Here is a 57,671-nt window from a genome sequence, read left to right as displayed (position 1 = left end):
AGTTCTTCTTCATCCTTCAAGTTATTTTCTGTCTTTACTTTTTGACAGTATGGACATTTTTTCCAGTTTGTTTTATTACACTCATCGCCACCAATATGTAAATATTTTGATGGAAACAATTCCGCTATTTCTTTTATAACGTCTTCTAAAAATTCATACGTTGTTTCTTTACCTGCACACAAAGCATTATCTGGTGCTTTACCGCCAACAGCAACTTCAAAATTAGCTTTGGCATCATCATAACAAAACAATTCAGGATAAGACGCTATTAATGCCTTACTATGCCCTGGCACATCTATTTCAGGTATCACTTCAACATTTCTAGCTTTGGCATAAGCAATGACTTCTTTTATTTCTTCTTGCGTATAAAAACCACCTACAGTTTTAGGTTCTTCGGAGGTTGCTGGTTTACGAGACCACCATGATATACCTGTTCTATCAGCTCTCCAAGCACCCTTTTTGGTTAGGTTGGGATATTTTTTTATTTCAATTCTCCAACCTTGGTCATCTACTAAATGCCAATGAAATTTATTTATTTTATAAGAAGAGAGCACATCTATTTGCTTCAAAATAAATTCTTTAGGTTGAAAGTGACGAGACACGTCTAACATTACTCCACGCCAATTAAATCTGGGATTATCTTTTATTAAAAGATTAGGAATTTCTATCGATTCTGTTTTTCCTAATGGTATCGCTTGTCTTAACGTTTGAAAACCGTTAAAAAAGCCGGCATAATCTTTCGCTTTTATTATTATTTTTAAATCAGAAACTTCTAATGTATAGCCTTCATGCTCAACCGATGCTTCTTTTGTAATTTGAAATTGAATGTAATTTGAATTAATTTTAGGGCGTTTTGATTCTGTTTTTAACATTAACCCTGTATCCTCTTCAAGTTTCGCTAACAAATAAGGTTTTAAATCCTTTTGAAATTTCTTTGGAAGAAAAATCTTAGTGGTATTTGTCAAGGTGAAATTACCTTGATTCATTACAACAGATTCTGGTTGTGGAATAAACGTATTTTTATTTTCTTGAGCATTAGCTGTAACAGCTAAAACAAAAGATAATAGTATAAAAATTAGCTTCTTCATGTTTTTAAGTTTTCTTCTATCAATTGAACTCAATTTTTAATACTCAATTTTAAAAATGCCTCTTCCGTTGCAAGAGGTAACATATTGGTTTTTCTTGCCCCTTTTGGTCCTCCACAACAGTTCAATTTTTCATCTGGCACGTTATAGAGACTATCTACCGTTTTTTTGTACTTCGGCTGAGCGTCTTGGTCTGGAAGACTACTCAATATGTTCTCAAATTTTTCTATTGTTTTTTTTACTTCTGAGGCTCCAATAAGGTTCTTAGTTTCATATGGATCTACTTCTAAATCGAACACTCGCACTATATTTTTTAATGTATCTGTATACACTTTATACTTTTCATCTCTAAGCACACGGTCTCTGAACGTAAACCAATTTTCCATCCTATCATTATCACTTATTTTTGCAGTAAGTCCTCCCATAGAAAGTATCCAATCTCTCTTGCTCTGCTGACTTTTTCCTTGCAAAACCTCTGCAAAGGAATAACCAGTTGATTTTGAATTGTCTTCTACTCCTGCTAAATCTAATAGTGTTGGATAGATGTCCGTAAAATCAATTAATGCATCAGATACAAATTGTTTTTTATCTGGAGTTACTACTAAGAAAGGAGCATTGATACCATTTTCTGTTAAAAACGATTTTCCACCTCTCACATAAACCGAATCTCGTTTTCCAATAATTCCATTTGATGTACCATTATCTGTAGTGAATATTAAATATGTATTATCCAAGATATCTAATTCCTTCATCGACTTTACTATTTTCCCAATAATAAAATCTGTATAGCGAACCATAGCTTGGTGCTTTTGGTATTTGGTTTTCACTTCAGGTTCCTGAGGTGTATGTACAAATGGAGAATGTGTTAAAACCATTGGGTAATAGATACACATTGGTTTTTCTTTATTCTTGGTCATGAATTCAATTATAAAATCAGAAAATATATCGGGTCCAAATTCACCCTTATACGTTTTACTTCCGTTTTTGGTGAAAATGTAAGGATCCCAATATCGATTTTCACTAGGTTTATTACCAGATTCATAACCGGTCCACATACAGTATTCTTGAAAACCTGCTTTTTCCATAGCCTTGGGTTCAATTCTAAAGTCATTAATCTGCCATTTTCCTGCTATACATGTAGCATAACCTTCAGATTGTAACGCTTTTGCAAAACTTGGGTTTTTATCGGCATCAAAATTTACACCATGCCCCCATCTTGGGACATCATAATGGTTTATCCATCCGCTAGAATATGGATATTGCCCCGTAATTAATGCTACTCTACTTGGTGTACATTGCGGCATTGAATAAGCATTATTAAATATAACACCCGTTTCTGCCAACTGATTAATATTTGGTGTTTTAATTTCTGTAGCTCCGTAAGTTTCTATCCATTCTTTACCCAAATCATCTACCATAATAAAAATGAAATTTGGTTTCTTAAATGTCTCCGCAGAACTGCAGCCAGCTAATAAAAAAAAGAATAAAATAACTAAAAACTTATTCATTATAATTTCTATTAAATTTGAACAATTAATGTGTTAAAAGATTTAGCATCTACAGATGCCGTTATTACTTCTTCACCTAAAGTTACATTCAACGCTTGCATGCTATCCTTATCGTTATAAGTAAGCAATACTATATTGTTTTCAGACTCATTGTAAAAAGCTATCGTGTGATTATCATCGCCACTTGCTGCTAACTTTACAGAACCAGGTTTTACATAGGCACTTAAATGTTTCATTAAATAAAATTCAGGATTGTAAACAATCGCTCTTGTTTTACTGTCAATTGAAATCATAGAGTTTTGTTTCCATCCCCATTGGCTTTTTCCAGTTTCATCTAAAACCATATTCCAATACATATAAGAATTTGCACCATTTTCAAAATAATGTTTCATTAAATCGAAGGTATGTTCTGCCGCTTTCCAATCATTAGAACCATCACCACACTCCGTTTCTGTTTGCATCATTTGCATTTCTGGGTATTGAGCATGCACCTCTTTTATGGCCCCTTTACCTGCCCATTGAAAACCAACACCTGTAACGTAATCTTTAGTGTTCTTATATTCTAAAACATCATTTACACGTTCTATTTGTGGACGTTCAATAGTACCCAACCAAATGTCAGTATCTAAATTTTCTGCTTCAAATTTTGGACCTAAATAATCCGCAATAAAAATTCCTAAATCTTGAGGTTTCCATACGCATGATGGAAAATTCTGAGCTGAATTAGGTTCGTTTTGTACATGAACCGCACTGATATCTATTCCTTCTTTTTGATATGCTTTTACAAATTTTGAAAAGTATAGTGCATATGCCTCCAAATATTCTGGTTCCATAATAAAGCGTGAAACCAACTCTTCTGTTGAACTTAATTCTAAGGGCAAATCATTAACTTCAGGATTCGCTTTACAAGCATAATGTTTACTATGTTTCATCCAAGATGGCGGACACCAAGGTGACGCCCAAACTTCGATTTCAGGATTTATTTTTTGAGCTTCTTTTATGTATGGAATCAATCGCTTTTTATCACGATCAATAGAGAAGTTTTTCATTGTAAAATCTTCTGGAGTTTCGTTAAGGCTATACCAATTTACAGCATAATCGTTTGCACCAATTGGCATTCGACAAATATTGAATTTACATCCATTTTCAGTATCAAATAAATCATTTAAAATTTGCTGTTTTTCCACAGAGGTTATCATACCTAAAGCCTCCCAACCTAATTCGTTGAAACAACCTCCAAATCCATCAACAGTTTGTTGTGTTTTAGTGATATCTAAATTAATATTGATTTTTGGTAAACCTGCTTCGGTTATACCTGTATATGTTTCGGTTTCCCAAAGCTTATCGTTTGTAGAACTTACCCAGTCTACTTGAATTTTAGATTCTTGTTTACATGAAAAACATGTTAGTACAACGGCAATAATGGTTAATTTTAATACTTTCATCTGTTTAATTTTATTGTTTTTTTATTGTCAGATGTAATTCGCCATTAAACATCTTGGTAGTATTACTATTTAGATATTATGGCTCATTTCATGACTAATTATTTTACGTTTAATATTCCTCTTAGGCGAATATCTTTTGATGATGCTCCTATCATTATTCTAAAATCTCCAGATTCAACTAATCTCTTTAAATCTTTATCTAACATTGATAATTCTTCTGGCCCTAATTGAAAAGTCACCTTTTGATCTTCTCCTGCTTTTAAAGAAATACGCTGAAATCCTTTCAATTCTTTTATTGGGCGTGCTACAGAAGCGAGTTCATCACGGATATATAACTGAACCACTTCATCTCCATTTGTTTTACCAACATTCTTTACCGTACATGTAATATTTACGCTGTCTTCAGGCTGAATATTATTTTTGCTAAACTTTAAATCGGAATATTCGAAAGACGTATAACTTAATCCGAAACCAAAAGGAAACAAAGGTTGCCCTGTTAGGTTATGATAGTTATCACCTCTACCTGTTGGCTTATTATTATAATACAATGGGCATTGTGCCTCATCTACAGGAAAAGTTATCGGTAAGCGTCCTGCTGGATTTTCATCACCAAATAAGATATCTGCAAATCCATTTCCTCCATTTTCTCCTGAATACCATGCCATTAATATACCGTCAACATCTTGTTTCCAATTTGCCATGGTTATTGCACTACCTCCTACCAATACCACAACTGTTGGTTTACCTGTTGCCACTACGGCTTTTATTAATTCTTCTTGATGACCAGGAAGTGCCAATAATGCACGGTCTTGAAATTCTCCTTCATGGATACCAGCAACCACAACGGCAACTTCACTTTTTTTAGCTATATCAACGGCATCAACTATTTGTTGTTCCCATTTATTTTCAACAAAAGCATCCCAAACCAGATTGAATTTTGCATTACCGGCAGATTCATAAAACTCAATTTTTATATCATATTCTTTTCCTTTTTCGAATGAGAATGCCTTTGTGATAGAATTATAGGATTGTTTTTGCCAGTTATCAATAATCAATTTTCCATCTAAATAAAGACGATAGCCATCATTACCTTCAATTCCTATATTAAAATCTCCTGTTTTTGGAGCTTTTAATTTACCTGTCCATCGTACTGAAAACCAATCGTAAGGTAAATCTTCATGTGGCGAAAACAGTGTCCATCCAAACTTAATTTGCTTGTCTATACGCTCAACTTTTGGAGTGCCACTTAATTTAATATTATCAAAATAAGCACCTTTTAATCCATTACTTATGTTGCCTTTCTCATCTGTTGTTGACAAATAATCTGATGGTATAGCCTTGTGCTTTTCAGCTTTTAATGAAACTCCGGGAGCATATAAAACATGATCCTTGCCTATTTTATTTACAACACCATCATACATAGAAATAATGTTATTTCCCGGTCCACTGTACCCTCCTAAACGTCCTGCTTTTACATCGTAACCTATAAGTGCTACTTTTTTAGTTGATTTATTTATCGGTAAAATCTCATTTTCATTTTTCAATAAAACCATTGATTTATAAGCCGCAATTTTTGCTAATTCTCTATGATTTTTATGTCCATTCCATTTGGCAGCTTCTTTAGCGTCCACATATGGATTTTCAAATAAACCCAATTCAAACTTAGCCGTTAAAATTCTGCTTACTGCTTCATCAATAGCATGAATATCTACCATTCCTGTTTTATAAGCTTCCCAAAATAATGGATAATGATTATAACTGGTTTGAAACATCACGTCCAATCCTGCTTCGACAGCATCTTCGGTTGCTTCAGCATAATTTTTTGCCGTAAAATGCAATACATTAGCTCCACCTGTAGCACCTGCATCTGATATTACAAAACCTTTAAATCCCCATTCTTCTTTTAATTTTTTACGTAATAACCATTCATTAGAGGTACATGGCGTGCCATCTAAAGAATTATATGAGGTCATAACTGATCTTGCTCCTCCTTTTTGAAAAACAGTTTTAAATGCAGGGAAATAGATTTCTTCTAACAAACGTTCATTAAAACTAATGGGATAACTATCTCTTCCACCTGCACCAACGTTAGCAACAAAATGTTTTGGTGTGGTTATTACTCCTTCCTTTTCAAACTGACTGATAAATGACAATCCCATTTGCGAAGTTAAATATGGATCTTCTCCATAGGTTTCTTCTGTACGGCCCCAACGAACATCACGGGCAATGTTTAATACTGGAGATAGTATTTGACGAATACCTCTCGTTTTGGTTTCTTTTGTTATGGCACGAGCAACATCACTAACTAATGTAGTATCCCAAGTTGCTGCTAAGGCTATTGCTTGTGGAAAAGTGGTAGCTCCGTCTCGGGCTAAACCATGTAAGGCTTCATTAAAAGGAATTATTGGTATTCCTAAACGCGTTTCATCCAAAAAATAATGTTGAATTTCATTTATTTTATTGGCCATTTGTTCTGCACTACCGGAAGAACCATAGTCCATCATTTGTTCAGCAATATTATCTTTTTTCCCTTTTGAAGATACTTGAAAACCAAAAACACCATGTTTATATTTTTCTTTACCATCACTTAAATCACCAGGAATCATAAACATTTGCCAGAACTTTTCTTCCAACGTCATTCTGCTAAGTAAATCACTTACACGCTCCTCAACTGATAATTTAGAATTTTTATAAGGTGGTTTTTTCTTATCAGAAAACGACAAAGAACTTATAATAAGAACTATTACCGTTACAACTTTTATAAAGTGATTTATATTTTTCAAGCTTTGCTATTTTTTAATTAAACTGATGTTGGTTTTCTTTTAAATCTGCATCAAACTTATCCATCATTTTTTGCAATTTTTTTACAATCTTAGGGTTTGATAACGCTACATTTTTACTTTCTGAAATGTCGGTTCTTAGGTTGAACAATTCTACTTTATCCTTAACAATACGTAACTTCCAATCTCCTTTTCTGACAGCTTGTAGTGTCGTTTCTGAATAATAATAAAACCCCTTGTTTTTATGAGGCGACTTTGATTTTTTACCAGATAATAATTTCCATATATTTTTACCATCAATTGGTTTTTCAGAAAGCTCAGCTCCCGTCAAATAAGCCAATGTAGGTAGTATATCAATTGTTGAAGCTATTTCTTCAGTGACAGCCCCTGCTTTTATTTTACCTTTCCATTTGGCAATCATAGGCACACGCATACCACCTTCGTAGGTTTCAAATTTAAAACCTCTCAATGGTAATGCACTTCCTCCTTGTCCATCTTTTAAATTCCAAGGACCATTGTCTGAAGTGAAAATTACCAACGTATTTTCATCAATATTTAGTTTTTCTAAGGTTTCTAATATTCTTCCCATGCTCCAATCAATTTCTTCAATAACATCCCCATATAAACCTCTTGCACTTTTTCCTTTAAAATCTGGTGAAGCATATAATGGAATATGTGGCATGGTTTGGGCAACATACAAGAAAAATGGTTTGTCTTTATTTTCTGTAATAAAGTCAATGGCACTTTCTGTGTATCTTTTTGTAAGCGTTGTTTGATCTACAGGATATTCTATAACCTCATCTTGCTTCATTAATGGCACTTTTCTTCCTCTCCATTTTTGCTCACGAAGGCTATCAATTGTCATACCTTCTCTAAAGAGGATATCTTCTGAAACCTTTGATTCTGGATTCACAGACATATCGTTACTAAAAGGAATACCATAATAAGAATCAAACCCTTGTGTAGTTGGTAAGTATTGTGATTGATCTCCAAGATGCCATTTTCCAATACAAGCTGTATTATATCCTTTTGTTTTAAGCATATCGGCAATAGTAAGTTCTTGATTTGACAATCCCCCATCTAAATTTGGCCATAACACTTTAGGCACACCAACTCGAGGTGGATAAGAACCCGTAAGCAAAGCCGCTCGCGATGGAGAACAAACAGAAGATGCCGAGTAAAAATCTGTGAATTTTATACCCTCATCAGCCATTTTATCTAGGTTTGGCGTTTTTATTAAAGGAGAGCCAAAAGCACCAACATCTTGATACCCTTGATCATCAGTAAAAAATATGATGACATTCGGTTTAGACGAATCTTTTTGTGCGATAACGGGAAAATTATTACTAAAAAGGATAATTAACACCCCTATTAAAACCTTATTATATTGCATACTATTTTATTTATTTTGCGTTTAGCATACCGTCAAACGTATACTTTTTTCCAACTTTAGTGTCAAATTCAATAAGCTTATCTTTGTATTGTAACTTACATTTTGAACCTTTTTTTGAGGTAACAATTACCTCTTGTAAAAGGGAGTTCTCCCATTTGAAATCTAACTCAAACCCACCTCTTGCCACAACACCAGAAATAGCTCCTTTAGGTAATGCATCTGGTAATGCGGGTAATAATTCTATTTTACCCAAATGACTTTGTATCAACATTTCAATAATCCCTGCTGCGGCTCCAAAATTACCATCTATTTGAAATGGCGGATGTGCATCAAATAAATTTGGATATGAGCCTCCACTAATTTTTCTTTCTGGTATTTCTGCAGGACTTAATAAAACGCCTAATAATTTGTAGGCTCTGTTTCCATCTTTAAATCTAGACCAGAAATTTACTTTCCATGCCAAACTCCACCCTGTTCCGTTATCACCGCGAAACTCTAATGACTGTTTTGCTGCCTTCATCAATTCCGGTGTTTCTTCATAATTAATTTCGCTACCAGGATATACTGCCCATAAATGGGAAACATGTCTGTGATGCGATTCGGGGTCATCTTTATCTTCTAACCATTCTTGTAATTGTCCGTGTTTTCCAATTTTATTAGGTGCAATTTTAGGAATCATGACTTGGAGTTTTTTTGAAAACTCTTGATCCGTATTTAAAATAGTAGATGCTTCAATAACACTTTTAAACAAAGCTCTTATTATTTGATGATCCATTGTAGGGCCAGCTACCATACCCCCTATTTCCGGAGAATTTGATGGAGAACTAATTAAATATCCTGTTTTTGGATCTTTATAAAGAAAATCCTTATAAAAAAGTGCTGCATCCTTTAAGATTGGATAGTATTCTCTTAAAAAAGCCTCATCTTGGGTAAACAAATAATGTTCCCAAATATGTGAAGCAAGCCACCCACTTCCTCCAAGCCAAAGGCCATGGTTCGCATTATTTACAGGTGCTGCACCACGCCAAATATCAACGTTGTGATGAACAATCCATCCATTTGCATCATAATGCTCTTTAGCAACATTTTTTCCCGTAATTGATATGTCTTTGATAAAATCAAACAGAGGTTCATGACATTCACTTAGATTCGCAATTTCTACTTGCCAATAATTCATTTCTAAATTTATATTCGTCGTATAACTACTAAACCAAGGTGGTCTCAATTTATCATTCCATAATCCTTGTAACGTTGGAGGTTTAGTACCAGGACGGCTACTTGCAATCATTAAATAACGACCATATTGAACATACAAAGAAAGTAGTTGAGGATCGCTTGGGTTCTTCCAAAAATCAAAAATTCGTTTATTAGTTACCTCTTTAGATTTTCCATTATCACCAAAATCGATCTGAAAACGATTAAATAAAGATTGATAATCTTTGATGTGCGTATCTTTTACTTTTTTATACTTTTTAGTCTCAACTTTTTCCAACGTCTCCTTTACGAGCTCTTGAGGATTTCCCGAAACATCTTTAAAGTTTTTATAATTGGTTGCCGCTGCTAGATAGATCGTAGCTCTTGATGCATTTGCAATTGAAAGCTTTCCATTTTTTGATTCTATTTTACCATCAGTTTTTACTTTTATAGTTGATACCCCTCTTAAAACACCATCCTTTACGTGAACTTCCAACGTTTGCGAATTTGCACTTGTGGTAACTTGCTTTTCTTCATGAATTGCATCTAACCAAATACTAAAATTCAGTGCTTTTGATTCACTTGCCGTTAAATTAATTGTAATAACTTGATCTGGATAACTAGAAAGTACTTCGCGTTTGTAGATTACATCATTAACCTTGTACGAAACTTTACTAACCGCATTGTTAAGATCTAATTCTCTAGCATACTCCGAATATTTTTCATGGCCTGGAAAATCAATATATACATCACCAAATGGTTGATAATGAATTTGCTTCAAAGGCACACTCATAAATTCTTTATTCCCTAAATCTTGAGCTTCTCTTTGTTTGCCATCAGTCAATAATTGTCTTATTTCTCCTAAATATTTATAGGCACCTTTATGAGCATAATCATGTGGTTTTCCAGCCCACAATGTTTCTTCATTAAACTGAATATGTTCTTGAGATACATTACCGTAAATCATGGCTCCTAAACTACCGTTACCTATAGGCAAAGCTTCTGTCCATTTTTCGGCAGGACTCTCGTAGTATAACTTCAACTGTTCTTGTGATTGAGCTGTATTAAAAAACAAATAGCTGCAAACACCCACTATCAAAAATTTTACATTCTTCGGTATATTAATCATTCCAGTGTGCTTTTATAATATCATGAATTTCCTGATTATCAGGATCGGTATCTCCTAAAGCTTCTCGTTGCTTCATAATTTCTACTTTCATTTCTTTTATGATTTCTTGATATTCAGCATCTTTGTAGGCATTATGAGTCTCCTTAGGATCTTTCTCTAAGTCAAAGAAATCCCAATATTTTTTAGGTTGATTTTCTTTAGTGTACCCGTTTTCTTTAAGCCCATTTCCGTAATAAAAAGCCAGTTTATAACGTTGACCTCTAATACCAAAATGCCCTGGACGGTCAATTGAATGGTCCCAATAACGATAGTATCCATATTTACGCCAATCTTTCGGTGTATTCCCTTTTAAGTTTTCTCGGAAGCTATGCCCTTGCATTGTTTCTGGATATTCAAGACCTGCATAATCTGCAAATAATGCTGAGAAATCCGCATTTTCAATAAGATCAGAATTTCGAGCACCAGCAGGAATTTCTTTTGGATATCGAATAACAAAAGGCATATGTATTGATTCTTCATAAATCAATCGTTTGTCAAACCAACCATGTTCTCCTAAAAAATACCCCTGATCTGCAGTGTAAATTACAATCGTATTTTCTGCTAACCCTGATTCGTCAAGATACTTTAATAGCTTTCCAATATTATCATCAATAGCCGCTCCACAACGCATAAAGTCTTTTACATATTTTTGGTACGTTTTATAACGTGCTTCATCATTATTTAAACCATCAACAGTAAAGGGTAATTCGGGATACTTCATATAACCTGGCACATTATCTGGATCTTTTGAAGCTAATAAATATCTCTTTTTCAAATTATCTACCGACTGTCCTTTAAATGATCGCCCTGTTGTTTCTGCTCCTTTATCGTAAAATGTACTTGGAACAGGAATGTCTTCATCTCTATATAAATGACTAAAACGTTCCGGGTAATCAAAAGGTTCATGTGTTGCTTTAAAGTGACACATGGTTATAAAAGGTTTTGTAGTATCTCTATTTTGAATCCAATCAATAGTTTTATCTGCAATAACATCCGTACTAAACCCTTCATATGGTTTGCCACCTTCCATATAGTCTTTCCAATTTTCTTTCGTTTTTAATATAGGATCCCAATACCTTCCTTGTCCTGGTAAAACCATATAAAAATCGAACTCATCTGTAGGTTCTTGCTTCATGTGCCATTTACCAATAACTGAAGTTTGATAACCACCACGTTGCATTACTCCTGCAATAGTTGGATGCTCTGTAGGTAAACCTGCACCTAATGTGGTGACACCATTTACATGACTATATTGCCCTGTTAATATGGTTGCTCTACTTGGTGTACAAATAGAATTAGAGACCAAACAATTATCCAAAACCGTTCCTTCTTCTGCTAAGCGTTGAATATTTGGTGTATGAACATAGTCCTTTAAAATACCATCATAAACACCCCAAGCTTGTGATGTATGATCGTCAGCCATTATATATAAAATATTTGGACGTGTATCTTTCTTTTCTTGTTTAGGTTCTGTTTTATTTTTACAGCTAATTGTTAAAATAAATAGAGACAGTGTCAGTATTCCTAAATAAAATATTCTTCTTTTTTGCATTTGGTTTTAATTTTAATTTATTACTTCTAAATTTATGTATATAAAATCTTCCGATGATTTTCCTATTCCAATTTGGTATAACCCTGGTTCTACAACTTGCTTGCTTTTTTCAAAGTCATAAAATGATAAATCTTCTCGTTTAATGGTGAAATTTACTTGAATTGTTTCTTCAGGATTTAATGAAACTCTCTTAATCCCTCGAAGGCTTTTTAAAGGTCTTACTTCATTACTTTCCAAATCTTTTATATACAATTGAACAACCTCATCTCCTTTAAATTTACCAATATTAGTAATGTCGACACGTATAGATGTTGATTCTTCTGCTTTTATTTTTTGATCAGATAATTTTAAATTTTTATATTTAAATTGAGAATAACTTAATCCATATCCAAAAGGATATAGCGGATTACCTTTAAAATACCTGTATGTTCTGCCTTTCATACTATAATTTACAAATGGAGGCAAGTCTTTTATAGATTTATAAAAGGTAATTGGAAGCCTACCTGAGGGGTTATAGTCACCAAAAAGAACGTCAGCTATGGCAGTTCCTCCAAGTTCGCCAGGATACCATGCTTCAACTATGGCGGGTAGATTTTCATCTTCCCAATTAATTGCTAAAGCACTTCCATTTAATAAAACTAAAATAACCGGTTTACCTGTAGCATGCAATGCTTTTAAAAGTTCTTTTTGCACGTTTGGCAATTCAATATTTGTCTTATCACCACCATCAAAACCCGTTGAATTCACTGGCATTTGTTCTCCTTCTACCTTTGGTGAAATACCTCCAACAAAAACTATAACTTCAGCTTTTTCAGCTAGTTCAATTGCTTTTTCAAATGAAGTTTTACCTGGAGACATCCACATTAATTCTAATATAGCAGAGTTCTTATTGTGATAATATTCGACAGTAATTTGGTGCTTTTTTCCTTTCTCTAAGACTATTTTTTCTTTTAACCTTTTGCGTGTTGGTTTGTTCCAATTATCAATAAGCACCTTTCCATCAATAATTAATTTATACCCATTGTCACTGCGTAAGGCAAAAGTATATTCTCCAGAAGTATTTACTTGGATATTCCCTGTATATTGAATTGAAAAATTATCTTCATTTAATCCTTTTACTGGTTCCGAATTCCAATTTGAATTTATGGTCTCTTCTAATCTTGTTTGGATGGGTTTACCCGATAAATCGGTATTATCAAAATAATTGGCCTGTAAACCTACTTTGTTCTTAAAACTTAAATGTTTTGAAGGAATTAAAGTCAGTGAAGATTCATTAGATATTAACTCGCAACCCGACTCATAAAACAATTTAGTGTTTTTAGAAATTTTATTCTTAATCCCTTCTAAAGGTGTAAAATATTGAGAAGGAAATCCATTATAATTTCCCAATAAGACATCTAAATTATTAGCATTTGGACCAATAACAGCAATAGATTTCAGATCTTTTTTAAGTGGTAATGTTTCGTTTTCATTTTTTAATAAAACGATGGACTTTCTAGCCGTTTCTAGTGCTAATTTTCTATGCTTATCAGAACTCACGACACTTGTAGGTATACTCGCATAAGGCAAAAGCTCCTCGGGATCAAACATCCCCAATTTAAAACGTGCTTTAAATAGTCTTTTTACCGAAATATTTATTTCATCCTCGGTTATATCTCCTACTGCAACTGCGTTTATTAAGTATTTATAACGAGACCCACAGTTTAAATCGCAACCCGCTTTTACAGCAACAGCGGCAGCTTCTTCTTTAGAATCTACATAGTTATGATAGTCATGAATATCGCGTATTGCATTACAATCGGAAACTACATAACCTTTAAAACCCCAATCTTTTCTTAAAATATCATCTAACAATTGATGACTCGCACAACAAGGTTTTCCCATATATCTATTATATGCGGCCATAACAGAATAGGCTTTTCCTTCTACAATACAGGCTTCAAAAGCGGGTAAATAGGTATCGTATAAATCTCGTTTTGTTGTTGTTGCATCAAAAAAATGTCTTTCAGGTTCTGGTCCGCTATGAACCGCAAAATGCTTCGGTGTTGCCACTAGCTTTAAATATTTGGAATCGTCTCCTTGCATGCCTTTTACAAAATTGACTCCCATACGAGCTGTTAAATAAGGATCCTCTCCATAAGTTTCTTGGCCTCTACCCCAACGTGGGTCTCTAAAAATATTAATATTTGGTGTCCAGTATGTGAGCCCCTTATATCTACCAAAATCATTATTTTTTAATGCTTCATGGTGCTTAGCTCTTGCTTCATCTGAAATTACAGATGCTGAACGATAAATTAAGTCGGTATCAAAAGTTGCTGCTAAACCAATAGCTTGCGGAAACACAGTTGCTTTACCTGCTCGAGCCACACCATGTAAACATTCATTCCACCATTCATATTCAGGAATATGAAGTCTTTTGATTTCTGGTGACTTATTCATCATTTGAGAAACTTTTTCTTCTAATGTCAATCTAGAAACAAGATCATCTACTCTAAAATCAATACTTAATGATGCATCTTCAAATGGAAATTCGTTTTGCTGACCAAAACTTACGTTTACATAAAATTGTAATAGTAAGAACCAAAAAAAATGTAACTTTTTCATATCTAAATTATAAAAAAACTTTTAAAACTATTGGATAACTTCTTCCGTTAATAGTTGGAATTGTTATGGTGGTGTGCTCATCTGTTTGCACAAACTTTACTTTTGTTTTTGTATCTAATCGGTAAAGCTTTTTCAGCTTACCAGGACCCATTTCATTCTTTAACCCAAAGGTCGGAATTATTAGTTCGCCTTTTGTTGGATTCATAATCAAAATATATAAATTATTACCCTTTTTAGTAAATCGAACCTCATCAGAAGCATATTCTGGTGAAGCAGTAGTTCGCTGATTATAATGTTCTGCTGTTTTTTTCTTTTCAACAATATCATCACCTGCATTTCTTATTTCTCCACCACTAGTCGTTTCTGATTCTCCACGCACACTTTTACCGTCGCCATAAACTTTCCATGGTCTTGTTCCATAAATAGCCTCTCCATTTACCTTTAACCAATCGCCTACGATGTTAATGATAACTTCTTGTTCTGGCGGTATAGTTCCTTCAGGGTTTAACTCAATATTCAATAACAAATTTCCATTTTTGCTAACCGCTTCAATTAGCATTTCTAAAATGGTTCGAGCATTATGGGTTAAGTGTCGGTCTTTTTTGTAAAACCAATCGGTAAATGTAATTTCAGATTGCCAAGGTGTTGCTCTTAAAGTATTACTTCCGCCACTCTCAACTTCTGTAACCGTACCTGGAACAGGGGCTTTTAGTAACATAACAGCATCAATCTTTCCTTTTTCTTTTAAACTGTTATTATACATTTTAGCACTTACGGCCTTACCGTGTTCTCCATAAGTAAAATTAAAGCCGTCGTAATACAAAATATCTGGCTTGTACTTATTCACTAATTCTAAATGTCGTTCTTCCCAATTCTGTTTTATTTTCTCTACAATCTCTGGTGTTCTATTTTCAGGAATTGGACCATATAAATCAGCGGGATCATAACCTTCCCACCACTTACCTTTTCCGTCTTCTTTGGTTAATCTACCATCATAAGGCACATCTTTGTATGCTCCACTTTCATCAGCTCCAAAAGCAGGCAACCACCAATTTAAAAATCGATTATCATGACTGGTTACTCCAAACTTCATACCCTCGGCTCTTGTAGCATCAGCAAAAGCTTTTATAATATCTTTTTTAGGCCCCATATTTACCGCATTCCATGGATGATGTGATGAATTAAATAAATCAAAATGATCGTGGTGATTGGCTAGGGCTACAATATATTTTGCACCATTTTTTTTTGAATATTTAATAAGAGCTTCGGCGTCAAATTTTTCAGCTTTCCAAGCATTTATAATATCTTTAAAACCAAATTCTGATGGGTGACCATATGTTTGTAAATGATATGGATTTGCCATTTTACCAAACTTCTGACGCCCAACATCTTTCATGTACATATGTCTGGCATACCAGCCGCCACCTTGCTCAGGAACACTTTGGGGGCCCCAATGAAACCAAATACCGAATTTGGCGTCTCTAAACCAATCAGGGCATTCATATTGGCTTGCTAGTTCATCCCAAGATAATTCCTTTTCTTGTGCAATTGTTACATTAGTGAATAGTAAAAAAAATAGAATTGTAAAAAATAAGTTGAAAACAACCGTCTTTTGATCCGCAATTTTAAAATTTCCATTATCTAAAATAAGAACCCTCATGATGAATTATTTTTTAAAATTATACGCTTCAGGATTATCGTAGAGTCCAAACTCCTTTTTATCTAATTGTGCAGGGTCTCCTATCTCTGTAATTAGTTTTTGTAATTCATCCAATAACTCTTTTTTAACCGCTGCAAAACCTGCTATTTCTGATAAATTATTAAGTTCCCATGGGTCTTTTGACAAATCAAATAATTGGTAGGTAAAAACGTCGTGTTTTGCACTTACAATGAGTTTAAAATTGCCTTTTCTAACTGCTCTATGGCCACCACCCGGATTATGCGTGCTGTTTTTATTTAATAAATCTCCAGGCCAAGAATTGTAAGCATATAACATACTATTTCTTACTTCTTTCTTTTCCCCTTTTAATATTGGCGTTAAATCTTCCGTTTCAATAGATTCAGGAATATTAAGTCCAGTTAATCCACATAACGTTGGAAACACATCATGTAAATACACTAAAGCATTATTCTTTACATTTTTTGGAATAGTGGGTCCACTAAAGATTAAGGGAACACCAACGCTATGCTCATAAACGTTTTGTTTACCTAATAAGCCATGTTGCCCTAATGCCAATCCATTATCACCCGCAAATACAATTATGGTATTATCCGCTTTCCCAGAGGCTTCCAATGCCTTTAGAACTCTGCCTATCTGTGCATCAGTAGCAGTAATCATCGCATAGTAATCTGATATCTCTTTTTGAACTCTAGCTTCTGTTCTTGGAAAGGGTGCCAACATTTCATCTCTAATTCTATCATCTGCAATTTCAAAAGGATGCTTTGGCATAAAGTTATCAGGTACAGTTATATCTTTAGGTGGATACATATCATGAAACTCCTCTGGAGCTGTACGTGGATCATGTGGTGCAGTAAAAGAAACATACATTAAAAATGGATCTTCATTTTTATAATTTTCTAAAAAACCTACAGCTGCATCAGCAAATAGCTCGCTACTAAATTTTTCTTTATTCTGATAGGGTTTAGACCAGCCTTTTTCTGGAGTATAATCTTTTACTTTTGTTCCAAAATGAGTGGTCATCCCTCCTAAAAAAGCAGACTTAATTTGATTAAAACCACGTTCTAACCAAATTTCACCATTGTGTTGCTTTCCTGTTGCAAATGTTTCATATCCATTTGATTTAAAATATTCAGGAAAAGTTAATAAATCGCTTTTTCCTCGTTCTTCTTTAGGGAATGCAAATTGTGCATAAACATTGGGTTCGATATTAAAAAAATAACGACCCGTCATTAACATGGCTCTACTCGGTGAACACACCGCTGCAGTTGCTCCTCCTAAAATATATGAATTGGTAAATGAAGTTCCCATTTTTACCAATTTATCCATGTTCGGCGTCTGAACATCATACTGATTCATTGCTCCTATAGTTCCCGCACGTTGATCATCGGTAAAAAGAAAAAGTATGTTTGGTTTTTCAGCTTCTTTTTGTTCGGGTTTTACTTCTTTACACCCTGATGCCAATATGCCTAAAAGAACCAAACAGTACACTATATTTTTGTTCATCACCATATTTTTATTTCTTTTCTTCTTTTGCCAACATCTTACCTACTTCCAATAAAATTTTTGCAGACTCTTTGGGTACATTACCATCGCCGTCAGGACCAACATTTAATAAAAAATTACCCCCTTTACCATTGATATCTTTTAATTTTTCATAAACTTCTTGTGGGCTTTTCCAATCTGTATCTTTTATTTTGAAACCCCAAGAATCATTCATAGTATAACATGCTTCCCAATAGTAATCGACTTTATCTTCTAAATGAAATTGCTCTGGTGTTCCGAAATCTTTTTTGAAAATTTTTCTTTTGGAAACACGATTATTAATAATAATACTTGGTTTCAATTCTCTGATGTATTGATACAAATCATCTCCATCTTCTAAAGTCCACCAATCTACCCAATCTCCATCAAACCAAATAATATTGGTATCGTAATTCTCAATTAATTCCTTTATTTGATTTTTTAAATATTGAACATATTCTTCTTTTTTACCTTCATGCATTTTCGTCATTCCCCAACCCCAATCTTTACCTTCTTTTACATATTGTGCACCTTGGTGCCAATCTGTAATACTATAATAAGTTCCAAAAACAATCCCTTGTTTTTTACATGCATCGGCTAATTCTTGAACAAAATCACGCCCTTTCATAGGCGTATTTGCTATATCAAAATCGGTATATTTAGAATCCCACAAACAAAATCCTTCATGATGTTTGGTGGTTACTACTAAATACTTCATTCCAGCTTTTTTTGCCAATTTCACAATCTTATCAGCATTAAAATCTTTAGGGTTCCATGTATTTAGTAACTTAACATATTCTTCTTGAGGAATATTTTGATTCCCTTGAATCCACTCCGCATATCTACCTTCGTCATTACCTTTGTAAATACCTCCAAGCTGACTGTACAATCCAAAATGGATAAACATTCCATATTTAGCATCATTAAACCATTGCATTCTTTTACTAAAATCCGTCTCAGATTCTTCTAAATAATTAACTGTTTCTTGAGCATAACCGGAAGTTATAAGTATCAAAAACATAAAAAAAGTTATCTTTTTCATTGGAAAGGTTAATTTAATACTATTTTATTTTTACAAATTTAAACAACAGAATTATTCAAACTTTAATGGTAAAAATGTTTGATCATTACTCATTATAAATATGAACTTTAGTTCTTAAAAAAGTCCTTTTTTACATTGCTTCTAAAAGTAATCGCCACACTAAAACATGAATAAAACATTTTAGAATCTATATTGATTAAAAAATAAGATGCTCTATGAATTAATTTTTCAAACAAACTCTCAAAAAAAAAGCTTCTTTAAAAGACTACCCTAAAAATATTGAATTCTTTATCTCTGTGAGCTTCTTTTCGACCAATAACTTCATAAAGTAGATAAAAAAAAGGATTTTTATAAATTGTATTTAAACTATCTGAAACTTAATTTCTGATTAAAAAGAAAATATTAACTTAAAATGCAGTAAAGAAGTATGTATCAATATACAGTACATGTCATATTTTAAACCCTTCTGTTTCTTTTGACAAGAAAAAATAAAAGGGAAAACTTTTACATTTTCCCTCTTATATCAAACTCAAATAATTCTCTTTTTTATTATTGTTCCCAACCTGGATTTTGAGTTAGGTTTGTATTAAGTACTAATTCTTCTGCAGGTATAGCGAGTAAATAATCTCGCTCTGGAATAAAGCCAAAACCTTCTGGCATAGACCCAGCATATGGATCAAGGTAACCATTTTCATCAACATCTTGAGATCCTGAAACATCCGATATCAGAGTCTCAAAATAAGCACCTTTTGGTCTTTTGCCAACAAAAAGCTTATGAGCCCCCCAACGCATTAAGTCATCCAATCTAAAGCCTTCATTCATTAACTCTACAACTCTTTCTCTTCGTACTTCTTGAATAATAGGTGATATAGTATGACCATAATCTGGCCAATTTGGGTCTGTAACGGGTGCTAAAGTAAGTTTAGCAGTTGGATTAGCAATAAAATCAAAACCGGCTCTTTCACGTAATGCATTGATAGAGATATCTAAATCCCCTTGCGTTATGGTTCCTAATTCTGCTTTAGCTTCAGCATAAATAAGTAAGGCTTCACCATATCTCATAAGAATTTTAGCTGTATTTCTTGTGAAATTACCCGTAGTAGCATCTAATTCTGGAATTCTATATTTTTGACCCTCATAGGCACCAACACTCTCACTTATATTTGGTGCTGTCCAAGAGACTATAGAGTTATCAATATTAACACGAACTACATCTCCTGGAACCATAAGCGTTTCAGCAAGTCTTGGATCTCTATTTGTCTCAATGTTTGCTAGCTCAGTATCAGTTGTAGGTAGTGTACTTATAGCTGTAGGCAAACCATCTATACATAAATAACTGCGAATAGCATCTAATGCATAAGAATATTTATTTGGCCAAAAAACTTGAGCATCGTTACCAAAAGAATTTCCTAAACCAACAAAATCATATTGTTTCCAAAGAATAATTTCGTTATTAGCACTCAGGTTCGTTTGGTTAAACAAACCGTTATAGCTAGAATGTAAGCTTCTTGTGCCTCCATCTATAAGGTCTTTAGCGGCATCGGCAGCTTGTTCCAAATAAGCAGTACCGTCAGAGCCTGGGACACCAAAGGCAGTTCCATTGTGATATTTTTCCCAGGTACCTTCGTAAAGTGCAATTGTGGCTTTTAGTAATTGAGCTGCTTCTTTACTTACACGAGGCTGACTTAGACTAGCTTTTGTTTTAAGTAATGAAATAGCCATATCAAGGTCAGCAAGTATAAAATCAGCTACTTCATTTCTTGGTGATCTAGCTCTATATAAAGCATCTGTATCTAAATTATCAAAATACTCTTTATAAATAGGAACGGCTCCATATTTTTTTAATAAATCATAATAAAAGTAGGCTCTAAAGAATAATCCTTCGCCTTTAAATTGATTAATATTGGCCTCTTCACCCACAGCTTTATCAACATTTGATGCAAAATAATTTGCTTGCCTTATTTCATCCCAACTCCAAAGTGATCTGTTAGCCTCGTCAGGGATGCCTTGAGTGCCATTTAATCTAGATCCTGCACCTGTTCCCAACCCGAAATCTGTACCTGTATCAGGCATTTGAGCACTACCAAAACCTACACCAGACCATCCGGGTAGCTTATTATAAAAAGAGTTTGTATACAACTCTAAATCACTTCCTGATTTCCAGAATGCTGGCTCTGATATTTCATCTAGGGGAGTTCTTTCCAATATATCATCGTCACACGACACCATTAAGATTGCCGAGCATATTGTTAGAATATAAATTATTTTTTTCATAATTAGTATAAATTAAATTTTAAAATGAAACATTAATTCCTGCCGAAATGGTTTTTGATAAAGGATAAGAAGAACCTCCACTAAAAGTACCTCTAACGGATTCAGGATCATAAAATAAAAGATCTGATACTGTTAAGAGGTTTTCTCCTGTAACAAAGATTCTAAATCTATCAATCTTATATTTTTCTGTTATATTTTTAGGAATTGTAAATCCAAGTTGTACAGTTTTTAATCTAGCATAGGCACCATTCTGTAAATAATGGTCAACTGCAGATTTGGTATTTTTATTATTTCTACCACCATTCTGTGCATAAGGTCTAGCAAAATACGAATCTGTATTTGGACCTAGAGGACTTGTGGTATTTTCTGGTCTATAATAATCTAAATGCTCTTCATACACATTAGAATGGAATGGCCCTTGTGCTGGTCCTAAGAATTGCTTCTTATAATTACTTTGAATAGGATTAATATCTCTTTTTCCTACCCCTTGTACAAACATATTAAAGTCTAGACCTTTGTAGCTAGCACCAAGTGCAATTCCATATTGGTATCTCGGCGTCGTGTTTCCTATTACAGATAAATCGCCATGATCATCTACTGTATTATCACCAATGTCAATAGCATCATCACCATTTAAATTGGCATATCTAGTATCACCTTCTTTATAAGACCATGGACTATGCCATTTTTGGCTTACAAGTGCTGTTTGTTCAGCTGCTTGTTCATCACTTTCAAACCAGCCATCCCAAGTAAAACCCCATATATCTCCAAGATCTTTTCCTGCAAAACGATCATTAAGTAATGCTGTTGCATTATCGAATTCTACAATGGTTTGTTTATAATCAGTAAGTGAAACTCTAATGTTATAATTAAAGTCTCCTAATGATTGTTTCCAAGATATTTCGGTCTCCCATCCTTGAGTTCGTGCAACACCACCGTTTACTAAAGGAAGTGCTCCATCTGCTGTTCCTAGCACAGCTGGTAACGAGGGTCCTCCAGTTGCCAAATCTGTAATATCTGAACGAAACCAATCAAAAGAGAAACCTAGTTTGTTATTTAATGCTAAAATATCAATTCCAACATCGGTTGTTTTTACGGTTTCCCATGTTAGGTTATCATTTGGAAGTGTTGATTGTACGTTAGCCGTATATTCTCTTTCTCCATTAAATAGAAAAGAACCAAGGCCTACAGGGATTCCTGTAATATATCCATAGAGCCCAACATTCTGATTTCCAAGAGACCCTTTACTAGCTCTTAACTTAAACATACTAATGTCTTCAATTGGCCAAAAGTTTTCTTTTGCAACGTTATATCCTAATTCAAAAGAAGGAAATCCAGCCCACCTGTTATCAGGTTCAAACCTTGATGTACCATCTCTACGGTAAGTTACTCTTGCAATGTATTTTTCTTTATAATTATATCCTATTCTACCAAATACACTCTCCGTTGACCAATGCGTTATCACATCTGTAACCGTTTGCTCACCTACAGCAGTAGATATTGATGGAACCTCATCTGATAATACGCCAGCTGCATCTGCGTTTAAATTGTATACATTATAACGTTCACTTTGATACCCTACGGTAGCGTCAAAATTATGACCACCAATGGATTTACTATAACTGGAATATAAATTAGGAGACCAATAGTCATTTGTAGACAATCGAGGTCTAATTAGTGTTTGATCTCTCGAAATTTCTACTTTAGATTCACCATTTGGACGTTTCGATTCATATTGTGTAGAAGAAAATACCGTTTTATTATTATTTGTTCTATAGTTGTATTCTAAGTTAATAAACCAATCTTTAAGCGGTTCTATAACAACTCTAGGGAGTAAGACCAATTGGTTGCTTGTATTCACTTCACTAGAATGTTGCCAACGCGGGTAATAAGCAGCTGGCATCGGCTCTCCCCAAGTAGGGTCTACAATAGGCATAGTAGGTTTTAGTTTTGATAATTGATCAAATACTCGACCTCTACCAAAACCAGGATCCCATGGGAACTCGGCATCACTTCTTTGTAATTTAGTTAAAAGTTCGAACTTTAACCATTTATTAGGTGATGAAGCTATTTTTGCATCTAAATTATATCTGTCAAAAGTATTTTCTGCAACATCAAATAAACCATCTTCTGAGTAAACTCCTGCCGATATGTAATAATTTAGTTTTTCATCACCACCTCTAAAACTTAGGTTGTGCTTAGATTTTTTTGCATAATCTTTAAATAGAAAATCTTTCCAGTCGGTTGCTGCACTACCACCAAGACCTCCACTATTTACAACCCAATCGGTATCATTGTTTTTGCTAAGTGTTGTAGGTGCACTACCTGGGTTATCTAAATTTTGTTGTATCCATCCTATAGCTTCTTCTGAAAAATACCAATTTTCTTGGCCAGTCATATTAAACCTTGAATCATTCATTACATGAGCATATGTTACTGCGTCAGATTGTTGTGGCCATTGAGTAGGGGATGAAAGGGAGAAGCTGTTAGAATAGTTAACTTTCATACCACCTTTCATGTTTTTACCACTTTTAGTGGTTATTAGAATTGCACCACCGGCAGCTCTAGAACCATAAATAGCAGCTGAAGCTGCATCTTTTAGCACTGAAACCGTTTCAATGTCTTCAGGGTTAATGTCATTTATATTCATTACCGCACCATCTATAAGTACTAAAGGTTCCGAATTTACTATATTACCATTAGCTCCACCATCATTACCTGTACTCGTTAATAATCCTCTGATGTTGATGTTTTGTTGAGCTCCTGGTTCACCTCCACTTTGAGAATTAGTAATTACAAGCCCTGATACAGCCCCTTGTAAACCTTGAGTTACACTTGCAATAGATCTGTCTTCGAAAACCTCAGCGTCTATTTGTGCAACTGCTGATGTTACAGTTGATTTTTTACGTGTACCATAACCAACAATGACTACTTCATCAAGATTTGCTGTAGATTCCAAAAGTGTAATTGTGAGTTCAGTCTGGTTTTTAACTACTATTTCTTTAGTTTCAAATCCAACAAAAGAAATTTCTAAGATTGCATTGGCATCTTTAACATCTAAAGAAAACTTACCATCAAAATCTGTTTGAACACCATTAAGAGTCCCTTTTTCAACAATACTTGCCCCAGGCAGAGGTTCACCGCTTTGATCAAGTACGGTACCCGAAATTGGAATCTTTTGATTTTTAAGTTCGTTAAGCTGTTTCGGATCACTTTTTTCGACAATAATAACATTATTCTCTGATAACCTGAACGAAGTATCACCATTAGAAAAAATGTTGGTAAGTAGTTGATTCAATAAAATTTCACCTTCTTTTAAATTAACTTTAGGAGCATCTTTAAATAGTTCTTGTGGATATAAGAAACTAAATTTAGATTGCTTACTTACAACCTTGAAGACCTCATCTATAGACATTTCCATGTCTTTTTTGATTTTAATTTTCTGCTGTGAATAACTATCAACAGTGTTGAAACTAAAAACGGTAGTGCATAATAGAAAAATAAATGCTCTCATAATAAATAGTAGTAGCCGACTTCGAGTGAAAGATCGGGCATTGATAAAATTAATTTCCATAAATTTGAATTGTGTTAGTTAAACTTATTAATTAATACATAATCTCCGGGATGAAGTGAAACGGCCAAATTTCAATGCTTCATCCCTTTTTTTATTTTAGTAATACTATCTTGTTCTTTATTTCATATTCTTTAATTATTCCAAAATTTTCAACAATATTGAGAACCTCATTAATGTTTACATCCTTTCTTAGCGATCCGTTAAAACGTCTTTCTTGAGCAGCTTTGTTTTCAAAAATAAATTCAACATCATACCAACGAGAGAGTATGGTAACAATATCTTTTAGGGGTTTACCCTCAAAACTAAAAACGCCTTCTTTCCACGAAATTTCATTATAAACATCTACTTTTTTAACAGTTAATGTATTTGTATCAAGGTTAAGATTTAATTGCTCATTTGGTCTTAATCTTTTTTTCTTATCATTTACATTTAAATCAATTTTGCCTTCCACAAGGGTTGTATATATATTTTTTTCTTCTTTATAGGCCTTTACATTAAATTCTGTACCAATAACTTCAACTTCTTGTGCATTACATATTAAGTTGAACTTAGAGCCGTTATGATTAGAGCTTGGTGAAACAACAAAATAGGCCTCACCATAAACTAGTTCTACTTCTCTAGTTTCACCAGTAATAAAATTTACAGGGTATTTTAATTGGGTTGCAGAATTAAGCCATACTTCAGTATCATCAGATAGCTTTAAGTAAAACTGACCACCACGAGGAATAGTAAGGTAATTATATACTATTGATTTTTTTGTATCTGCCTCAGAAGAATAAGCCAATTTTTCTCCATTACTATTGACATTTTCAGATTGGTAATTTTTACCTTTTCCCAATGTAATATTAGACCCATCTTCTAATGTGAGCACAGCCTTATTAGTACCAGGTTCAATAATTACAGGTACAGTATCTTCAGAAATATTTTGAGTAGGGATATTAGATAGATAGCCTTGTTGATAGTAATAGCTTAGCCCTAAAACGAAGATGGCTGCCGCTGCATACTTCATAAAAGATCTAATTCTTTTTTGTTTAATAACAGATTTGTCCTTACTAATTCTTTGCAACAATACTTCCTTTGCATCAAGTTTATCTTGATTTTCTAACGTATATAAAATGGAATAATGTGTGCGAACAAATTCTTTAAAAATTTTGTAATTATTTGGTTTTTTTACCCAGTCTCTTAATTGATCTAACTCTTCTGCATTGGCAGCCTTGTTAATATATTTTACAATGAGATTTTCTGTGTTTTTAGAAATCATTTGGATAAGTTAGTTAATATAATTAACCACCCCATTTTAAATACCCTATGTTTTTTTAACTTTTTTTTAACGATTATAAGATTAAAAAAATGAAATCACTATTTTTGAATAATTATTTTACGATATCGTTTTTAATAATGCCAAAATATTTCATTATTTTTTATTACGAATTTTGATTATTATATCTTTTCAGACTATTAGTAATTATAAGGGATTGATTAATTTTTACAGAATCTAAATTCAGAATTTAAAACCATTGGTATTAACTAATTTCACTTCGTTTTTTTAGATGTTTTTGAAAAACAAAATATTTAATGTTTTATACATTTGAGTGACTAATCTTATTTATGAATTTGAATACTAATTTTGAAAATAATACATTTTTAATTGAATCTCTTAAGCAAGGAGATGAGAAAGCCTATTCTCATTTAATTGAAAAATTTCATAAAAAGTTGTTCATCTATGCTTTTTCGCTCACAAATAATAAACCGCTTGCAAAAGACGTTTTGCAAAATGTTTTTTTAAATGTTTGGATTTTTAGAGATAAACTCGATTCAAAACTTTCCATTAAAAATTTTTTATATACTGCTACTTATAATGAGTTTATTAGGCAATATTGGAAGAATCAATCCACCAAAGATTTAGAAAATAAATATGCTCAAGCCTTAAACGAGGTGATAGAAGAAACGGATGAGAAATCAATTAATACATTAATATCAATTGTAACCCAAGAAATTCAAAACTTACCGAAAAAATGTAAAAAAGTTTTTCTATTAAGCAAGGAAGATGGTCTTACAAATATGGAGATATCTGAATATTTAGACATCTCCATAAAAACAGTGGAAGCTCATATTTCAAAAGCCTATTGTATCATTAGAGAAAAAATTGGTGAAAAAACAAGTAGTATATTGTTCTTACTTTTTCCTAATAAAAAAACATCTTAATTTTTTTGACCTATATCCTACTTTGATAAGTATATAAATCAAAATATCTACCTTTTTTGGCGATAAGCTCGTCGTGTTTGCCTTGTTCTACAATATTACCATCTTCAATAACTAAAATTTGATCTGCTTTTTGAATGGTACTTAACCTATGAGCAATTACAAAAGTAGTTCGGTCTTGCATTAAAACCCCCAAACTTTTTTGAATGTACGATTCACTTTCGGTATCCAAATTAGAAGTTGCTTCATCTAAAATAATAACTTTCGGATTTGCCAATAAGGCCCTAGCAATTGAAATTCGCTGGCGTTGACCACCTGATAATTTCACTCCTCTTTCGCCAATTACGGTTTCTAAGCCATCATCAAATCGATCGGTAAATTCATTTACATAAGCTCCTTTAACCGCGGCTAATAATTCTTCTTCGGTAGCATCTGGCCTAGGGAATAATATATTTTCTCTTATAGTGCCTTCGTATAAAAAATCATCCTGTAAAACCACAGCTAAATGCTTTCTAAAACTATTAAGATTTACCTTAGCTAAATCCTTACCATCAAGTGTTATTTTTCCTTCAACAGGATTTAAAAATGTGGCTGCTAATCCTGCAATGGTACTTTTACCTGAGCCTGAAGAACCCACCAATGCGGTAACGCTTCCAGAAGAAGCTTTCAAAGAAATGTTATGTAATACCTCCTTGTTTTCTTCATAACTAAAAGAAACATTGTCAAAAATGATATCTCCTTTTATATCCTCTAAAACAATTGTTCTCTTTTCCGGGTTATCTTCTTCGGTCATATTCATCAACTCTTGTGTACGGTCTAAACCCGCCATGGCTTCGGTAAGTTGACTTCCAATATTACTCATCTGAACTATAGGTGCAACCATAAACCCTAACAATAAGGTAAACTGAACAAAATCACCCAATGTCATTGAGCCGCCCATTATATAATAACCACCTAACCCCATGATTCCAGCAGATGCTAATCCAATTAGAAATGTAGATGAACTTGTAATTATAGCTGTAGCAGTCAAGCTCTTTTTTACATTTTGAAATAATTTATCAACCCCTTCTTCAAAGGTTTTATTCTCTTGCTCTTCAGCATTAAATCCTTTGATGACTCGAACTCCGTTAAGCGTTTCTGTAAGGCGACCCGTTACCTCAGCATTTATTTTTCCACGTGCTTTAAAAATTGGACGAATTACACCAAAAGCTTTCAGCATAACAACTGCAAAAATCAGCACAGGTACCAACACGACTAATGTCATTGTGGCATTTATTTTAAGTAACCACACAAAGGATAATATGGCTGTTATTGAACCACCTATAAGCTGCACCAACCCTGTTCCTACCAGGTTTCGAACACCTTCTACATCCGTCATAACGCGAGAAACCAAGGCTCCAGATTTATTATTATCGAAGAAATTTATGGGTAATTTTAATAATTTACGTTGCACTTTTGCTCGTAATAATGATATTAAATGTTGAGCTTCTACACTTAACAATCTTGTTAATGAAAAAGAGGTTACTGCTTGAATTAATAATGCACCCACTACGATAATTATAAGGGTGTATAACCCACTCATATCTTTATTCGGAACAACATCATCAATTAATGTTTTGGTCTGAAGCGGAATAACCAACCCCGCCAAACTCTTCAAAATAATTAATATTAATCCAATGGATACAATTTTTCTTCTCGGCCAAATAAATTCTTTAAACGCCCATGCAAACGATACTTTCTCTTTTTTACTCATGCTACCTTATTGACTAAAATCGAGCCAATTTATTTTGGCTGACAATTAGGCATAAAGTTACACTATTCATTAGTTTCTAAATAATCAGGATAAGAGGATTTAAAAAATCGATAAACCAAAAATTAACTTAGACAATAAAAAATTAGAAAAGAAGATAATTTATCGAAACACCCTTCACAACTTTGAATAACTATCTACACTGTTGGTAGTAATAAATCAAAAAAAATATTTTTACATGATTGGAGCATATTAGTTCAATTATTGGAAAACAAATAAAAAAATTCCCGACCTTTGTTTTTGCAATTTCTAATTTATTTAGAATCAAAGGAAACCATAATTATAATCGAAATGTTTAAGAAATTAACCCCCTGCTTCATACTACTTTTTCTTTTTTTACAAGTAGCTCATTCTCAAAAAAATGTTACGGTAAACGAACTGAAAAAGCATATTAATTTTTTAACTTCAGATAAGAATGTAGGTCGATATCCTGGTGAAAGGACTAATAAAAAAGTGGTTAGTTATATTAAAAAACAATACAAACAGTCTGGAGTAAAACCATTAAAAGGCAGCTACAAACAAACGTTTATGGCTCAACTAAGAGTCAAAAAGGATGAGCCAAAAAAACCAGAAGTAAAAACTTGGAATGTAATTGGTATTATTGAAGGGTCAGACCCTAAACTTAAAAACGAATATGTGGTTCTTGGGGCACATTATGATCATTTAGGCCTTGGAGATGGACCTTCGTCAAAGTCTGAAAAAGTTGGAGTAGTCTATCACGGTGCTGATGATAATGCCAGTGGAACTGCAGCCCTTTTGGAAATAGGTGAAAAAATTGCTGCTCATAAAGATACACTAAAGCGAAGTGTGATATTGATTGCTTTTGGTGCTGAAGAACAAGGGTTGTTGGGCAGTAAGTATTTCGTTAACAATCCCATTGTTCCCTTAAATCAAATCAAATTAATGATAAATATGGATATGGTTGGCAGACTAAATGAGCAAAAACAAATTTATATGGGTGGTGCGGGAACATTTGACGGCGGTATGGAATTAATGAAAAAATTAGGTCCAAAGCACGATTTATCTCCAGTTGTTAATGCAGGGTCTGTTGGTGGCTCAGATCACGTTTCATTTTATAAAAAACAAATATCTGTAATCGGACTACATACTGGCGGGCATCCTCAGTACCATACTCCTGAAGATACTGCCGATTTAATTAACTATCTAGGTGAAAAAAAAGTTTGTGATTATATTTATGACGCTATTATAAATGTTGCGACAAGTACTTCTGAAATAAATTTTATTCCACAAGATTAAAAATTATTTAGATTTTAAAAACACTTTACATATCTGACATTACTCATTTACTCTATTTAAAATGACTTTTTCGATAATGAACGCTAACGAAGATGATTTCAAAATTATTGAGTTATAGGATTATCTAAAACCTTTAGTAACTTTCTTTTTATCAGATCGTAATTTTTAAACAAAATAAAATGATTGGCATTTTTTACCGAAACTGTATCGAGAAACTCATTTGGCACTTTTGATATTATAAACTCCATATTTACATAAGGTACAATTTTATCTTTTTTGCCGTGATAGTACGTAATTGGTGTTTTAATATGTTGCCAATCTTCTGACATTTTAGTTAATTCGTCAACATGTGTCCATTTTTCGCGGTCTGAAACTCTCAAAGCCTTTGAAAAAAGCCACCGTGTCGCTTTCCAATGTGCCAGTTTACCTAATGCAAAGAACTTTTCATCTTTTGGAGAAACTGCACCAGCAACCATTAAATTATTAGAAATAGTTGGATGTAAATAATTCATTTTTCCAGCAATTGCCACTCCATAAGACCAGCTTACTAATATTACATCATCAAGTTGCTCGTTTTCAATAATTGTATAAATACTTTCAGCTTGTGATGTGATTGAAGTTTCCGCCTTTCCATAATCAGAATACCCATACCCCAAGCGATCAACCGTTATTAAATTAGCTTTTTTATTAAGATCGATATCTGTTACATATTTAAAATAATCTTTACCAGCTCCAGGTGCACCATGAATAAATATAATGGTTGGTAACGATTTATCAATTGTTTTACTCGCAATAAACCGGACTCTTTTTCCGCTATAATCTTCGTAATAAATTCTAGCCTTTAGATTTTCTTTTCTAAATATATTTTCAATTTTTCTATCACTAACCTTAAAGGTAAAGCAAGAACTTAACATTATCAATAACAACATTGATAAGATTAGAGACTGTTTTTTGTAAATATATTTAACTATTTCATTCATTCTTAAAGCAATTGGTTCAAAAGTATCGAAATTTTAGAAAAGATTTGTTTCTTTGTAAACTAAACAATCATCTATGTCAATAGAAGTACAAAACATTAGCAAAACTTACGGAGCACAAAAAGCCTTAGACGGTATTAGTTTTAAAATAAACTCTGGTGAAATTGTAGGTTTTTTAGGACCTAATGGTGCTGGTAAATCTACCATGATGAAGATTATTACTACCTACATCAATGCTTCTGATGGGGTAGTTCTTGTAAACGGACATAACGTAGCAACTGAACCCATGTCAGTAAAACAGTCTGTTGGGTATTTACCAGAACATAATCCGTTGTATTTAGACATGTATGTAAAAGAATACATACAGTTTAATGCTTCTATACATACTATTTCTAAATCAAGAATTCAAGAGGTAATTGAGCAAGTTGGTTTAACACCTGAAGCTCATAAAAAAATTAGTCAATTGTCTAAAGGTTATCGTCAACGTGTAGGTTTGGCAGCTGCATTATTACATGACCCTGAAGTGCTAATTTTAGATGAGCCAACTACAGGGTTAGATCCTAATCAACTGGTTGAAATAAGAGGATTAATTAAAGAAATTGGCAAAACAAAAACGGTATTGTTTTCAACGCATATTATGCAAGAAGTTGAAGCCGTTTGCGACCGGGTAATTATTATTAATAAAGGACAAATTGTAACTGATAAAAAACTGAATGAACTTAAGTCTGATAAAGAACAAGTTATTGAAGTTGAATTTGATTTACGTGTTGAGCCTCAATTAATCAATCAAATTCCGAAATTGAAAACTATTGAAAATATCCATGATAACATCTGGAAACTTACTTTTAACACTAGTAAAGACATGCGTCCTGCTATTTTCGACTTTGCTCATGATAATGGATTAAAACTACTGCAATCTTCTATAAAAAATCAAGATTTAGAAAGTTTATTTAGAAGTCTTACGAAGTAGAATCCCCTCCTAACCTCCCCCAAGGAAAGGCACTTTTAGCAATTAGTTTACCGTATCCTTCTTCTTTTTCTTTCCAAAAAGATTTTTTAATGCATCTTTCGCTACGTCTTCAACTGTAGGTTTCGGTGTAGGTTTCGCTACTGAATCAGTAGAAACAGCTGTTGAATCTTTAGCTTTTTCTTTACCGCCAAGTAAATCTTTTAATGCATCGCCAACCTTATCTTTTCCTTTCTCAATCAATTTATCTTTTTGTTTTGCCACCAATTGCTTTGTTAAATCAGTCACTGCTGATTTCATATCCGTTTTTACCGTAGGGTTTTTAAAACTACCTGAAATTATAGCATTAACCGGTATTTTAATGTTCTCACTGTCTTCTTCTTTTAATTGTGCTAAAAGTTTTGTTACATCAGTCCCTAAATACTTCGCTGGCACATTTACAACCGCTTTATAACCTAATGTATTATCAAAACCATGACCACCACTGATGTCAATTTTAATATCTTCATAATTAATAGAAAAAGGATGCACCTCTACTTTACCATCTTTAAACGATAAAGCTGTTTTTAGATCATCTAAATTCAATTTTTTAGCGTCTAAAAAGGTGAGTTGGTCTTCTAATTTCTGTATTAATGGAGAGTTTTCTGATGAAAGCTTTGAACTTAACAACTCCGCAGCAGCCTTACCAGACAAAGTGCTCAAATTGGGTGTAAAATCATTATTTAAAAACCCTGAAAGGCTAATATTTGTATTTAATTTTCCTTGAATTATGTTGGCAATTGGTGCCAATGCTTCTAACAAACTCAATTGTTTAAAAGATTCATCAATATTTAAACTTTTCATGTCCAAATTCATTGCAAAAGTAGGAGTTGCTGACTTCGTAGACACATTTCCATCAAAACCAATGATACCATTAAAAAGATTGGATTTCATGTTTTTTAACGTCGCTGTTTGATCTTTGATTATCAACGTACCTGACACATTTTTCAATGTTAGGTTATCATACAATACCGTATTTGCTTTCGCATCAATAGTACAGTTTAAAAAAGAGGGTATTTTAATACTCTCAGTTGCTGCAATTGGGGTTTCTTTATTCTTTTCTCCTTCTTTTTCATTTACCTCAGCTACCATAAAATCATTCACCGAAAAAGTATTAGAGTTCAAAGAAAAACGGCCTTCCATGTCTTCTTTATTAAAGAAAAAACCAATTAAATTATCTATACTACCGGTTGCTTGAATGTCTGTTTTTCCCAATTTAGCATCAAAACTATTTAGCTTTACAGATTTGGGATTTAACGTTAATGAGGTTTTATCAATTATTAATTTATCACTAAGCTCTGCCGATACATATTCAAAATTCTGCAATGAAAAAGTACCTGAAGTTCTCGTGTTTTCATAATTTCCTTTTTCAATAGAATTCATGTCAAATGCAGTATTGGCATTTATAGATAAATTCCCTTTCAAATCTTTTACAGCTTCCGCAGGATATACCTTTTCTAAATTTGCCAAGTTTATTTTTCCATCCAAATGAGCTTTAACCTTCATGTTTTCTGTTACTTCTGATAATTTAGCAGACGCATTAAACACCTCTTTGTCTATACGAAAAGATAGCGTATCAATAGTTACATAGGTATCTTTTACCAAACCTGTTTCATTAGCAATCTTTGTATTTATGTTAATGTTTTCCAATGATTTTGGCAAATCAGGATACTTAAAAGAAGCATTATCCGAATTAATTATGATATTAAACTTCGGTATATGAGTGTCGTCAACCACACCCTCAAAATTACCAGTAACGTCAAAATTACCTGTTGTAGTAACCCCTTCAATATTTTTAGAATACACCTCAGGTATTAACGCCAAAAAGTTCTTAAAATCTGATGATGGCGTTTTAAAATTGATAGCTACTTCTTGGTTGTTATCATTAATTTTAACAAACCCATCAAAAACTAGAGGCAATTGATTAATTAAAGCCTTGTTTTCTAAAAAACTGAATTTATTTTCGTTTAAATCAATACCAATTAAAGCTTGTAAATCAATTTTATTGTTGTTAAAATAAGCAACACTATCCAGTTCAAATGAAATTAATCCATCCGTTTTTGTATCTAATTTAGAAGTTGCTGCTGATAAATTCCCTTCTCCTTTATGGTTAAACTCTTTTAATGAAAACGACATTTTACTCGATGCATCTGTATAGGAAATTTCACTATTGGTAATACTATACCCCTCTAATTGCAACTGTAAAGGATCTGACTCAGTAGTTGAAGTTGTTTCTGTTTCACTTTCTTTTGCAATATCATAATTAGCATTTCCATTTTCATCAATTTTAACCGCTAATTTTGCACCATCTATTGCAAATGTAGTAATGCTAATATCAGAATTACTTTTAAACAACTGGCCTATTGGTAATTTTAAATTAATTGATTTTGCTTTAAATAAAGTGTCCCCTTCAAAAGGAGAATTATTTACCAATGAAGTATTGTTTAAAGAAACTTCAGCACTCGGAAAACTACTCCAAATACTTAAATCAGCATCTTCAAAATCTAACGTAGCATTCAAATTATTGTTGGCTGTTTTCTTTACCAATTCTATAATTTTTCCTTCAAAAACAATGGGAATAATAATTACTGCAGCTATTAGAACAACTAAAAGTATCCCTAATATTTTAAATAGTTTTTTCATGTATTTTTATGCTTATTTGTCTTTAATTTTGATAAACTTTATTCAAATGGTAAAATATAACACTTTAATAACGCATTTTATCTCATAACATTTTATCATTAACTCAATTGACAAAAGTAATTTTCATTTACTATTTCTCATGTTAAGAAAAGCGTAAAATATTGTACTTTTGCAATAAATTTTAACGCATGGATATTTCTGTTATTCCCAATATTAAACATACAAATAGTAATAACTTTTTTCTATTGGCTGGGCCATGTGCCATTGAGGGCGAAGAGATGGCTTTACGAATAGCTGAAAAAATTATTTCAGTAACAGATAAGCTAGAAATTCCCTTTATTTTTAAAGGTAGTTTTAAAAAGGCTAACCGTTCTAAAGTAGATAGTTTTAGTGGAATTGGAGATGAAAAAGCCTTAAAAATACTTCAAAAAGTAAGTAAAACTTTTGGAGTGCCTACAGTAACTGATATACATGAAAGTGGTGATGCTTATCTCGCCGCTCAATATGTTGATGTCTTACAAATTCCCGCATTTTTAGTTCGTCAAACGGATTTAGTCGTTGCTGCTGCAAAAACGGGTAAGGTTGTCAATTTGAAAAAAGGACAATTTATGAGTGCAGAAAGCATGAAACATGCTGTAAATAAAGTGATTGATAGCGGTAATGAAAAAGTTATGATAACCGATAGAGGTACTATGTTTGGGTACCAAGACATGATTGTCGATTTTAGAGGAATTCCTACAATGAAACAATTTGGAACCACTATATTAGATGTAACCCATTCTTTACAACAACCAAATCAGACTTCAGGTGTAACTGGTGGTAGACCAGATATGATTGAAACCATCGCTAGAGCTGGAATTGCCACAGGGGTTGACGGATTATTTTTAGAAACTCATTTTGATCCTGCTAATGCCAAATCAGACGGTGCTAATATGTTACATCTAGATCATTTGGAAAAATTACTTACCAACCTAGTAGCCATAAGAAAAACCATAAATACTCTATAAATAGAAATACTGTAATGATTAAAAATAAATTTTTTCTAAGTATCATTATATCTTTGATCACGCTAAGTCTTTTGGCACAAGAAACTAAACCTACAAGATATACAGCTAGTAATAAAGGTAAATTTTTTGTGAGTTGGGGAGGCAATAGAACCTCATTTACCAATTCAGACATCACTTTTAAAGGGGCTGATTATGACTTTACGTTGACAGATGTAAAATCTCACGATAAACCTAAAGGTTGGCATATTGACTATATTAATCCTGGACGGATGACCATTCCTCAAACTAACGCGAAAATTGGATATTTTATTAATGAGCATTATACGGTTGCTATTGGTTTAGATCATATGAAGTATGTGATGACCCAAAATCAAACTGCACAAATTGATGGTGACATAAATATGCCAATTACTGAACCTGGAGCTGTTTTTAATGGCTCGTATAACAATGTACCTATTCAATTAACTGAAGATTTTCTAAAATTTGAACATACAGACGGTTTAAACTTTATCTATTCTGAATTTTCGAGATTTGATGATATTTCCTCTCTTTTCAATATTAAAAATACGGATGTATTTCAAGTGAATATTACCGAAGGAATTGGTGCTGGTGTTTTGTATCCTAAAACCAATGCTACACTTTTATCAAAAGAACGCCATGATGATTTTCACATTTCTGGATATGGTGTTGCGTTAAGTGCAGGATTACATCTTAATTTCTTAAAATATTTCTATATAAGGGGTGATTTAAAAGGAGGGTTTATTGAAATGAACAATATTAGAACCACTAAAACCAATGCTGATAGTGCTTCTCAATCATTCTTTTACTTTCAAAGAGTAATATCTCTAGGAGGGATTTTTAGGATATAGATTGCAATTTTTTAGCTAAAATACTGTTATATAGTTTATTGTGAGAAACATAACACTATACCTGTTGCTATTTTTGTTTTTAAACAAAAGCTATGCTCAGCAATTTGATATTGCTGGACAAATGAATAATATCCATTCTCCAATTGCTTCCATAAAAACCATGACGAATGAATATGATGCTGTTGACGCAAGAGTAAAAAGCTATAGCTCAGATTACAACAACTCAGCAGCCCTAGCGGAACAAATTCTCAAAGATTTTACGACGAAAAAAGATAGAATTAGAGCCCTCTATACTTGGCTTTGTATTACAATTAAATATGACATGGCTTCCTTTTCTAAAGGACAGACTGAAATTGGTTTCAGTTATACCTCTAAAACGGATTTTGACCGTAAAATGAAGGCTATAAACAATTCTATTGTCCATAAAACACTTCAGACCAAAAAAGCAATTTGTGAAGGTTATGCCCAAACGTTTAAAGAAGTTTCAGAATACTTAGGTATTGAATGTAAATTAATTGGAGGATATGCTAAAGGTGATGTTAGTGATATTAATACTATTCCAGAAGCAGAAAACCATGCGTGGAACGCTGTTAGAATTGATAAAAAATGGTATTTGGTTGATGCTACTTGGGGTTCAGGTTATACCTATGTCAACAAATGGTTTGCTCAATTTGACGATTTCTATTTTTTTCCTGACCCTGATCAATTTGCCCTTACCCATTATCCTTCTGAAACCGAATGGTTACTAACTGAATCTAAACTGACTCTAAAGCAATTTTATAGCAAACCCATTTATAAAAATTCTTTTTTTCTTAATAAATTGAAATTAATTTCACCAAAATTTGGTGTTCTTGAAGAAGCAACTAAAACCGATATTACATTTTTAATGGGGCACTTACCTGAAAACATGAATTTGTTTTATGCGTTTAAGGGCGATAGATATAGTAAAAAAATTGAACCTGATTGCAATAGTAATCAATGTACCTTTAACATTCCATTTACAAAAACTAGTAATTCGGAATTGTATATTTTTGCCAATCAAAGGCCAATTTTAGAGTACTATGTTAGGCTAAAATAATAGAGTAGTTATAATTTGATGTCATTCCGAGGTACGAGGAATCTTTTTAAATGTAATAACAAATATTAATGAGATTCCTCGTACCTCGGAATGACAAAATACTATTGTTTACCTACCCACACTTAGACATTCCGCAACTTTTGCATTTTAAACAACCTTCTTCAAAAACCAACCCTTCTGGGTCTCCACATTCACTACATTTTTTGTCCTTTACTATGGCATCTTTAGGGATAAAGCGTTTTAAAGCTCGTGCAACACCATTTTTCCATGTATTGATATGATCGTCATATAAATTTAAATTCTGAATTAAATCAACCACGTACGGCATTGGCATGCCATGACGTAACACACCAGAAAGTAATTTGGCATAGTTCCAAAATTCTTTATTGAAAGATCTAGACAATCCTTCAATAGTCGTTTTATAGCCATCACTATCTATATATTGAAAATCGTATCTGGATTCTTCACTTTCATCTCTATTTTTTATTACCCAACCTTTTTCAACCCATTGTGGTAGGTTAAAAGCATCTTTCATTTTTCCTGTAAAAATCTCATAAGGTTTTCCGTCAATTAAACCAATAACTGCTAACCATTTTTCTGATTCATTGTGAAATCTAATAATTTCAGCTTCAATTCTATCTGGTCTTTTAGCCACTATAGTTTCTTCTTGATATCCTTCCTTTTTTTCTTTGCTTTTTTCATCTGTTGATACCAAAATACCGCTTCTTGAACCATCTCTATATACGGTAATTCCTTTTAAGCCTTGCTTCCAAGATTCAATATAAATATCTCCAACTTTATCAACAGTAACGTCTGATGCTAAATTAATGGTTGAACTAATTGAATGTGTGGTGTATTTTTGAACTAAAGCCTGCATTTGAACTCGTTTGTTCCAGTCAATTTCAGGAGCAGTTGCACCTGCATATGGACTGTCTTTAACTTCAGTTTTACCGGTTGTATTCATCCAAGTTTCAAACTTTTTATGATAAACAGTAAACTCTTCAAAAGCGTCTCCTAATTCATCTACAAAATCAACTTTAGAATTTTCGTCATTGGTATTTACTTTTCTACGACGTACATAAGATAACAAAAACACAGGTTCTATACCTGATGATACTTGTGCCAACATACTTAATGAACCCGTTGGAGCTACTGTACTAATTGAAATATTTCTTCTTCCGTTCTGCATCATTCTATCATACAAATCTGGAAACTCATTACTTATCATTTGAACAAATTCGGAAGTGTCTTCAATGTTTCTATTAAACACTTCAAATTGCCCTCTGTTTATCGCCATATCAATACTGCTATCAAATTCGGCTACGAATTTTTTCTTCATAATGGCATCAACCACTGATAAAGCTTCATCTGTATCAAATTTAATTCCCAAAGCGGCAATAGCATCTGCTAAAGCAGTAAAACCTAAACCAGTTCTTCTTCCTTTTTTACCAGTTTCTGATAATAATTCCCAAATATCTTTTTCTGTACGTTTGATATGATCAGGTTCTGGATCTGCTTCAATTTTTGCTAAAATTTTTGCTGCAGCCTCCAATTCTAAATCAACCAAATCATCCATTAAGCGTTGTGTTTCATATACAACCTCGTAGAATTTTTTATAATTGAATTTTGCTTTTTTAGTATATGGGTCTTCTACAAAACTGAACAAATTCACTGCAATTAAGCGACAACTATCACCTCCTTGCATAGCAATTTCAGAACATGGATTTGTAGAACTATTTTTAAATTCAGGATACACTGATGATGTAGAATAGTGATGCTGTCTATCCCAAAATATCAAACCAGGTTCAGCTGAATTATGAGCACATGTTATAATTTTTTCCCATAATTCATTAGCATCAATTTCTTTGGTATATTTTGGTTCTGAGCTTTCGATAGGCCATTGCAATGTAAATTTTGTATTGTTTACTACAGCATTCATAAAAGCATCAGATAATCTGATAGAAATATTTGCACCTGTAATCTTAGTTAGGTCTTGTTTAATAGTAATAAAGTCTTCAATATCTGGATGTGCAACATCCATGGTTAACATTAACGCACCACGACGACCATTCTGAGCAACTTCACGAGTTGTATTTGAAAACCTATCCATAAACGATACGGCTCCTGTAGTTGTTCCTGCCGCATTTGATACCAAAGCATCTTTTGGACGTAACTCAGATAAATCTACTCCTACTCCGCAACGTCTTTTAAATAATTGTGCTAATTGCTGATCTGTATAACAAACACCTCCGTATGAATCTACTACTGATGGTACCACAATACAATTTGAAAGTGATGCTATTACTTCCTTATTACCCAAACCGAACATTACACTTCCTTGTGGAATTACATATTTGAAATCCTTAAAAAGATCATATATTTTTTCAGTGGTTAATGGTTTTCGAGCTTTTCCATAAGTTGATAAATTATCTGAAACGTTGTCTGTTGGAATGTAATTTTTTTCAATTCTACCAAACTCCTCTGCCATTCGCAAATGCATCTCATCAGGAGATTTCTCCTTGTATTTTCCAGTTTTGTCTTTGAGACAATACTTGTTAATCCAAGTAGTAGCGGCTAGTTCGTCACCTTTAAAATAGGCTAATGAGCTTTCTAAAACTTCTTGATAATCATAAATTTCAGCTTTGGTTTTGGTAATTTCTACAGACATAATCGATTTTTATTGATATTTAGAGCTGTCAAAATTAACCTAGAAATTTACATGTTCCTGAATAGGTTTTGAAATTTAATAACAATGAGAGGTTGAAAACTTTTTAATGAATAAAACTGTAAAAAGTGATTTTTTTTTGGTAATTTATTCAGCAATTATTCCTCTGCTTTAAATGCTAATGGTTAAACATTTTAACCTTAACGAAATAAGCATCTTTAGGTACTTTTATTAAAATAGTTTTATCAATATCCTAGTACTTAATACATGGACTCTTCAAAATAAATTGTTAGAATGTGAAATGTAATTAAACTTTTTCATATCATAAGTTGAATCTTTTGTTTATAAATAATTGAATTTTTATAAATATTTTATTTCATACTTATAAAATATATTTTAAATTTACGTTCATAATAAAAATGAAAAAAGAGCAGCTGAAGACTGCCCTTTTCCGATGGTAAGATTGAATTAAGTATCCTAATGAGAGAGCTTATTTTCAATCAGTGTATATAATTGTACTTGTTCCATCTTTATCAAATTAAAATCAGAAAACAGGTTGGCAATTATGCCAGCCTTTTTAGCTTTAATTGATTTTGTAAAATTAACCTAGAAATTTACATGTTCCTGAATAGGTTTTGAAATTTAATAACAATGAGAGGTTGAAAACTTTTTAAGGAATTAAACTGAAAAAGGAATTTTTTTTTAGTAATTTATTCAGCAATTATTACTCTTCTCTATATGCTAATGGTTAAACATTTTATCTTTAACGGAATAAGCATCTTTAAGTACATTTATTAAAATAGTTTCATCAATTTCTTCCAATGATGAATATCGTAATGATTTAATTACTTTGCGTTTGGCTGTTGTTAAATCTTCTAAATGAACCGTTATATCACCTCCATTCCAAAAGCCTAAATCTACGAATTGCTCCTTTAAGTTCACATTCAAATAACAAAATGGTTTGTTGTCTATATAATAAAAGGGGATTCTGTATTTGTATTTTAAATCAACTTCTGAAATAGTGTTTTCAATAATTATCTGTAAGTGCAATACTATAGAACGATAAGGTTCAGGTTGATTTAAAATGTAATTTTCTGCTGGGTTCATAATTAAACAAATCAATTAATGCCATTTAATAATCACAAAGTAAATAAATTCTTGCACATTTCAAATATTCTATTAACTTTGCATTTCAAAGTACTTTTATTATGAGTGAGAAAGATTATTTAAAAGACATTTCAGAGATTAAAGATATCATGAACCGTTCAACACGGTTTATTTCATTAAGTGGACTCTCAGGTATATTGGCGGGAACCTATGCCTTAATAGGTGCATATATTGCCTACATGTTATTAGGAGATGCTAATTATAATTTTGACTATTCTACTGAAATTCTAAAAACGAACTACACAACACTTAGCTCTTTAAAAAATTCATTAATAGGGGTTGCTTTAATTGTTGCTTTTTTATCTGTGATTTCAGCCTATTTTTTAACAAAGCAAAAGGCAAAAAAGAATAATGAAAACATTTGGACACCAGCTTCTCGCCAACTAATTAGTAGTTTTGCAATACCAATGATTACAGGAGGCGTATTTATCTTTCTTTTAATTCAAAAAGGTATTTATGGCATTGCTGCACCAGCAGCTCTTATATTTTATGGATTAGCTTTAATCAATGCTAGTAAATACACATTAAGTCAAGTCCGATTTTTAGGAGTATTAGAAATCTTATTAGGATTATTAGCATTGGTATTTTTTGGTAATGGATTGTTATTTTGGATTCTTGGATTTGGCATTCTACATATTATCTATGGTGCATTGATGTATTTTAAAATGGAGAGAAACTAAAAAGTGAAAGACATAATTAAAAATATAAACAAACTCTTTGATCATAGAATCAGACTAGGAATTATGTCTGCTTTAATGGTTAATGACACCCTCGACTTTAATACGTTAAAAGAATTGCTTGATGTTACCGATGGTAATTTAGCGAGTCATATTAAAGCATTAGAAAAATCAGATTATATTAAAATAAGAAAATCATTTATTGGTAAGAAAACCAATACAAAATATAATGCAACACATTTAGGTACATTAGAATTCAAAAAGCATTTAACTGCCTTAGAACGAATCATCAATAATAAACTTTAAAATTTTTTACCTAATTACTTTGTATTTCAAAGTGCTTTTAAAATAAAAAAAATGAACAAAAACATTCCATTAATCGCTAGTTCTCTAATCTTTAGCTTATTATTCTTTAAGCAGAATATTGGTTTAAATTGTCTATTATTCTCAATGCTTACAATAGCACTACTCTTAATATTTAATACCAAGCAATTTAAAACAAAAAAGGTGCTAACAGCTGCACTCGTTTTTTTAGCCACCGCAACCTTTGTCTTTATTTACAACGCTACGTTAAGTATAATATCAAGCATTGTTGCCTTTTTTTATCTTTTAGGAACATTAAGTGAAGTAAACTCCTCCGTTTATATTCAACTCCTTAATGGCTTTTTCTCTTCAATTGCTTCAGGTTTCTCAATGTATTACAATCGTTTCTTAGAAGAGACAGAAGCCGTAAAAAAGAAAAGCATCGATTACGTTTACTGGCTAAAAATGATTGGAATACCGACAATAGTGTTGCTCATATTTGTAATCCTATACCGAAGTGCTAATCCCTATTTTGATGCACTTTTAAATAAAATAGACTTTAGTTTTATCAACTTTCAATGGATCTTATTTACCATATTAGGCTATTTTTTACTGTTAAACATTACAAGTCCAATTACAATTGAATCCGCTACGGCTTTCGACTTAAAAACAGATAATAATCTCAACAAAGAAGACATAAAACCACAATCTAATGAAAACTTGGGTCAAGAGAACCAATTGGGAATCATTTTACTCGTGCTCTTAAATATGCTGATTATATTCTTCTTAGTTACCGATACTATTTATTTAACCAATCTAACAGATTTAAATGCGTCAGACCTCTCAAAAGCCGTTCATGAAGGTGTCTATGCCTTAATAACATCAATAGTTTTTGCCATCGCTATCATACTTTACTTTTTTAGAGGAAACCTCAACTTTTACAAAAAAAACAAAAACTTAAAAACACTAACCACACTGTGGATTTCCCTTAACATTGTCCTTATTTTATTTACAGCATATAAAAACAATCTTTATGTTAATTTTCACGGTTTAACTTATAAAAGAATTGGTGTTTTTATATATTTATTGTTATCAATAATTGGCTTATTAACCACTTTTATAAAAGTATATGCTACCTATAATTTCTGGTTTCTTTGTCGTAGAAATATCAGTATTGGGTTTGTAGCATTAATTTTCTCTTCTACCATAAATTGGGATAAATTAATCACAAAATATAACACGCAACACGCAGAGCATATAGATTTTGATTATTTAATAGACTTGTCCGATAATAATACACTTACACTTAAAGAATATTTAGATGTTATTACAAACGAACCACCTATATCAGCTCAAAATCAAATAACACATAAATACAATCAGTATTGTAAAAATTTAGAAGACAACAATTGGCAAGAACTCGTTTTTGACAATTTAATATTTAAGCCATGAATGTTGGTACACAAATAATAAAAACGGCCTTTAAGTCAACACTCTTGGCAACATCGTTACTCTACTTCGTTATACTTGGTTTAAATGGAGTACAAATTTCAGACCCCATTCCTTTTCTACCTATTTGTCTAATCGTAATTTTTATTTTTAGTATGCTAGGCGTAAGTTTTACCATTGTTCCCTTTTACTATCTTGGTAAAAAAGATCAATTACCTAAAATAGGTAAGCGATTTTTTCCTTTATATACAATTTTATCTTTTTCATTCTGTTTAATGTTCATTACAATATCTGGTTTTATGGCCGCAATTGTTATTCTCGGTATTGCCTATATTACAGCAATGTTTGCATGGATGTGGTTTTTTTATGTTGAACACAAATAAAAATAATTCAAAGTAATTGAAAAAGACAAAAATTTATCTTAGAATTTTTTGGGTAGTACTTGTACTTATAGGGTTAACCTTATTCTTTTTATATCCTGAGAGGTTTACACATGACTCGCTTTCTGCCTTTGTAAAAGAAAATTCAACGAAAATATTTTCTACATATATCGCAATTTGTCTTATTCGGGGTCTTTTCTTATTACCGTCTACTCCATTTATTTTTGCTGGCGTTCTTCTTTTTCCAGAATCACCATGGACTGTGTTTTGGATCTCCATGTTTGGAATAATGACTACTGCCATTTACCTCTATTTTGCTTCTAAATTTTTAGAATTTGGAAACCTTTTTGGTCAAAAACATAATTCAAGAAAAACCAAAATAATAGAAAAATTAGACAAACATGGGTTTTGGGTAGTTCTTGGTTGGTCTTTTTTCCCTTTAGTTCCAACAGACTTGATTTGCTATATTGCAGGTTCTATACGCATGAACTTTATAAAATACATTTCAGCAATTTTTATTGGGGAATCAATTCTTGTAGCATGCTATATATTTCTAGGAGAAAGTATATTAAAATTGATTTGATTATCGTAAATAACAATCTAAACCGTGCGTTTTTTAGCACCCTCTAATTATCCCTTCGTTTTATCTCTTTAACCAAATGCTCTAAGCCATTTAGTTTTAATTCATAAACCAAACCGAGCATCATCCCTAATTTTCCTTTCGGGAAGCCTTTGGCATGATACCAAACAACATAATGCTCTGGCAAATCTATAAGGTCTCTCCCTTTAAATTTACCATATGGCATTTTAGTGTTGGCTAAATCGATAAGAAATTGTTTGTCTTGCATTATAGTTAGTGCCTAGGCATCCCTAAAGTTCCCTCGAGGGGACAATTAATTCGTATTTTTACTCTTTACCGTCAACGTAATCTTGAAGGTATTTAAAATTTTCAGTGAGTTTACCGTTCTCGGTCATTTTTGCTCGCTTTAAAACACCGTCTTTATCATCATTAAAAAATGCCGGAATTACATCTTTTAAAAACATGTTTCCAAATCCGCGACTTGCATTATCAGGTAATTCGCAAGGCAAATTATCTACTGCCATTACAACTATAGCCTTAGCATCTTTATAATCAATTTCTTGACTCGTTTCAGGATTATACCCATAGACCGGATCAGCAATTGTAGAAGGTCGGATAGTTGGTGCAACCGGACCATCAATATCACAACTAATATCTGCAATTACTTTTATATTAAAAGTATCCGATTTTGTGTTGTCATGTGTAATTATATACGGAGCTCCTTCACCATAAAAATGGGCAGCAATATATAATTCGCTTACCGCTGCAAAACGCATAAATGATGATTCGTACTCACTCGGGTTTTCGAAAAAATCATATTTATCTAATTCCTGTCCGTCTTTGCGAGCATTATAATCTAATACATCTAATTGTACATATACCGGTTCCTTAAAATCCTTTTCTAAATAGTCATTAACTGAAACTTCTTTAATTTTTAAGATTTCCAAAATTTCCTTTACTCCAGTACCTACCTTACCTGTGCCCGTTACCACAATTTTAATTGCAGGGACTTGATTTTTCTGTAATTCCTCCTCTAATTCTTTACCATTTTTTAAACTGTCAGCATTTGGCAAATTTATACCTCCAAATTTAATACCATATGCTCTAATAGCATTATAGGCCCCTACAACACCCGCGTAATAACCAAAACCTATTAATCGATTCCCACGACTATCGGTAATCGTTTCATGATCATAAAAAGTAATATTTTTATCGAGAATGGCTTTTAACAAAGCTCTGTTATAGGGTTGTTTTTTTATAGTATGTGAAAAGAAAAAATAAGATTTGTTGGCAATTAAACTTTCTATGGTAGCTTCTTTTACACCTAACATCACATCACAATCTGAAATATCTTCAGAAACCGTAATACCTAACGCTCTATACTCTTCATCTTTAAAAACTCTAATATCAGAAGATTGAACAACTACTTCTGCATTAGGATAAGTTTCTAATAACTGACAACAAGCCTCGGGCGATAAAACCACACGACGATCTGGCGGACTTTTAACTTCTTTTATTATAGCAAACTTCATATGTTAGGTTTTGGTACAGATTTTGTTGCAAGGTATTATGAAATAAGGTATTTAACAAGTTTTGATTTCAAAATTATAACTATCTTTGTAAATTAAATAATAATTTGGGGGCGACTGGTTTTGACAGCAAGACCAATTGAACTGTAAGCATGTCGAGCAATGAAATAGTACTCGTAAAACTCAATTTCAACACTTTAAACGGCGAGAATAACTACGCTTTAGCTGCATAATCCGAATTACAGTAGGATTTAGCCTCGTCTCTACTAGGTAGAGAAGCTTTATGTCTCCTGACAGCCTTTGTTAATGGCGTTCAAGTTTGAGACATCGTAAAAATTGACATAGAAATGCTATACTTCGCTAGTGTTTTGAAACTAAAGAAGATAAGCTAAAAGTGGGCGGTTGTCGGTCAGCTTTTGGACGAAAATTAAACGATGACTATGCATGTAGAAAGCACTTTAGTTGCTTGTTTGGACGAGGGTTCGAGTCCCTCCGTCTCCACTTTTATAATACTAAATGATAACAAAATCCTGTAAATCGTTGATTTACAGGATTTTTAATTTTCATTGATATCATTTAATAGCAATTAATAGCATAAAAAAGGTGAGCAATTCGGTGAGCATTAATAATTTAAAATAATGCTCACCGATTTAGCTATAATAAACTGTATATTAATTAGTTACAAATACACTTTTTTTACCTATTTTCTTGGTATTTCACATTTTTTTACATACTTTAGGTGAGCATAAAATGCTATTTTATGAAAAATACATTTTCAGTCTTATTTTATCCAAAGCGTAGAGACAGTGATTTACCTGATAAAGCCTCTGTTTATATGAGGATTACGGTTAATGGGAGACGAAGTGAGTTAAGTATTAATAGAAAGGTAAATGTGTCAAAATGGAATCAAAAAGCAGAGAAATTATCGGGCACAAAAGAAGAAGTAAAGGATTTTAATAATTATTTGGACGCGTTAAGAAACAAAATTTACGCTATCCATCAACAACTTTTAAGACGAGATATAAAGATCACTTCAGAAGCCATAAAAAATAGTTATTTGGGTATCGGTGAAAATCAAATGATGCTATTAGAGATTTTTGAAAACCATAACGAACAAATGGAGATGCTAATTGGCAAAGAATATGCGCTTAGCACGGTTAAAAAATACAAAACGGCATACAAACACGTTAAAAATTTCTTAGCGTATAAATTTAAGCTAAAGGATATTCCAATAGAAAGGATAAATCACAGTTTTATTACAAATTTTGAATTTTACCTAAAGAGCGTCAAAAATTGTAATCACAATTCAACTCTAAAGTATATTAAAAACTTCAAAAAGATTATAATCATTGCCCTTTCAAATGGGTGGATTGACAAAGACCCGTTTATAAACTATAAAGCTCGCACAAAGATAGTGGAGCGTGAATTTTTGACTAAAGAGGAAATTCAATTAATGTTATATAAAAAATTCCATGCTCCAAGACTCGAACTAGTACGAGACATTTTTATATTTTGCTGCTATACTGGTTTCGCCTATGTTGATGTTAAAAAACTAACAAAAAATAATTTAGTTAAAGGAATAGATGGAGAAATGTGGATTATGACCAATAGAACTAAAACAAATACACCTAGTAACATTCCATTACTCCCAACAGCTCTAATGATTCTAGACAACTATAAAGACCATATTGACGTAATAAATGGAGACATTTTATTACCAGTTTTAAGTAACCAAAAGTCTAATGCTTACTTAAAGGAAATTGCTGATTTGTGTGGTATTACAAAAAATTTAACCACACACCTTGCTCGTCATACTTTTGCAACCACAGTTACACTTTCAAATGGTGTCCCGATAGAGTCAGTGAGTAAAATGCTAGGTCATAAATCATTGAGAACAACACAGCATTATGCTAAAATTTTGGACAGAAAAGTCTCTGATGATATGGCTATTTTAAAGTCAAAACTTATTCATTTAAATAAGAATGATAAATCTTATTCTGAGAATAATAATTAAGTCTTTAATTTTTATTTTTTTCATTAGCCAATATTTTTTGAAAGTTGGGAAATTACTTCAAATAATCTAGTCTTAAAAAGTACTTCGATCATGAGGAATGCAGATAAGTGCAAGATGTGTTTTTGTTCCCACAAAAACAACCTTGTCTGCTCCCGAAGGTCGCAAAAAAAAGACAGTACATTAAATGAATTAGCAAATTTTTTTTAATTTAGTACTCTTAAGTTATTCTAAGAATAACTTATTCTTTTTCATAGCAATTTTCCCACTCCTTTTTTATTTAAGGGGTGGGATTTTATTTTAACACAAATAAATAGTTGATAAATTATTTTATTAATGAAATCAACCTCTATATTAAAATTAAACAGAAAAACGTTTTTAAACTTGTGGATTTGGAGGCTGGTATTTGCGGATGAGAATCCACCAGTTTAAAAATGAACCAAATCCGCTCGAGCGGATGCGGTAGTTTTCACTCCTCTCAATTTGACATAAAAAGCAACAAACTTTATTAATTGTAACATTTTTACTGGAAAAAATTACCTGTTTATAGGGTCTCCAGAGCTTTTTACTGGAAAAATGTGACAATAGAGATTTTCATAATGAACATAATTTACTGAATTTCAGTAAATTAACAAACAGTAACATCGCGAAGCGTGTTACCCTCTTGCTCTTCAAATCCGTTCGCAAAAAGCGAACAAATTTTCAGACAAATAGTTAACTATTGCTTAAATTTCTTGTGATTCATATATTCTTGCCATAAAATAAGGATAAATTTTTTTCTTCCATTCTCTTTCTTTGTCAAAAAACCATATTCATATACAAACAGGTAAACATCTCCTTTTTGATTTTTCCAGTAATGCGTGAAAAAATTTGGGTCAAAGCCTAAATCTATAATTATTTCTGTTCTCACGGTTGCTTTGCCCGCCTTATTATATTCTTTTAAAATTTTTCGGTTTAGTTTCAATTGATTATCAACTTGGTTAAAAAACTTTGGAGCCTGTTCTTGCGACAATTTATAATGGTATGCACTTTTACAGTATTGATCACAGAATTTCTTGTCTGATCTTCCCTTGAGTTCCTTATTACAGGATAGACATAGTTTTTGAATTTTCATATAATTTCAATTTTAAAAGTACATTATACGTATATTATTCATATAGTATACGATTATTTAAGTATTTAAATGTAATATTGAATAAAGTAGTAAGTCAAATGGAAAAATCAATAACCCTTAAACACCTATTAATACGAAAACAGCAATGTATTGGACTACAGTTTTATACTGATAAAGTAGTACAAGCATTGATAAAAGAGTTGCCAAGCCCTAAGTGGAGCAAGGAGTTTAACATGGTCTATATCTTAAACACTAAACAGAACGTTAACCTTGTATTTGAGAAATTTAGGGGTGTGGCTTGGATAAATGGCAATTATTTTTTTCAAAATAACACGCTGAGAAATGATAATGAAGATGTTGATTTAGACTGGTTCAAGAAGCGTGAAAAGAAAGAAGGCTATAGAAAATGCCCCGAAGAATACTTAAAAAAACTTGAACTTAAAAGATATGCCAACAATACGGTCAAGAATTATGTGTCATGTTTTGAGTCGTTTATAAACCATTATAAAGATTCGGATCTATTAGATTTAAATGAAAATGACATTAGAGACTATTTGCAAAAACTAATTAAGGAAAAGAAGTCAAATTCATCTATAAATCAGACGATCAACGCCATAAAATTTTATTATGAAATTGTACTTGGCATGCCCAACAGATTCTATACTATTGAAAGACCAAGGAAAGAAGAAAAATTACCAAAAGTTCTATCAAAAGAAGATGTTTTGAGTGTAATTGAACAAACCAACAACATAAAACATCGTTGCATCGTTAGCTTACTATACTCGGCAGGTCTTAGAAGAAGTGAATTGTTGAATTTGAAAGTGGAAAATATCGACAGTAAAAGAATGTTGATACGAATTGAAGGGGCAAAAGGCAACAAAGATAGATATACTTTGCTTTCAAAAACTTTTTTAAAAGACCTTAGGCTATATTATAGAGAATGGAAACCCAAAATATATCTATTTGAAGGCCCTAAAGGAAATCAATATTCGGCAGAAAGTGTGCTCAAAATAGTAAAACGAGCAGCTAAAAAAAGTGGTATCAAGATGAATGTTACCCCACATGTTTTAAGGCATTCTTTTGCAACCCATCTGCTTGAAAACGGTACAGATTTAAGATATATCCAAGCCTTGCTTGGGCATAAAAACCCAAAAACTACCGAAATTTATACACATGTGGCGACAAATGTTTTTTTACAAATAAAAAATCCTTTAGATTTGTAAGGATATATGGAGTATATAGGTAACGGTACTTATATCCCTTCGTTAGCAGCAATTACAGAAATGACAAAACAGACCGCATTTGATTTTTACACCTCTTTGGAAAAACAATTTCCAAAAATTAAAAAATTACAGATACTCAAGGGAATTGACCTTGAGGAAGACGGATTTGAAAATTCTGGAATAATGACCAAACTAGCGGAAGAACTAACTCAATTTGTTTTAGATGGTGAACTTCAAGAAGCAATCCAATTTATGAACAATGTGGAGGAAGCATTCAACAGCTCAGAAGATACCGTTACTAATTATTTGTATACGGACTTTTTAGTGACAATTATGGAACAAAAAAAGAAACCTAGAGAGTATTTAAAATCAATAATGGGAATTAAAACGAAAGAACATTACAAAAACCTTTTTTCATTTTATCGAGAAATTGATGTTTAATATGAAACAAGAACTAATTGATTTTATAACAAATAAGACTCATCTGAAAGTTGATGAGATAAACTCTGAGTTAAAATTGGCTGAAGACATTGGATTCTATGGACTTGATGCAATTAGTTTCTTTGAAGAGTTTTTTGAGAAATTTGAAATTCAAAACCTTGATGAGTTTGATATTGATTTACACATTGATGGCAGTGTCGACTTTGCACCACGCCCATTAAACTGGATTAAAAATATTCTGATTAAAGAAAGAAGAAAGTATTTAAAACCTGATGTGACTATGGGACACCTTGAAAAGGTAATCGAAGCTGGAAAATGGATTGATAATAAGTAAAAAAGCTGCTAACAATGTATATAAAACATAGCTATTATAGGCTTTTCGAGAGGTTTATGTGTATTTGGGAAGACCTCCAAATTTTTAAATTTGGCTTTTAATAAAATAAAGATAAAAAGAAAAATTTAAAAATTCGGCTCAGTGTTTAATTCGAAACGATTACGTCTTTTAACACGCTACGTTTCATATACGAGACGTTGTGCCTAATTAAAGAAAACAAATGAAAAGAATATTTATACTGTTAATTTTAAGCCTATCAATTCAATATACTTTTGGACAAGCTTGCGGAATATACAGAATTAAATATGTCGGAAATATAAAATCGGAATCACTAAAAATTGAAAAAATAAAACTTCCGACAATTGAATTTCTTCACGGATTAGAAAATGAAAGTTCTGAAAAAGGGTTTATCGAAATTGAACCAATCGCGAACGGAATTGATATTGAATTAAATTCACCTCTGACTTCTCATCTTTTTGGGAAAACGGAAAACCTACTCAAATTCTATAAAACGAAAAGAGAAAATATCCCGATTATCATTACAGTTATTGAGAACGGAAAAAACAAAGAAATACGGATAGAATTGACTTGGAATAACATTCAAATTAAGAAACTCGAAGATGAAAATTTTGGAAATATATTTGAACGAAATCTGAACGAAATAAAAATAAAATAACTAGGCACAACACCGTGTATATTTAATTGCTAGGTTCTCGCCTATTCGGAAAATCTTAGCAGATTTTCTAATCCGTTTTTGTTTACTAAATTAGTAACTTACAAACGCAACTAAGCATACACAAACACGTTGTGCTTCATTACCAGGAACCGCTAACCAATGATTAAATTCTTTAGAAAAATACGCTACGACCTTATGGAGAAAAACAAAACTGCCAAGTATTTTAAATATGCTATCGGAGAAATTGTACTTGTAGTTATTGGAATTTTAATTGCACTTTCAATTAATAATTGGAATGAAAACAGGAAAAGTGAAAATCAACTTAGCACCATTTACAATGAAGTTGAACAAAACTTAAAGTCTGACCTCTCAAATATAGATGACGTTATAAAACGATATGAACAATTAGAATTGAGAATTGAAAAATTCATTACAGAAGGATATTCAAGTATTCCTTTAGATTCAATTAACGCAACTAATTATTTAGATTTTACTACCATCCCAATTGATATAAATAGTTTTATAGCCTTTGATATTCAAGATAAAGGTATTGGATTACTTAAAACCTATAATGACTTTAACACTAGCGGAAATAAAGACCTAACAAATGAAATTATTCAGTTCTATAATATTGATGAATCTTTAAATTTGGTACTTGATAAATTAAAGGAAGAATCATTTAATAATATAAAATATATTGAACAATTCTCTTGGTATTCAGACCATATGAATATGAAATACAATCCAGGAACGATAGCTTTTTTTGCAAAGAGTAAAATTTTTAAAAATAAGGTTGTGACATATAGATTAATAGCGATTGAAAATTTTTTGCCTATGTTAAGATATTATAAAGAGTCAGCAACTATATTATTAGAAAAAATAGAAACAGCTTATTAAAAATGTAGTAGGTTATTAGACAGACTGACATTAGCAAAAATTTAAAAAACCAATAGATATGAATAAAATAATACTTACATCAATTAGCATAATTTTTGCTTGTAATTCAATTTTCGGACAAACTAATGATGACAAATACGCAAAAGATGTAAAATCAGTAGATGCGATAATAAATGCATATTATGATGTTGTTTCTGGCTCGAGTAGTGAACCTTGGGAGTTTGAAAGAGATAGTTACATTCATTCAAAAAATGCTTTTATTACAAGAATTGATGAAAATGGAAAAGCGAAAACTCATTCTTTGGAGGCGGAATATATACCAATTGGATTATCACCAAAAGAGAATTTTTATGAAAAGGAGCTAAAAAGAATAGTTAGCAAGTTTGGAAATATTGCGCAAGTTTGGAGTGCATTTGAAATACGAACTGACCTAAAAACTGAATCCAATATTAGAGGTCTAAATAGCGTTCAACTTCATTATGAAAATGGAAGATGGTTTATAGACAGTTGGACTTGCGAAATGGAATCTGAAAAGAATAATTTAGTAACTGAATTTTTGAATAAGGAATAATAAACTTTTGCTAAGATGTATAAAACCATTGTGCTTTACTATCAGAAACCGCTAACCAATGATTAAATTCTTTAGAAAAATTAGACAAAACCTGCTGACTGAAAATAAATTCAGCAAATATCTGATTTACGCGATTGGCGAAATTGTACTTGTTGTAATTGGAATTTTGATTGCATTGTCAATCAATAATTGGAACCAAGAACGAATTCAGAAACTTGAAGAACAATCCATTGTAAAGAACATTCATACTGAATATTTGCAAAACAAAGCGATTATAAAAAGAAGAATTGAGGAAAATGAATTATGTGAGGCAGCCCTCAGACAATTAATGAATAATATAGGCAAAGACGAAGATTATCTTAAAAAGCAAAATGTTGATAGTTTACTTTTTTATGCCTTTGACCCTCCTATATTCAGACCCTCGGAAAATACCATTTCTGGTCTAATACAATCGGGACGTTTGGAATTGCTCCAGAATCAGGAATTGGTTAATTTAATATATAATTGGGGACGAACGATGAAAGCATTGACAGATAGAACAACAAGATTTACCGCAAAATTAGATAACGAGATTTTTCCCTATTTATCAAAAAAATATTCCTTTAAAGATATGGATGCCTATGGTCCATTAAATTGGAAAGAAAAATCAAACCTGAAGGTGGATAAACTTCAAATTTTTAAAGAAATTGAATTCGAAAACAATACTGACGAATTTTTATACTGGATTGCAGATAACAAAAACCTATTTATAGAATTAGACCTATTGATAGATAAAATTCTTAAGGAAACTCAATATGACTAAATTATAAATAACGAAAGCACAACAATGGCTATAAGTAATTGCTTGTTCTCGCCTACTACTGAAAATCCTCGCGGATTTTCAATTTGGTGGGTACTTGCGAAGTTAAGTATTAACCCACGCAACTACTCATAGCCGAGACCGTTAGGCAATATTTAAATAAACCAATTATGAAAAAACAAAAACTATCAATTACAACCTTATTATTCGTTCTAATTTTCAGTATGATAGGTTGTTCGGAAAAGGAAATGAACAATCTAGAAAGTAATATTCTAGGAACGTGGGACAAGGATTGGAATAAATCTTTGGCATATGTTGAATCAAAGCCTGAACTGAAAGACTATTTATTTGGATTGAAAATGGTTGCAAAAATGCAAGGGAATCACAAATACAGTTTTAATAAAGATAGAACGTTTGAATTAATTTTAGGTAAAGAAAACTTAGCTGGAGAAAAAAGCGAAGGGATTTGGAATATCAGTCTAGACAGTATTCTTAAAATAGAAACTACTAAATCTACTAAAAGTGGAGTATTTAGTGGAGGGAAAAATACTGAAAATGAAATTCTAACGTACAAAATAATATCGCTAGATTCAGATATAATCGAATTGAAACAAATAACTGAAACGCTCAGCGAAGTACCAGAATTTATGATAAAAACTGAGGAGTAAAACATTGCCTAACAAAACCTATAAACAATACGGGCTTTGGGCTTAAACGCTAAGGTCTGTGTTTATTTATAAGGTCGCGAAATCTTTGGGATTTCGCTTTGACACAAAAAAAGAAAAAACAAAACCAAAAGATTTCGCTATGTGCATGGCGGAAAGCAAACGCTAGTTTGCTCCCGTACTGTTCATAGCTAAACCGTTAGCTAATATTAGAAAAAATCTAAATGAAGAAAAAAGATCCCGTTTTAATAGGACTAATTGTTCTCTCCATAATACTAATAATATACTCTCTTTTTTACTTTATAAATTATTACTCATACAATGATTTACTTTTTCATTTTCCAGAAAGTGTAGATGATAAAAATTTAAAATTACCACCAAATGAAATTGGAGATAGTATTGGAGGGGTATTAAATCCAATAATTGCTTTTTCAGCATCTGTTCTTACATTTTTGGCTTTCTATATTCAGTTTAAAGCAAACAATGAACAAAGGAAAATTTTTCAGGCTACAATAAAAAAAGAAAAAACAATAGAACATAATAGACATAAAGCTAATATTAATATTTTTAAAGCTCTTATAAACTCAATGACAGAATATTATAACAAATCTGGAGATTTGTTAATTGAGTTTATAAACAGAGAAGAAGAAAATCCTTTAGAAATTAATTATTATGCATTTCTTACAAATTCTAGCTACGAAAATTTTAACAAATTAAACTTACGTGATATTTATTCTTCAATAGCTTACTCATTTGAAAATAACGATGAGAATGAAAATTGGGAGAATAATTTCATTGACACTCTTACTATTGTTGACTTCTACCACAAACTAATAACAGAATTAAAAATAAAATTTGAAATACACGTTAAATCAAAATCAGACAACCTAAATTCTGTTGGTGAAGTTTTAAACAAAAACATTGGTGATATTTTATCAGACCCATATTTATCATCCTTTGATGGAATTGAAGACTACATAGCTATAGTGTATAATAAAGATAATTCATTAAACCCTATAATACCTGATAAGGAATTTAAAGGAATAAGTTTCTCTAGACTTCAAGATGAATTTTTCAAAAAGTTTCTAACTAATTTAAAAAAAGAATATGATAAGGAAAATGACCCGAAATTTAAAAAACTTTTAGAGTTATATAGTTTTGAAAACAAACGAATTGGAAAAGAAAAATTTCAAACATTAAAATATATTGAAAATTTAAAAAAGCAACATTCTAGATTTTCTGAAGGAAAAGAGTTCGATAAAATAAAAGAATTTCTTGAAAGAATAAACATTAGCTAACACTATATAAAAAACATAGGGCATTTGTGCTTAATCGAAAGTTGGTTGTCTATTTCCGAGGTCGCCAAATATAAAATTTTGACATTTATAACAAAAAAGATAAAAGCAAAATATTTATATTTGGCTAAGTAACAAGCCGGAAAATAGTGCTTATCACCTGCCCTACGATTTCTTATATTTAACGTTGCCCACAATATGAAAAAACTCATCGTAATAACTTTAATTCTGACTTTAAACTCGTGTTTATTGTTTAAAGAAAACGGAATTGAAATGAAAATTAAAAATAACTCGAGTGAACCGATTACAAATGTTGAATTCACAACAACGGAAAAACTTGAAATAATAAAAATTGACAAAATTGAGCCGAATGAATCTATAACTGAATTTTTATCAATGAAAAAAAACAAATCTGACGGAGCTTATTCTCTGACATTCAATCGTACAAATGGAAAAAAAGAAATAACTGGTGGTGGATATTATACGAATGGAGGTTCACTTGACCATTGGGTTGACTTTAAAGTGGAAAATGACACGACGATTGTAAAATTTGATGCACCTATATATTGAAAAAAATAATCCGAATAACACTAATCTCATTTCTAACTTTAAGCTGTAATTCTAAAAAGAAAACGGAACTGAAAACTTTTGAGCAAATGGAATTAAAAGATTACACCGAAGAAGAACGAAAAAAGGAATTTCAATATCTGAAAACAAATTTATTTAACGGACTTGAAAACCTGAATGACGGATTCGACTCTGAATCGATTTACTATTTCTCAGAGTCTGACTTTGAAATCGTGCTTAACAAAGCAGAAAAAAACGAAATTGCTATTTTCGGAATTGAACCTTGGCTAAACGGAGATTTTTATGATGTTTTGAGTTTCGAAGAATACAAAACTGTTGCGAATGACCCAAAGTGGTATAAAAAAGCATTTAATGAATTTAAGAAACGTGAAAAGAATTTAATGTATTCAGCAAGTTATCAAGTACCGAAAAAGTTGCTTGCGGAATAAAATACTGTGGGCAACACCGTATATAATTTATTGCTGGCTTCTCGACTATATACGAAAGTCCTCGCGGACTTTCTTGGTCGGTAATTATTTACTAAATTAGTTGCTTGAAACACGCAACAAACCATATACAACAACGTCAGACTGTCTAATAACTTCTAACATTTTCTTTTAAAAGAATCATATTGGTTTTATAACTTTTTTGTATCTTC

46 protein-coding genes and 1 other RNA gene (1 of these 47 running past the window's edge) are annotated in these 57,671 nt (G+C 32.1%); 24 read left to right on the top strand and 23 right to left on the bottom strand.

Annotated features, from left to right (window positions below):
• From D3P13_RS15445 to D3P13_RS15380, 14 genes are all read right to left on the bottom strand, one after another.
• Positions 1 to 1,088 carry the 5' portion of a beta-N-acetylhexosaminidase gene (locus D3P13_RS15445; RefSeq protein WP_157972937.1) on the bottom strand. It extends 766 nt beyond the left edge of the window, so only the first 1,088 of its 1,854 coding nucleotides appear in the window; the start codon lies at positions 1,086 to 1,088; the stop codon falls past the left edge of the window.
• A 29-nt stretch (positions 1,089 to 1,117) separates the two neighbouring features.
• Positions 1,118 to 2,593 (bottom strand): sulfatase-like hydrolase/transferase, encoded by a 1,476-nt coding sequence (locus D3P13_RS15440; RefSeq protein ID WP_117883777.1) that lies wholly within the window; start codon positions 2,591 to 2,593, stop codon positions 1,118 to 1,120.
• An 11-nt stretch (positions 2,594 to 2,604) separates the two neighbouring features.
• Positions 2,605 to 4,038, bottom strand: a complete 1,434-nt coding sequence (locus tag D3P13_RS15435) for a glycoside hydrolase family 30 protein (RefSeq protein ID WP_117883776.1) — start codon at positions 4,036 to 4,038, stop codon at positions 2,605 to 2,607.
• Between the two features lie 98 nt (positions 4,039 to 4,136).
• On the bottom strand, positions 4,137 to 6,821 hold the full coding sequence (locus D3P13_RS15430; protein WP_232829216.1) for a glycoside hydrolase family 3 N-terminal domain-containing protein: 2,685 nt from the start codon (positions 6,819 to 6,821) through the stop codon (positions 4,137 to 4,139).
• A 13-nt stretch (positions 6,822 to 6,834) separates the two neighbouring features.
• On the bottom strand, positions 6,835 to 8,211 hold the full coding sequence (locus D3P13_RS15425) for a sulfatase family protein (protein ID WP_117883775.1): 1,377 nt from the start codon (positions 8,209 to 8,211) through the stop codon (positions 6,835 to 6,837).
• Positions 8,212 to 8,221: 10 nt separating this feature from the next.
• Positions 8,222 to 10,534: a glycoside hydrolase family 95 protein gene (locus D3P13_RS15420; RefSeq protein ID WP_117883774.1), complete on the bottom strand. Its 2,313-nt coding sequence runs from the start codon at positions 10,532 to 10,534 to the stop codon at positions 8,222 to 8,224.
• Positions 10,527 to 12,125 carry a sulfatase family protein gene (locus tag D3P13_RS15415; protein ID WP_117883773.1) on the bottom strand — a complete coding sequence of 533 codons (1,599 nt, stop codon included), beginning with the start codon at positions 12,123 to 12,125 and terminating at the stop codon, positions 10,527 to 10,529. Before D3P13_RS15415 ends, D3P13_RS15420 begins: the two co-directional genes overlap by 8 nt.
• Before the next feature lie 12 nt (positions 12,126 to 12,137).
• Positions 12,138 to 14,729: a glycoside hydrolase family 3 C-terminal domain-containing protein gene (locus D3P13_RS15410; protein ID WP_117883772.1), complete on the bottom strand. Its 2,592-nt coding sequence runs from the start codon at positions 14,727 to 14,729 to the stop codon at positions 12,138 to 12,140.
• Between the two features lie 7 nt (positions 14,730 to 14,736).
• Entirely contained in the window at positions 14,737 to 16,389 is a 1,653-nt protein-coding gene (locus tag D3P13_RS15405; protein ID WP_117883771.1) for an alpha-L-fucosidase, read from the bottom strand.
• A gap of 6 nt (positions 16,390 to 16,395) precedes the next feature.
• Positions 16,396 to 17,913 (bottom strand): sulfatase-like hydrolase/transferase, encoded by a 1,518-nt coding sequence (locus D3P13_RS15400; RefSeq protein ID WP_198680045.1) that lies wholly within the window; start codon positions 17,911 to 17,913, stop codon positions 16,396 to 16,398.
• A 10-nt stretch (positions 17,914 to 17,923) separates the two neighbouring features.
• On the bottom strand, positions 17,924 to 18,973 hold the full coding sequence (locus D3P13_RS15395) for an alpha-L-fucosidase (RefSeq protein WP_117883769.1): 1,050 nt from the start codon (positions 18,971 to 18,973) through the stop codon (positions 17,924 to 17,926).
• 549 nt (positions 18,974 to 19,522) lie between these two features.
• Positions 19,523 to 21,247 (bottom strand): RagB/SusD family nutrient uptake outer membrane protein, encoded by a 1,725-nt coding sequence (locus tag D3P13_RS15390; RefSeq protein WP_117883768.1) that lies wholly within the window; start codon positions 21,245 to 21,247, stop codon positions 19,523 to 19,525.
• Between the two features lie 19 nt (positions 21,248 to 21,266).
• Positions 21,267 to 24,761, bottom strand: a complete 3,495-nt coding sequence (locus D3P13_RS15385) for a SusC/RagA family TonB-linked outer membrane protein (protein ID WP_157972936.1) — start codon at positions 24,759 to 24,761, stop codon at positions 21,267 to 21,269.
• 151 nt (positions 24,762 to 24,912) lie between these two features.
• Entirely contained in the window at positions 24,913 to 26,082 is a 1,170-nt protein-coding gene (locus D3P13_RS15380) for a FecR family protein (RefSeq protein ID WP_117883766.1), read from the bottom strand.
• Positions 26,083 to 26,429: 347 nt separating this feature from the next.
• On the opposite strand from D3P13_RS15380, the gene D3P13_RS15375 reads away from it, so the two are divergent.
• The gene (locus D3P13_RS15375; protein WP_117883765.1) at positions 26,430 to 27,026 is read left to right on the top strand and encodes an RNA polymerase sigma factor; all 597 of its coding nucleotides are present in this window, start codon (positions 26,430 to 26,432) and stop codon (positions 27,024 to 27,026) included.
• A gap of 10 nt (positions 27,027 to 27,036) precedes the next feature.
• Here D3P13_RS15375 and D3P13_RS15370 read toward each other — a convergent pair whose 3' ends face one another.
• Entirely contained in the window at positions 27,037 to 28,776 is a 1,740-nt protein-coding gene (locus tag D3P13_RS15370; protein WP_117883764.1) for an ABC transporter ATP-binding protein, read from the bottom strand.
• 348 nt (positions 28,777 to 29,124) lie between these two features.
• Between D3P13_RS15370 and D3P13_RS15365 the strand changes: the two genes are divergently transcribed.
• The gene (locus D3P13_RS15365) at positions 29,125 to 30,090 is read left to right on the top strand and encodes a M28 family metallopeptidase (RefSeq protein ID WP_117883763.1); all 966 of its coding nucleotides are present in this window, start codon (positions 29,125 to 29,127) and stop codon (positions 30,088 to 30,090) included.
• A 104-nt stretch (positions 30,091 to 30,194) separates the two neighbouring features.
• Here D3P13_RS15365 and D3P13_RS15360 read toward each other — a convergent pair whose 3' ends face one another.
• Entirely contained in the window at positions 30,195 to 31,070 is an 876-nt protein-coding gene (locus tag D3P13_RS15360; RefSeq protein WP_117883762.1) for an alpha/beta fold hydrolase, read from the bottom strand.
• Positions 31,071 to 31,143: 73 nt separating this feature from the next.
• On the opposite strand from D3P13_RS15360, the gene gldA reads away from it, so the two are divergent.
• Complete coding sequence (gene gldA, locus D3P13_RS15355) at positions 31,144 to 32,037, top strand: gliding motility-associated ABC transporter ATP-binding subunit GldA (protein WP_117883761.1); 894 nt, start codon at positions 31,144 to 31,146, stop codon at positions 32,035 to 32,037.
• Positions 32,038 to 32,079: 42 nt separating this feature from the next.
• On the opposite strand, the gene D3P13_RS15350 is transcribed toward gldA, so the two are convergent.
• Complete coding sequence (locus D3P13_RS15350; protein ID WP_117883760.1) at positions 32,080 to 34,716, bottom strand: AsmA-like C-terminal region-containing protein; 2,637 nt, start codon at positions 34,714 to 34,716, stop codon at positions 32,080 to 32,082.
• A 188-nt stretch (positions 34,717 to 34,904) separates the two neighbouring features.
• Here D3P13_RS15350 and kdsA point away from each other — a divergent pair, with 188 nt between their 5' ends.
• Genes kdsA through D3P13_RS15335 form a run of 3 tightly spaced genes read left to right on the top strand, consistent with a single transcriptional unit; the run spans position 34,905 to position 37,670 of the window.
• Positions 34,905 to 35,723 (top strand): 3-deoxy-8-phosphooctulonate synthase, encoded by an 819-nt coding sequence (kdsA, locus tag D3P13_RS15345; protein WP_117883759.1) that lies wholly within the window; start codon positions 34,905 to 34,907, stop codon positions 35,721 to 35,723.
• A gap of 14 nt (positions 35,724 to 35,737) precedes the next feature.
• Positions 35,738 to 36,592 carry a hypothetical protein gene (locus D3P13_RS15340; protein ID WP_117883758.1) on the top strand — a complete coding sequence of 285 codons (855 nt, stop codon included), beginning with the start codon at positions 35,738 to 35,740 and terminating at the stop codon, positions 36,590 to 36,592.
• A gap of 40 nt (positions 36,593 to 36,632) precedes the next feature.
• Complete coding sequence (locus D3P13_RS15335) at positions 36,633 to 37,670, top strand: transglutaminase domain-containing protein (RefSeq protein WP_157972935.1); 1,038 nt, start codon at positions 36,633 to 36,635, stop codon at positions 37,668 to 37,670.
• A 112-nt stretch (positions 37,671 to 37,782) separates the two neighbouring features.
• On the opposite strand, the gene D3P13_RS15330 is transcribed toward D3P13_RS15335, so the two are convergent.
• Entirely contained in the window at positions 37,783 to 40,338 is a 2,556-nt protein-coding gene (locus tag D3P13_RS15330; protein WP_117883756.1) for an adenosylcobalamin-dependent ribonucleoside-diphosphate reductase, read from the bottom strand.
• 738 nt (positions 40,339 to 41,076) lie between these two features.
• Positions 41,077 to 41,442, bottom strand: a complete 366-nt coding sequence (locus D3P13_RS15325) for a DUF1801 domain-containing protein (protein WP_117883755.1) — start codon at positions 41,440 to 41,442, stop codon at positions 41,077 to 41,079.
• A gap of 101 nt (positions 41,443 to 41,543) precedes the next feature.
• On the opposite strand from D3P13_RS15325, the gene D3P13_RS15320 reads away from it, so the two are divergent.
• The 4 genes from D3P13_RS15320 to D3P13_RS15305 are packed head-to-tail and all read left to right on the top strand — an operon-like array spanning position 41,544 to position 44,314.
• On the top strand, positions 41,544 to 42,182 hold the full coding sequence (locus D3P13_RS15320) for a hypothetical protein (RefSeq protein WP_117883754.1): 639 nt from the start codon (positions 41,544 to 41,546) through the stop codon (positions 42,180 to 42,182).
• A 3-nt stretch (positions 42,183 to 42,185) separates the two neighbouring features.
• Complete coding sequence (locus D3P13_RS15315) at positions 42,186 to 42,485, top strand: winged helix-turn-helix domain-containing protein (protein ID WP_117883753.1); 300 nt, start codon at positions 42,186 to 42,188, stop codon at positions 42,483 to 42,485.
• Between the two features lie 51 nt (positions 42,486 to 42,536).
• The gene (locus tag D3P13_RS15310) at positions 42,537 to 43,934 is read left to right on the top strand and encodes a DUF4153 domain-containing protein (RefSeq protein ID WP_117883752.1); all 1,398 of its coding nucleotides are present in this window, start codon (positions 42,537 to 42,539) and stop codon (positions 43,932 to 43,934) included.
• Positions 43,931 to 44,314: a hypothetical protein gene (locus D3P13_RS15305; protein ID WP_117883751.1), complete on the top strand. Its 384-nt coding sequence runs from the start codon at positions 43,931 to 43,933 to the stop codon at positions 44,312 to 44,314. The genes D3P13_RS15310 and D3P13_RS15305 overlap by 4 nt, the downstream gene beginning before the upstream one ends.
• Before the next feature lie 33 nt (positions 44,315 to 44,347).
• Here D3P13_RS15305 and D3P13_RS22255 read toward each other — a convergent pair whose 3' ends face one another.
• The gene (locus tag D3P13_RS22255; protein WP_232829215.1) at positions 44,348 to 44,614 is read right to left on the bottom strand and encodes a hypothetical protein; all 267 of its coding nucleotides are present in this window, start codon (positions 44,612 to 44,614) and stop codon (positions 44,348 to 44,350) included.
• Here D3P13_RS22255 and D3P13_RS22460 point away from each other — a divergent pair.
• Positions 44,574 to 44,894, top strand: coding sequence for a VTT domain-containing protein (locus D3P13_RS22460; RefSeq protein WP_394336473.1), 321 nt, complete (start codon positions 44,574 to 44,576; stop codon positions 44,892 to 44,894). The genes D3P13_RS22255 and D3P13_RS22460 overlap by 41 nt on opposite strands.
• A gap of 43 nt (positions 44,895 to 44,937) precedes the next feature.
• Here the strand turns inward: D3P13_RS22460 and D3P13_RS15295 are convergent, their stop codons facing one another.
• The gene (locus D3P13_RS15295; protein WP_394336469.1) at positions 44,938 to 45,159 is read right to left on the bottom strand and encodes a DUF3820 family protein; all 222 of its coding nucleotides are present in this window, start codon (positions 45,157 to 45,159) and stop codon (positions 44,938 to 44,940) included.
• Between the two features lie 58 nt (positions 45,160 to 45,217).
• Positions 45,218 to 46,423, bottom strand: a complete 1,206-nt coding sequence (locus D3P13_RS15290) for an NAD(P)-dependent oxidoreductase (protein WP_117883748.1) — start codon at positions 46,421 to 46,423, stop codon at positions 45,218 to 45,220.
• A gap of 106 nt (positions 46,424 to 46,529) precedes the next feature.
• On the opposite strand from D3P13_RS15290, the gene ssrA reads away from it, so the two are divergent.
• Positions 46,530 to 46,924: a transfer-messenger RNA gene (gene ssrA, locus D3P13_RS15285) on the top strand.
• A 256-nt stretch (positions 46,925 to 47,180) separates the two neighbouring features.
• Entirely contained in the window at positions 47,181 to 48,434 is a 1,254-nt protein-coding gene (locus tag D3P13_RS15280; protein WP_117883747.1) for a site-specific integrase, read from the top strand.
• A 715-nt stretch (positions 48,435 to 49,149) separates the two neighbouring features.
• Here D3P13_RS15280 and D3P13_RS15275 read toward each other — a convergent pair.
• The gene (locus D3P13_RS15275; protein ID WP_117883746.1) at positions 49,150 to 49,545 is read right to left on the bottom strand and encodes a hypothetical protein; all 396 of its coding nucleotides are present in this window, start codon (positions 49,543 to 49,545) and stop codon (positions 49,150 to 49,152) included.
• 98 nt (positions 49,546 to 49,643) lie between these two features.
• On the opposite strand from D3P13_RS15275, the gene xerA reads away from it, so the two are divergent.
• The 11 genes from xerA to D3P13_RS15220 all read left to right on the top strand — a co-directional run bounded on the left by xerA (position 49,644) and on the right by D3P13_RS15220 (position 57,462).
• Positions 49,644 to 50,768, top strand: a complete 1,125-nt coding sequence (gene xerA, locus D3P13_RS15270) for a site-specific tyrosine recombinase/integron integrase (RefSeq protein ID WP_117883745.1) — start codon at positions 49,644 to 49,646, stop codon at positions 50,766 to 50,768.
• Between the two features lie 6 nt (positions 50,769 to 50,774).
• Positions 50,775 to 51,209 (top strand): DUF7674 family protein, encoded by a 435-nt coding sequence (locus D3P13_RS15265; RefSeq protein ID WP_117883744.1) that lies wholly within the window; start codon positions 50,775 to 50,777, stop codon positions 51,207 to 51,209.
• A 1-nt stretch (position 51,210) separates the two neighbouring features.
• Positions 51,211 to 51,543, top strand: coding sequence for a DUF1493 family protein (locus D3P13_RS15260; RefSeq protein WP_157972934.1), 333 nt, complete (start codon positions 51,211 to 51,213; stop codon positions 51,541 to 51,543).
• Positions 51,544 to 51,763: 220 nt separating this feature from the next.
• Positions 51,764 to 52,219, top strand: coding sequence for a hypothetical protein (locus D3P13_RS15255; RefSeq protein ID WP_117883742.1), 456 nt, complete (start codon positions 51,764 to 51,766; stop codon positions 52,217 to 52,219).
• 195 nt (positions 52,220 to 52,414) lie between these two features.
• Complete coding sequence (locus D3P13_RS15250; RefSeq protein ID WP_117883741.1) at positions 52,415 to 53,116, top strand: DUF6090 family protein; 702 nt, start codon at positions 52,415 to 52,417, stop codon at positions 53,114 to 53,116.
• Between the two features lie 58 nt (positions 53,117 to 53,174).
• A complete protein-coding gene (locus D3P13_RS15245) occupies positions 53,175 to 53,687 on the top strand; it encodes a hypothetical protein (RefSeq protein ID WP_117883740.1) in 513 nt (170 codons plus the stop codon).
• A gap of 58 nt (positions 53,688 to 53,745) precedes the next feature.
• Positions 53,746 to 54,489: a DUF6090 family protein gene (locus D3P13_RS15240; protein ID WP_117883739.1), complete on the top strand. Its 744-nt coding sequence runs from the start codon at positions 53,746 to 53,748 to the stop codon at positions 54,487 to 54,489.
• 167 nt (positions 54,490 to 54,656) lie between these two features.
• Entirely contained in the window at positions 54,657 to 55,154 is a 498-nt protein-coding gene (locus D3P13_RS15235) for a hypothetical protein (protein ID WP_117883738.1), read from the top strand.
• A gap of 221 nt (positions 55,155 to 55,375) precedes the next feature.
• Positions 55,376 to 56,449, top strand: coding sequence for a hypothetical protein (locus D3P13_RS15230; RefSeq protein ID WP_117883737.1), 1,074 nt, complete (start codon positions 55,376 to 55,378; stop codon positions 56,447 to 56,449).
• Between the two features lie 195 nt (positions 56,450 to 56,644).
• Positions 56,645 to 57,016: a hypothetical protein gene (locus D3P13_RS15225; protein ID WP_157972933.1), complete on the top strand. Its 372-nt coding sequence runs from the start codon at positions 56,645 to 56,647 to the stop codon at positions 57,014 to 57,016.
• Between the two features lie 86 nt (positions 57,017 to 57,102).
• A complete protein-coding gene (locus D3P13_RS15220) occupies positions 57,103 to 57,462 on the top strand; it encodes a hypothetical protein (RefSeq protein ID WP_117883735.1) in 360 nt (119 codons plus the stop codon).
• The last annotated feature ends 209 nt before the right edge of the window (positions 57,463 to 57,671 follow it).

Origin of the sequence: Aureibaculum luteum, from assembly GCF_003449015.1 — a bacterium.
GTDB classification, from domain to species: Bacteria; Bacteroidota; Bacteroidia; order Flavobacteriales; family Flavobacteriaceae; genus Aureibaculum; species Aureibaculum luteum.
Note: the sequence above shows the minus strand (reverse complement) of the source record. Positions and strands in the feature narration are given on the sequence as shown.

Excerpts from the sequence above, each read along its gene's own strand:
- D3P13_RS15440 (WP_117883777.1), bottom strand. The coding sequence starts at position 2,593 with ATGAATAAGTTTTTAGTTATTTTATTCTTTTTTTTATTAGCTGGCTGC.
- D3P13_RS15435 (WP_117883776.1), bottom strand. The coding sequence starts at position 4,038 with ATGAAAGTATTAAAATTAACCATTATTGCCGTTGTACTAACATGTTTT.
- D3P13_RS15425 (WP_117883775.1), bottom strand. The coding sequence starts at position 8,211 with ATGCAATATAATAAGGTTTTAATAGGGGTGTTAATTATCCTTTTTAGT.
- D3P13_RS15420 (WP_117883774.1), bottom strand. The coding sequence starts at position 10,534 with ATGATTAATATACCGAAGAATGTAAAATTTTTGATAGTGGGTGTTTGC.
- D3P13_RS15415 (WP_117883773.1), bottom strand. The coding sequence starts at position 12,125 with ATGCAAAAAAGAAGAATATTTTATTTAGGAATACTGACACTGTCTCTA.
- D3P13_RS15410 (WP_117883772.1), bottom strand. The coding sequence starts at position 14,729 with ATGAAAAAGTTACATTTTTTTTGGTTCTTACTATTACAATTTTATGTA.
- D3P13_RS15405 (WP_117883771.1), bottom strand. The coding sequence starts at position 16,389 with ATGAGGGTTCTTATTTTAGATAATGGAAATTTTAAAATTGCGGATCAA.
- D3P13_RS15400 (WP_198680045.1), bottom strand. The coding sequence starts at position 17,913 with ATGAACAAAAATATAGTGTACTGTTTGGTTCTTTTAGGCATATTGGCA.
- D3P13_RS15395 (WP_117883769.1), bottom strand. The coding sequence starts at position 18,973 with ATGAAAAAGATAACTTTTTTTATGTTTTTGATACTTATAACTTCCGGT.
- D3P13_RS15390 (WP_117883768.1), bottom strand. The coding sequence starts at position 21,247 with ATGAAAAAAATAATTTATATTCTAACAATATGCTCGGCAATCTTAATG.
- D3P13_RS15385 (WP_157972936.1), bottom strand. The coding sequence starts at position 24,761 with ATGAGAGCATTTATTTTTCTATTATGCACTACCGTTTTTAGTTTCAAC.
- D3P13_RS15380 (WP_117883766.1), bottom strand. The coding sequence starts at position 26,082 with ATGATTTCTAAAAACACAGAAAATCTCATTGTAAAATATATTAACAAG.
- D3P13_RS15375 (WP_117883765.1), top strand. The coding sequence starts at position 26,430 with ATGAATTTGAATACTAATTTTGAAAATAATACATTTTTAATTGAATCT.
- D3P13_RS15370 (WP_117883764.1), bottom strand. The coding sequence starts at position 28,776 with ATGAGTAAAAAAGAGAAAGTATCGTTTGCATGGGCGTTTAAAGAATTT.
- D3P13_RS15365 (WP_117883763.1), top strand. The coding sequence starts at position 29,125 with ATGTTTAAGAAATTAACCCCCTGCTTCATACTACTTTTTCTTTTTTTA.
- D3P13_RS15360 (WP_117883762.1), bottom strand. The coding sequence starts at position 31,070 with ATGAATGAAATAGTTAAATATATTTACAAAAAACAGTCTCTAATCTTA.
- gldA (WP_117883761.1), top strand. The coding sequence starts at position 31,144 with ATGTCAATAGAAGTACAAAACATTAGCAAAACTTACGGAGCACAAAAA.
- D3P13_RS15350 (WP_117883760.1), bottom strand. The coding sequence starts at position 34,716 with ATGAAAAAACTATTTAAAATATTAGGGATACTTTTAGTTGTTCTAATA.
- kdsA (WP_117883759.1), top strand. The coding sequence starts at position 34,905 with ATGGATATTTCTGTTATTCCCAATATTAAACATACAAATAGTAATAAC.
- D3P13_RS15340 (WP_117883758.1), top strand. The coding sequence starts at position 35,738 with ATGATTAAAAATAAATTTTTTCTAAGTATCATTATATCTTTGATCACG.
- D3P13_RS15330 (WP_117883756.1), bottom strand. The coding sequence starts at position 40,338 with ATGTCTGTAGAAATTACCAAAACCAAAGCTGAAATTTATGATTATCAA.
- D3P13_RS15325 (WP_117883755.1), bottom strand. The coding sequence starts at position 41,442 with ATGAACCCAGCAGAAAATTACATTTTAAATCAACCTGAACCTTATCGT.
- D3P13_RS15320 (WP_117883754.1), top strand. The coding sequence starts at position 41,544 with ATGAGTGAGAAAGATTATTTAAAAGACATTTCAGAGATTAAAGATATC.
- D3P13_RS15310 (WP_117883752.1), top strand. The coding sequence starts at position 42,537 with ATGAACAAAAACATTCCATTAATCGCTAGTTCTCTAATCTTTAGCTTA.
- D3P13_RS15305 (WP_117883751.1), top strand. The coding sequence starts at position 43,931 with ATGAATGTTGGTACACAAATAATAAAAACGGCCTTTAAGTCAACACTC.
- D3P13_RS22255 (WP_232829215.1), bottom strand. The coding sequence starts at position 44,614 with ATGGCAGTAGTCATTATTCCAAACATGGAGATCCAAAACACAGTCCAT.
- D3P13_RS15295 (WP_394336469.1), bottom strand. The coding sequence starts at position 45,159 with ATGCAAGACAAACAATTTCTTATCGATTTAGCCAACACTAAAATGCCA.
- D3P13_RS15290 (WP_117883748.1), bottom strand. The coding sequence starts at position 46,423 with ATGAAGTTTGCTATAATAAAAGAAGTTAAAAGTCCGCCAGATCGTCGT.
- D3P13_RS15280 (WP_117883747.1), top strand. The coding sequence starts at position 47,181 with ATGAAAAATACATTTTCAGTCTTATTTTATCCAAAGCGTAGAGACAGT.
- D3P13_RS15275 (WP_117883746.1), bottom strand. The coding sequence starts at position 49,545 with ATGAAAATTCAAAAACTATGTCTATCCTGTAATAAGGAACTCAAGGGA.
- xerA (WP_117883745.1), top strand. The coding sequence starts at position 49,644 with ATGGAAAAATCAATAACCCTTAAACACCTATTAATACGAAAACAGCAA.
- D3P13_RS15265 (WP_117883744.1), top strand. The coding sequence starts at position 50,775 with ATGGAGTATATAGGTAACGGTACTTATATCCCTTCGTTAGCAGCAATT.
- D3P13_RS15260 (WP_157972934.1), top strand. The coding sequence starts at position 51,211 with ATGAAACAAGAACTAATTGATTTTATAACAAATAAGACTCATCTGAAA.
- D3P13_RS15255 (WP_117883742.1), top strand. The coding sequence starts at position 51,764 with ATGAAAAGAATATTTATACTGTTAATTTTAAGCCTATCAATTCAATAT.
- D3P13_RS15250 (WP_117883741.1), top strand. The coding sequence starts at position 52,415 with ATGGAGAAAAACAAAACTGCCAAGTATTTTAAATATGCTATCGGAGAA.
- D3P13_RS15245 (WP_117883740.1), top strand. The coding sequence starts at position 53,175 with ATGAATAAAATAATACTTACATCAATTAGCATAATTTTTGCTTGTAAT.
- D3P13_RS15240 (WP_117883739.1), top strand. The coding sequence starts at position 53,746 with ATGATTAAATTCTTTAGAAAAATTAGACAAAACCTGCTGACTGAAAAT.
- D3P13_RS15235 (WP_117883738.1), top strand. The coding sequence starts at position 54,657 with ATGAAAAAACAAAAACTATCAATTACAACCTTATTATTCGTTCTAATT.
- D3P13_RS15230 (WP_117883737.1), top strand. The coding sequence starts at position 55,376 with ATGAAGAAAAAAGATCCCGTTTTAATAGGACTAATTGTTCTCTCCATA.
- D3P13_RS15225 (WP_157972933.1), top strand. The coding sequence starts at position 56,645 with ATGAAAAAACTCATCGTAATAACTTTAATTCTGACTTTAAACTCGTGT.
- D3P13_RS15220 (WP_117883735.1), top strand. The coding sequence starts at position 57,103 with ATGGAATTAAAAGATTACACCGAAGAAGAACGAAAAAAGGAATTTCAA.